Here is a 56470-nt window from a genome sequence, read left to right as displayed (position 1 = left end):
ACGCCGAGACGTGGCGCACCAAGTTCACGACCCCCGAGGAGCACCCCTCCTCGTCGTCGATCTGGCCAGCCGAGGGAGCCGAGGTCGAGGCGGGCGGCGTGGAGCTGCAGGCCAAGGTCGAGGACCCGACCGGTGACGCGCTCGACGTGACGTTCCTCGAGGGTCGCCGGGCGGACCTCGCTGATGGCGGCGTCACGACGGCAGCTGGAACCGTGAACGACGCGGCCAGCGTCGACCGCGACCCGACGAGCGTCGCGACCGGGCAGCCCCTCGAGCAGCTCGCGAGCGTCGATGGCCTGACCGCGGAGGTGACCTCGAACGCCGAGTTCCCGTATCAGCTCTTCGACGTCGCGCTGCGGGACGGCGAGCAGGATGCGGAGGTGCGCGTCAGCTGGGACGGCACCGCGAACGCCGACGGCACCGTCATCCTCTCCGCCCTGCGAGCGGACGGGAGCGGCTGGGACGAGGTGACCCGGCACACCGCATCCGCCGACGACGAGAAGATCTCCCTCGAAGGCACCGTGGCTGCGGCCTCGTACGCCCGCGACGGGAGCGTGCAGGTGCTCGTGCAGCACTCGGAGGGCTTCGCCGGAGAGAACCTCAGCGACCGCACGACGCCCGTGACCCCCAACAACGAGGCGGACACGCCCCGCTCGGAGTACGACTTCACGCTCGCCTGGGAGTCGGACACGCAGTACTACAACGAGAACACGATGGAGGGCGAGCCGTACAAGCACCAGCAGGCGATGCACTCCTACCTGCTGGAGCAGCGCGAGGAGCTGAACCTGCAGTACCTGTTCCACACGGGCGACATCATCGACGACTACGACCAGCGCTACCAGTGGGAGAACGCCGACCCCGAGTACCAGCGCCTCGACGACGCCGGCCTGCCGTACGGCGTGCTGGCCGGGAACCACGACGTGGGCAACGACCTCGAGGACTACTCGTACTACGGCGAGTACTTCGGGGAGGAGCGCTTCGCGGGCAACCCCTGGTACGGCGGCTCCTACGAGGACAACCGCGGCCACTTCGACCTGGTGTCGGCTGGCGGCATCGACTTCCTCATGCTCTACACGGGATGGCTGCCGAACGACGACAGCATCGCGTGGATGAACGAGGTGCTCGCCGAGCACCCCGACCGGGTCGCGGTGATCGCGCAGCACGAGTTCATGCTGACGACCGGCGGTCTCGGTGAGATCCCCCAGCGCGTCATGGATGAGATCGTCGCGCCGAACCCGAACGTCAAGATGGTCATCTCGGGGCACTACCACGACGCGTTCACGCGGGTCGACGAGTTCGACGACAACGGCGACGGAACCCCGGACCGCAAGGTGCACTCGATGCTCTTCGACTACCAGGGCCTGCCGGAGGGCGGCCTCGGCTTCCTGCGCCTCATGCACTTCGACAACGAGGGCGAGCGCATGATCGTGCGCACCTACTCGCCGTCGCTGGATGTGCACAACTCGGACGACCCGAGCCTCGCGGATGCGCCGCAGGAGTTCGAGCTTGCCTACGCGGACCTGGGGATCGAACCCGGCGAGCGAACGCTCGGCACGGATTCCTTCTCCGCGGAGATCCTCACGGGCGACGAGATCGCGTCGTTCCAGGACGTGGCGAGCGGCACCACCCTCACGGCAAGCTGGGCGGATGCGCCCCTCGGCGAGCTCGGCTGGTACGTGCGCACCGCGGACCCGTTCGGTGCGGTGAGCCTGTCGCGGGTGTCCGAGCTGACGGTCATCGAAGCGACGGGGCCCGGAGAGACGCCGGGGCCGAGCGAGCCTGGCGTGCCCGGTGAGCCCGGCGAGACGTCTGCTCCGGGAGGCCCTTCCGAGACGGAGGGACCATCGGATCCTGAGCAGAGCGACTCCCCTGATGGCTCTGGTGAGGCTGACGGCACGGGTGAGGCGCACGGCCCGGATGCATCCGAAGCCGCTGGCGACGAGCTCGCTGCGACGGGCGCCGACGGATCGACGCTGGCCTGGGTCCTCGGGGCGCTCGCGCTCCTCGCAGGAGGCGCCGCACTCACGCTCATCCGGCGAGGTCGCGCAGGCAACGTTTAGCAGGCAACGTCTCGCTGACAGCGTCTCGCTGACAGCGACGAGCTGGCGCGGAGACAACGACAGACTGCGGGCGGTGGAACCTCTGTTCCACCGCCCGCAGTCTGTCGTTCGGGGCGTGCGACGTGCCGCTGCGCGCCCGTCAGCCGTTCACGGGTCGGCCTGCCCGGCCCTCGGTGAGGGAGCGTGCCAGCTGCGCGAGCTGCAGCGCCGAGCCGAGCGGGAGCGCGTAGAGCAGGAGGCCAGCTTCGGCGCCCGTGAGCGCGAGCACGACCGCGATCCCGATGCTGGCCACGAGGGCGACGCCGAGGTAGGTCGCGGATGCGCGGCGGCTGGCGGCGGCCGGACGGGATCGCGCCACCCACGCTGTCGCGGCGAGCAGGATCAGCGCGAGCACGACCGGACCCGCGAGGAGCGCATCCGCCCACCCTGCCGTGCTGTGCACGGCGGATGTGGCGGCGGTGCCGCCGAAGAAGACCGCCGACGCCGTGACGGCCAGTCGGCTGCCGTCTCGCTGTTCAGTGCTGCTGCTCATGAGTGGGACTCCTGTTCGTGGTTGTCGCCTGCGGACGTGGACGTGTTCTCAGCTGACCTGCCTCAGCTGTCGCCGCCGAGGGCCAGGATGATGGCGGAGTTCGCGCCGAGGCCGAGCGCCTTGAGGCCGGAGATGACGAGCGGCTTGTTGGCGTTGATGAGGGTCACGACGACGGGCTTGGCTGCGGCGCCGAAGGGGATGCAGCCGATCACGGTCTGCGCGATGAAGTCGACGGGGTCGCCGGACTTGTACGTCGAGTAGGCGCCGTATCCGGCGGAGCCGATGCAGGCCGCGACGACCGCGAACGGGATGAGCGGCAGCGCGGCGCGGCCTTCGACGGCCTCTGCTTCGGCGCTCGCCTCTGCCATGAGCTGCTGAACGCGAGCGTCCTGCTCCTCGGCACTCAGGGAGGCGGTGTATTCGACTTCTGCGGCGAATGCTTCCTGCGAGTAGCCCCCGCTGTCGGCGGTGGCGGACGCTGCGGTGACGACAGGTGCTTGGGCGGCGTTCGCGGCGGTGCTGCCTGCGACGCCGAGGGCTCCAGCGACGACGATGGATGTGGCCAGGGTGACGGTGTTCTTCAGCTTCATGTTTCCTCCGTGAGTGTGCTCATCGAGTGCATGTTGCGTGAGTGCCGGTTGTGGCCCGACGTCTTCGACCCTATGAGGCTGGGTCTGGGGTCAGTCAAATGGATTCACGGGACGCCCAGGATCATGGATGCTTCGTTCAGGAAGCGGCCCTGACACAGGAAAGGCCCGCCGGTGGCGGGCCTTTCCTGTGCTGTCGCGCGAGCTAGTGGCTCGTCGCTACTCGTTGCCGACTGCCGCGTCAGCGCCGTCACGCATCTTCTGGATGTGCTCGTCGTGCTGGTTGCCGATCGCGGTCTCCGCGTGGTCGCCGGCCGCGTCGAAGGCGTGGTCGGTGAGCTGCTCGCCCTGCTCGCTGTTCGCTGCCTGGGCTGCCTTGTCGCCGATGTTCTCGAACACCATGGTGGTCTCCTTCGCTTCGTCGGATCAACGCGATTGCGTTGCATCGAGTTGAGCATCCGCACGTGGATGCGGGGTGTGCGGGAGCTTGATGTCCGGTCAGACTCGCACGGTGTCCGCTGGTACCGTCCGGTCGTTCTCGGCCCGCTGCGCGGCGAGCTCGAGGCCGCGTTCGGTGGTCGGGAAGCGCGCGGCGGCGGCACGAACCTCGTCGGCGGGGAAGTTCGCGCCGAAGAGCTCGCTGCCCGGTTGCAGCAGGAAGCTCTCGTGCAGGGTGCCGACGCGCACGGGGTCGAAGCCGGCCGCATCCACGAGCGCTGCCGCTGCCGCGAGGTCGGCATCGTCATCACCCGCGATGCCGATCCCCCGCCTGCCGGGGGCATCGGTCGGCTTCGGCCCTTCGTCGAGGTCGTGGTAGCCCATGTGGTTGAAGGCCTTCACGACGTGCGAGTCGGAGAGGAGCCGCTGCACGAGCTCGCTCGTCGCGACGGTCGGGTCGTTGAGGTCGTCGCGCACGCCGTCGATCTCCCACCAGTAGTTCATGGCGTCGATGACGAGCTTGCCCCGCAGCTCGTCGAGCGGGAGCGTCTCGCGCTCGCCGAGCGGGAGCGCCTTGCCAAGTGGCAGGGCCAGGATGACGACGTCGGCCGCGGCCGCCACCTCAGCGCTCGTGCCCGTGGTCGCGCCCGGCACGAGGACGTCGATGATGAGGTCGATCTTGCTCGGCGCCCCGGAACCCGAGATGAGCACCCGGTAGCCGTTGCCGATGAGGAGGCGGGCGAGCACGGTGCCGACCTTGCCGGCGCCGAGGATACCGATGGTGGGCAGGGCCTCGCTGCGGTCGCTCGGGTCGAGCTGCAGGTCAGACATTGATGGACTCCTTCGCGAGCAGTCGGCGCACTCGGGGTGCGACTTCGGTGCCGAGCAGGCTGATGGTCTGGGCGCGTGCCTCCGTCGGCAGGCCGATGACGTCGTACTTGAGGTCGAAGCGGCTGATGCGGAGAACCTCCACCATGCGCGCGATCTTCGCGGCGACCGTGTCGGGCGAGCCGACGAAGAGGGCGCCGGATTCGAGCTCCATGAGGTAGCGCTCCTTGGTTGGCGGGTAGAAGCCGCGCTCCTTCCCCATCATCTCGACCATGGGCTTCCACGACTCCCACCAGGTCTCGGCGGCTTCCTCGTCCGTCTCGGCGACGAGGCCGAGGGCGTGCTGGCCGACCCGGTTCGCGGGCATCCCGAACTTCTCGAGCGCCCGGAAGTAGAGGTCGACGTTGCCGGCGAAGCGCTCGGGCTGCCCGCCGATGATGGCGAGCATGAGCGGCAGGCCGTAGCGGGCGGCGCGCACGACCGAGTCCGGGCTGCCGCCGACGCCCACCCAGGTGGGGATGCCGCCGGGGCGCATGGTGGGGTGCAGCGTCTGGTTCACGAGCGGCGCGCGCACGCTGCCCGACCAGGTGACCGAGTCGCTGCGCTGCAGCTGCATGAAGAGGTCGAGCTTCTCCTCGAAGAGCTGCTCGTAGTCGGCGATGTCGTAGCCGAAGAGCGGGAACGACTGGGTCTGGGATGCGCGGCCCACGACCATCTGCGCGCGCCCGTTCGAGAGCGCGTCGAGGGTGGAGAACTCGTTGTAGAGGCGAACGGGGTCATTGGTGCTGAGCACGGTGACGGCAGAGCCGAGGCGGATGCGCTCGGTCGCGGTCGCGATGCCGGCCAGGATCACGGGGGTCGCGGAGTCGACGAAGCCCTCGCGGTAGTGCTCGCCGATGCTGAAGACGTCGAGGCCGACCTGCTCGGCGAGGCGGGCCTCGTCGACGAGGAGGCGAACCGTCTCGGCATCCGACAGGGGCGTGCCGTTGACGTTCGGCACGTCGCCGAACGAGTTGAGGCCGATCTCGAACGGGAACCGGCCTGCATCCACTGCGCTCATCTGCGTTCCCTGCTGCGTGCTCATGGCTCCTCCAAGTAGTTGACGCGTCAATCATGCGCCAGGGTAGTTGATATGTCAACTACATGGCATGATGGAGGCATTCCGAACCCTGGAGGCCTCATGAACGCATCGCCGAGAACGCAGATCAGCGCCGAGGAGCTGCGCGTCTGGCGCGGGTTCATCGAGACGACGGGCGTGCTCAACTCCCGCCTCGCGAGCCGCATGCAGAGCGAGTCCGCACTGTCGACGGGCGACTACGGTGTGCTGCTCGCCTTGCGCGAGGCGCCGGGGCGCTCACTGCGCTCCTCCGAGCTCGCGGCGTCAATCGGCTGGGAGCGCAGCCGCCTCTCGCATCAGCTCGGCCGCATGGAGAAGCGCGGGCTGCTGCGCCGCGACCCGTGCCCCGAGGACACGCGCGGGTCGGTGGTCAGCCTCACCGAAGAAGGGGCGACCGCCTTCCGCCGCGGCTCGGTCCCGCACCTCAAGGCCGTGCAGGAGCTGTTCCTCGACGCCCTCTCCCCCGAACAGCTCGCTCAGGTCGAGGCGCTGACGGACACGCTTCGCGGGCATCTGGGACTCGACGAGTCGGAGGGCGGGTCCGATCTTGGCTGACAACGCCCGCTCCGCGACGGTCGTGGTGATCGGCGCCGGGCAGGCCGGGCTCTCAGCGGGGTTCCACCTGCAGCGGCGCGGCTTCGTGAGTGCCCTGGACGAGCCTGGAGCGGAACGCACCTTCGTGATACTCGACGCGAACCCCGAGCCTGGCGGCGCGTGGCAGCACCGGTGGGAGTCGCTGACGATGGCGACCGTGAACGGCATCTTCGACCTGCCGACGTTCGCGCGCACGCCCGGCAGCGACGATGAGCCGAGCCGGGATGCGGTGCCGCGGTACTTCGCTGCGTTCGAGCGGGCGCATCCGCTGCCCATCGTGCGACCGGTTCGGGTGCTCGACGTCTCGCGCGTCGACGACGACCCCCGCGGTGAGCTACTCGTGCGCACCGATACGGCCGGCGTGTGGCGGGCGAGCGCGATCATCAACGCGACCGGCACCTGGAACAACCCGCTGCTGCCGAGCATCCCGGGCCAGGAGACCTTCGCGGGGCACCAGCTGCATACGCGCGACTACGTGTCGGCGGAGGAGTTCGCGGGTCAGCGGGTGGCTGTCGTGGGCGGCGGCATCTCAGCCGTGCAGCAGCTGGAGGAGATCTCGCGCACGGCCCAGACGTTCTGGTACACGCGGCGCGAGCCGGTGTTCCTGGAGGGCGGCTTCGACCCGGAGGTTGAGGGGCGGACCACGATCGCGAAGGTCATCGCCGACGTCGAGGCGGGCGAGCCGGCGAGCAGCGTCGTCTCGTATACGGGTCTCGGCTGGTCGTCGTACGCGATCGCCGCGCGCGACCGCGGGGCGCTCGTGCGGCGGCCCATGTTCACCGCGATCGAACCGGGCGGGGTGCGCGAGGCCGACGGCACCTTCACGCCCGTGGATGTGATCCTCTGGGCGACCGGCTTCCGCGCCGACCTCGCGCACCTCGACACGCTGGGGCTGCGCAACGAGCGCGGCGGCATCACGATGCGGGGCACGCAGGTCGCCGACGAGCCGCGCATCCACCTCATCGGGTTCGGGCCGTCTCAGTCGACGGTCGGCGCGAACCGGGCGGGACGGGATGCGGCGCGAGCGATCGAGAAGCTCGAGCTGGGGCGGAGCGAGCACACCGTGGGACCACGGGAGCCGGCAGTCAGGCGATGATCTGCGGCCGCCCAGCCTCGGTGCGTACGGTCGCGCCATGACCACCCCACAGAACGTATCCCCCGCGTCCGACGATTCGAGCGACTCCTCGACCGGCGACGAGAACCTGCGCGACATCATCGAGGAGGTCGAGGGCGAGCACGGCCGTGACGGCGCGGCCGCGATGGCCGACAAGCTCCGCGACCGCACCGAGGAGACGCAGCAGGAAGCAGAGGACCCTGCTGAGGAGCAGAACTAGGCGGACGGGCACGCCCGGCGATCGCGACCGCTAGCGTCGTGTCATGACCCGCCCCGCCGCCACCCCAACCGTCCAGGTCGATGACGACCGATTCCGCGTCACCGAGTGGCACTTCCCTCCCGGTGCTGAGACCGGCTGGCATACGCACACGATGCCGTACGTCGTCGTGCCGCAGACGACGGGGACCCTGACCGTGGAGACCAAGACCGCCGATCCGTTCGCGATGGAGTGCACGGCGGGCGTCAGCTACAGCCGCGAGGCCGGCGCGCACCACAACATCGTCAACGACCGCGACGAGCAGTTCACGTTCGTGGAGGTCGAGGCGAAGGGCTCCGTCGCGTGAGGGACGCAAACAGCGTCGACTCCGGTTCCGGAGATTCCGACGCGGTTCCCGAACGAGACCCCGAGGAGCCCGGGACTGAGCAGAACCTTGAGACCGACCCTTCGTTCGTGGCGCTGACGCCAGATGAGCGGCGGCTCGCGCTGACCGCCGGACGATTGTTCGGCGTGATGGCGGCAAAGGCCGGTCAGGAGTCCCCTCACCCGTTGCGCGCGGTGCCATTCGAGGGCGGGGTCGCGGTGTTCCGCGCGGTTCGCGTCGGCGGCATGATCCTCGTCGGGGACGACGAGTCCGTCATGTTCCGCGCCTCGTCGTACACGTTCGATCGTGCCTTGGAGGAGTTCAGCGCCGGCGAGCGCACTCAGGTGGAGTCGTTCGGACGCGGATGAACCGTCGTCGCCACTGCTCTGGCAGCAGCCACGACGGTTCAGTTCACTCGAAGTCTTACTGTGCGCGGATGTCGGAGAAGACCATGAGCCAGTTCGGGTCGACGGCATAGAAGGCGTCCGTCAGGTTCGCCTTCTTGAGGCACGAGTCGGTACCGGTCAGGAGCGTCCCAGAGAAGGTGACGAGCTGCCCTTCCTCCATTGAGGTCAGGGCGGTGAACATCGGAGTCCCAGGCTCGATCAGAGTGTTGTCGCCAATGTCCGAGAACGCATTGTTCCAGGTCTGGAAGACCATGTTCTCCGCAATTTCGATGCGAACGTGCGCCTTGCCCTCATCGTTGGCCCCGATCTCAATGATCTTGCCCACCCACTGCTGGGTAGCACCGCCAGGGACGGTTTCGCAGAGCGCTGCATCTCTCGAACGGATGGCTTCCGATTCCTGAAGTTCTGTAGACGCTGCGTCGTAAGCGTCCAGGTGCTGATCAGCGACCGTGACAAATGACAATTGCTGGTCGGGGTAACCACCGTAGGCGTCAGCTGGAACCGGCTCCGCCGGCGCTTGCGTGGGAGTAACCGCGGGGGCCTCCTCAACGGGTTCAGCGGGCACTTCGACGACAGCTTCTACTTCTGCGGCAGCGGTCGCTTCCGTCGTCGCAACGGCCGCTACCGGCTCGTCTGCATCTCCCGAACCGCCCAGTCCGATCGTGGTGCCGATCGACGCGACCACAGCCAACGACGCGAGGACGATTCCAACGACCGCCATGGGCCGGCTCTGCCCCTTGCTGAGAGCGAGAACACCGAACACGATCGCCACGAACCCGACGAGCAATCCAAGAACCGGAACGAGCCCGATCAGGAAAGCGACGATGCCGACTACAAGGGCCGTCACCGCGAGCCCCTTGAGCTTCCTCCCAACTGATTGAGCCGGGAGAAAGCTGTGGTGATTCTGTTGCTGGCCGTACCCGTTCTGCGGAGGCTGAGGTTGCGACTGCGCACCGAAGTTGGGTGCTGCTGGAGGAAGGGACATTCGGAAACCTTCTGACGGAAACTGGGAGTTGCCTGAAGGCTAGGGAAAATACTCACGATGCGTATCCCCGGGCAGTCCCCGGATTGCCAACCCGATGAAGACCGCGAACATCTCGATGCATTAAGTGAGAGCCTCAGCTCTGCGAGCTTCTTCCGACCGCCTTCGCCGCTCGGACGCCAACGCGGGCGCCGTAGAGGACGAACCCGAGCAGGGCCGCGCATCCCGCCAAGACAACCCCGATCATGACCGGGTTGGGCATCGGGATCATCACCACCAGGCCGGTCACGAGCGCCAGGATGCCGGCGGTCATCGTGGCGCGCTTCGACCGCACGTGCGCCGCAAGCCAGGCGACGTCGCTCGACATCGTGCTCGGCGTGCGGATGCCGGCGATGTCGTTCCGCTTCAGCTGGCCCGAGGCGGCGGCCTGGGCCATCCACATGGTGAGGAGCCCGGATCCGGCCATGACGATTGCCAGAACGATTCGAACGGCAAAGGGGGTATCCATCTGCACCATCGTACGGAGCAGGCCGTCGTCGCGTTCCCTCTCGGGTTTCCGACGCCATCGTTCGATGCGGCGACGCCTCGTGCCCTAGCGTTGTCGACGTTCCGAGTTCGGCAAGATTTCCTGGAGGTCAGCCTCGATGCCTGATCAGCTTCCCCCGTGTCCCGAGTGCGCGAGCGAGCTCGCCTACGAGATGGGTGCGCTGCTGGTGTGCCCGATGTGCGGCCACGAGTGGGCGCCCGGTGACGCCGACGGTGCCGAGGCACACGTCGAGGTTCGGGACTCGGTCGGGAACGTGCTGGCCGACGGCGACTCCGTCACGATCGCGAAGGACCTCAAGGTCAAGGGCGCAGGCGGCGGAACGGTCAAGGTGGGCACGAAGGTCAACGGCATCCGCCTGATCACGGACGGCGTCGGCGACCACGACATCGACGCGAAGGTGCCAGGCTTCGGGCAGATGCAGCTGAAGTCGAGCGTGGTCAAGAAGATCGTCTGACGACCGGCGGACCGCCCCTCGAAATCGATCCGCCGGGCGCCTTTCCGTGACAGAACGGCGTCGAGGAGACGCCACGCACCGCGCCCCGCTTACTCGTTCGACCTACGACTGACCAAGGCCAGCGCGAGTCTGCGCGAGCCCCCGGCTCCGTTCAGCTGACGTTCCGCGCACAAGTTGCCATGCCCGGGGCTCACGTGGCGACGAGCTCAAGAATCGCTCGGTCGTTCGTCCGCCAACGTTGAGCTTTGTTGTCAGAGAACTCAACTGATTCCACGGTGTACTTCTCTGTCTGCATCACGGGACGCAACCAGGTGCCATCAGCCTTGGCATCTTCGCAACGCTCAGCAAAATTCCACCTCTTCGAATTGGCATCAAACTCGACGAAGAATTCCCCTGGCGGCAGTACGCTGATATTGATTGGCTTCATCTCCTGATTATCGAACTTCACTGAGATCTGCACACTGTTGAACGACGTACCGGAGTGGTTATTCACGACCACCCCACGAGAAATGGGGTACGGCTGGTCTCCGATTCTGGCCACGACCCATGTGGTGAGGCGCGAAGGCTGCGCGCGGCGATCAAGGTCCACCTCTGCTCGCCGCCTTTGCCGCTCGTGCCAGAACTGCCAGACCGCGAGGCCAACGGCCACAGTCGTGATCCAAGTCGGAAGGTCGCCCCAGAATCCCATGTTCTCCCCCAGTTACTTCGCTGCCCTGTTGCAGCCTTCCGATCTTGGCCGCGCGGACTCTTTCCGAAGAAATCGAACTGGTCAGATTGGCGACTCCACCGTCAATGTCATTGAAATTACCCACGGAAAGCTCGCCACGGACCGAGCGCCTCACTTTCCGCGCTCTCTGAAGCAGGAGCCACGGTATTTGCTAGCGAGGATAGCCACCGCGCCTAAAGCTCGATACCTATTACCTCGGTGACGCGATACTTTGCGCCGCATCACCAGAGTCCGAAGCGTTCGGGCAGATGCAGCTGAAGTCGAGCGTGGTCAAGAAGGTCGTATGACACCGAGGACCTACGGACCGACCGACGGCAAGACTCCGCCGCCGGCCGGCATACTCCGAAGAGACGGCCCGGCTCGCTAGACCTGCTCGGGCCGGCGGATGCTCTCCGCTCCCCCGTCGATGAAGATGATCTGCCCGGTGACGCAGCCGTTGTCCACGCTGGTGAGCCACGCGAGCAGGTTCGAGACCTGGATGGGGTCGGCGGCCGGGCCGCCGTATGGTGCCGGGGCACCCGCATCCATTGCCGCGCGGCCTTCCTCGGTATCGAGTGCGGCCGCGGTCATCGGGGTGAGGATGACGCCGGGCGCGACGGCGTTGAGCGCGATGCCAGCTTTCGCCCACTCGGCGGTGGGGGCGTTCTTCCGAACCCAGCGGGCGATCGACAGCTTCGAGGTTGTGTAGAGCACCGAAGAGCCCGCCGCGTTGGCGGTGGCACCGAGCGAGTCGGCGTAGGCGAGCGCGGCAGCTTCGTCGCCCGACTCGATGAGGTCGAGGAGCTGCTGGTCGACCTCCTCGAGGGCGGCGAGGGATGCGACGACGGCTGCGCGGGGCGCGTCGGACTTCGCGAGCAGCGGGCGGAGGCCCTCAAGTGTGGCGACGGCGCCGAAATGGTTCACAGCGACGGTGACCGGAGCCGGGATGACGAGGCCCGCGATGGCGAGCACGCCATCGACCACGCCGCCGCTGAGCTCCTCGGCGCGGGTGACAAGCTCGGCCCGGCCCTCGGCGGTGGTGAGGTCGGCGTTGATGTCGGCGTTCTTGAGGTCGACGCCGATCACGGTGTGCCCGTCGGCACGGAGCTTCTCGGCGGTGACCTTCCCGATGCCGGAGGCGGAGCCGGTGACTACGTAGGTGCGGGTCATGAGGAGGTGTCCTTATCGTCGTTGATGAGCCAGGCGGGGAGAAGCGCGAGCAGCTGTTGCTGCACGCGTTCGGTGGGTTCTGGGGTGTCGCTGAGCAGCCAGGCCGTGATGACGGCGAGGCTGCCGCCCGCGACGTACTCGGCGGCGACCTCCGGGTCGAGGCCTACGGGAACGGTGAGCCGCATCGTGCCGAGGGCCTGCTCGGCGAAGGCCGCGCGGACGGCCCGGGCCGCTTCCGTGGTCGTGCGGCTGCCGAACACCCCTGCGTAGAGCGTGCGGCGCTTCGCGAATTCGGCGACGAGCTGCGAGGTCGTCGCCCGGGCGGTCTCGATGGGGGTCGCGGACGCGCGCAAACTCAGGTCGAGTTCCTCGATCTGCGTGAAGACCTCGGTGAGGATGCGGACGGCGAGCGCGTCGAGGTCGCGGAACTGCGCGTAGAAGGTTGAGCGGCTGACGCCGGCTTCGGCGACGATCGCCGGCACCGTGACCTCTTCGCCACGAGCTGAGAGCTCCTCGACGGCGGCGACGATCGCGGCCTGCGTCCGGGCGGGGCGAGGGTCAGGCGAGCGGGGCGTGGCGGTCGTTGGCACACGACGAGCCTAGCAAGTTTCGGACTGTTGTCCAGAAAGTGGACGACGTGTGGTGCAGGTTCGAGTTGGCCTCAGTCGTTCCACTTGCCCGTGTCGAGGAACGAATGCATCCGGTCGAGGTGGGGTTCGAGGTCCCAACCCCGCGCCGCAACCCAGGCGTCGTCGTAGTAGGTGTTCGCGTAGCGGGCTCCCCCGTCGCAGATGAGGGTGACGACACTGCCCTTCTCACCGGCGGCGAGCATCCGCGCGATGATCTGGAAGGCGCCCACGAGGTTCGTCCCGGTGGATCCGCCCGCCCAGTGCTGGGTGCGCTCACGGAGGACGCGGATCGCGGCGACGGAGGCGGCGTCCGGCACCTGGATCATGTCGTCGATGACCGTCTCGATGAACGAAGGCTCGACGCGCGGGCGGCCGATGCCCTCGATCTTCGAGCCCCGACCGGTCGCGTGGCTGCGGTCTCCGGTCTTCCAGGCCTCGTAGAACGCCGAGCCTTCCGGGTCCACGACGGCCAGACGGGTGTCGTGCCCGCAGTACCTGGCGTAGCGGCCGAAGGTCGCGGAGGTGCCGCCGGTGCCGGCGCTGACCACGATCCAGCTGGGGACAGGGAAGCGTTCCAGCGTCATCTGCGAGTAGACGCTCTTCGCGATGTTGTTGTTGCCTCGCCAGTCGGTGGCACGTTCGGCGTTGGTGAACTGGTCGAGGTAGTGCCCGTCGAGCTCGTCGGCGAGCCGTTCCGCCTCGGAGTACACGTGGAGGGGCTCGTCGACCATGTGGCAGCGGCCGCCGTAGAACTCGATGAGCTCGATCTTCTCGGGGCTCGTGGTGCGGGGCACGACGGTGACGAACGGCAGCCCGAGCATCCGCGCGAAGTACGACTCCGACACGGCGGTCGACCCGCTCGACGCCTCGACGAGCGTCGTGCTCGGGCCGACCTGCCCGTTCACGATGGCGTAGAGGATGAGGGAGCGAGCCAGGCGGTGCTTCAGCGAGCCCGTCGGGTGCACCGACTCGTCCTTCAGATACAGGTCGATGCCCCACTCCGGCGGAAGCGGGAAGACGTGGAGGTGCGTGTCGGCGCTGCGGTTGGCGTCGGCCTCGAGCACGCGGATCGCCTCGCGAATCCACTGGCGTCGGTCTGGGGTCTCGGTTGCGTGTGCCACCGATCCAGTATGCGACGCGAGCGGCCGGATGCTTCCCCGCGGCCTGCGGGGTCGGCGCGTCGGTCAGTCTCGGCGTTCGACGACCATCCCGGCCGGGACCTCGGGTACGTCGCCGGGCCACGGCCCGAGTCGCACCGCGTTCTCGGGCACACCCTTCTCGGTGGCGTAGTCGGCGACGGGAACGGACACGCTGGTGAAGCCGTTGTCGGCAACTCCAGGAGTCGAGGAGGCGCTCGGCACCCACCCGGTCTCGATGCCGACGGCGGTCATGTCGATACCGTCGTCCGCGGGTCCCGTGAAGCGGATCTCGATGGCGATGTTCGGCATGTGGTCGTCGCGCACCGACCACGCCGATTCGGTGAGAAAGACGAGGAGCGCGCCAGGGTCGGCGAGCTGGTACCCCTCCTCCAGGGTCACATTCACACCGAACCCGGTGTTGCCCTTGACGTTGGGGGCCGACCCGCCGACGTCGGAGAAGGTGAGCCCTTCGATGGCGTCGAGGGTGTCCTCAAGCTCGGCGAGCGTCTGCCCGCCGGTCTCGGCGTCGCGAGGGATCTCCGGGTAGGCGGGCCCGCATCCGCTGAGCACGGTGCAGGCGACCAGCGCGGTCGCGAGTGCCGCCGGGCGTCGTGGATGCGCAGAGAACATGGCGACAGGCTACGGGTCGGCCTCGTAGCCGGTCGGCCACGAGGCCGATCGGCAGGCGCAGCTAGGACGAGGAGTCGGCTCGCATGTCCGGCAGCAAGCGGACGCACCCCGTACGCGTGCGCTGAGACGCGGATGCGTCAGGCGCCCCGTTTTGTGACGGCTGAGTCGGAGAGCGTGATGAGGTCGACGGCGTGCAGCCGCGGCCAGCCGTGCACGGGGTCGACGAGGGCTGGCGGCAAGGCGTCCGCGCCAAAGACGGCCCCGGCGAGCGATCCGGCGATGGCGGCTACGGTGTCGGTGTCGTTGCCTCCGCGGACGGCGCGTTCGAGTGCATCCACTGCGGAGGTCGCGCCGGCGATCGCGGCGAGTGCGCCCTGGAAGGCGCGGACGACCCAGCCGTTCTGTTCGGAGAAGTCGCGCGGGTGCGCGCCGGGCGCGAGCGCTTGCCCGGTGAACCCGCGCCACCGGTCGCGGCGTTCGCCGGGGATGGCGTTGAGCTGGCCGAGGACGTCGAGTTCGCCGGTGAGGATGGCGTGGCGGATGCTGAGGCACCAGAGCACGCAGGCGTCGGCGTTGTCGCCTTCCCAGTGGGTGAGCTGCGCGATGCGGGTGGCGGCGTCGACGAGGTCACGCTCTTGGCCGTCGGCGAGGTAGCCGAGGGCGACGGGGCCGGTGCGCATGAGGGCGCCGTTGCCGCCGCTTCGACCAGCGCGCGTGTGGACGTCGCGCGCCGCGTCGCGGGCTCGGTCTTCTGTGACGTCGCCTTCGAGGGCGGACAGCACGGTGCGCGTCTGCGCTCCGACGTCTTTCGCATCCCGGGCCCACTCGCGCCAGGCGACGACGATCTGCGCGAGCACGTGAGCGTCGTTCAGCGACTCCCCCGCGGCGAGGGCCTGAAGGATCGGCATGGCCATGGAGGTGTCGTCGGTCCACTCGCCGACCCCGTGGCCAAACACGCCGACGCCGTAGGAGACGGGCGTCGCATCCGAGAGCGGCGGCCCGAACTCGTACTGCGAGCCGAGGGCGTCGCCGACGGCGGATGCGAGGACGGCGCCGCGTGCGCGGTCGAGCTGGGGCGGGGTGAAGGGCATGCCCGAAGTCTGCCCCCTCCGGCACGTCCGACGCTGAACCGAGGCGTCTTGGCTCTCGTTTGCTCGAGCCTCTTGACTCTTGTAATCGGTTGCAGTTAACTGTCAATCGTTAACGGTCCATGAAGGAGTGACGTTGTGACGATGAAGCCCACCCGAGCGCCAGCCCTCGGCGAACAGCTCGCTGCAGTGCTGCGCGACCAGATCGTGCGCCGCCAGCGACAGCCAGGTACGCACCTCGTTGAGGATGCGCTCGCGCAGGAACACGACGTGAGTCGCGGACCGGTGAGAGATGCCCTTCGACTCCTCGAAGCCCAGGGGTTGGTCGAGTCGCGTCGCCGCGGTTTCTTCGTCGTCGGCCTCACCCAGGACGACATCAACGACCTCTATGAGCTGCGCGAATCGATCGAGATCACGGCCTGCCTCCGCGCGATCGAGCACGTCACCCCCACGCAGATCGCGGAGGCCCGGGAGATCGTGGCCGAGATGGTGAACCACGCCGAGAAATCGGCGGCGGATGATTTCGCGGAAGCCGACATGCGCTTCCATGCGCTGCTCTACGTCATGGGCGGCAACCGCCGTCTCCAGGACGTCTGGGTCGCTCACGAGTCCGTCTTCGCGAGCCTCATGCAGCTCACCGTGGAGGAGGACGTGGACCTGCGTCCATCAGCACTCGACCACGGCCGACTCGTCGACCTGATCGAGCTGGGGGATTCGAAGGAACTCGAGTCCGAGCTGCGCGAACACCTCGATGGCGCACGCACACGCATGGCGCACGCAGTGCGACTGCTCGCAGACGGACCTCAGAACGAGATCGCGTCGTGAGCGCCCCCGACACCACGGTGGCGACGCTCCCGGCGAGCACCCCCGATACCGTGGCTGAGCCCCTGCCCGCGAGCGCCCCCAAGCGGAAGTTCGTGGCGGTCGGTCGCTCGAAGACGCTGCTCGTCTTCGCCATCCCGGCGCTGGTCTTCTACGGGTTCGCCGTCGTGGCACCTTCGCTCCGCGGCGCCGTCCTCGCGTTCACCAACTGGGACGGCCTCTCCCAGTCCTACGACTTCGTGGGCATCGACAACTTCGTGCGCATCTTCACGACGCAGAGTTCACTCGATGCGCTGAAGATGACGCTGATCTTCGCCCTCGCGGTCACGGTACTGCAGAACCTGATCGGCCTCCTGCTCGCGCTCGGCGTCAACAGCGGACTCAAGTCGCAGAACTTCCTCCGCGTCCTCTTCTTCGCACCCGTCGTCATCACACCAGTTGTCGTCGCCTACCTCTGGAAGTTCCTCCTGGCACCCGACGGGGCCGTCAACGCCCTGCTCGGCGGGGTGGGCCTCGGAGAAAGTGCCCCGAGCTGGCTCGGCGATCCCTTCTGGGCGTCCGTCTCGGTCATCGGGATGATCGTGTGGCAGCACGCCGGCTACTCGATGGTGATCTACCTGGCTGGCCTGCAGTCCATCCCCCAGGAGGTCAACGAGGCAGCCGCGATCGACGGCGCCGGCGCCTGGCAGCGCTTCTGGTACGTCACTCGTCCCCTGCTCGGTCCGGCGCTCGCCATCAACATCATGCTGACGATCATCGGCGGGCTCAAGATGTTCACCGAGGTGTTCGTGCTGACCGCCGGCGGCCCGGGTGGGTCGACCGAGACTCTGTCGACGTTGCTCTACAAGTCGGCCTTCCAGTTCAACGAGTTCGGCTACGGCATCTCCATGGCGCTTGTGCTCGCCGTCGTCGTCGCGATCTTCTCCGTCGGCCAGCAGCGTCTGTCCAGGAAGGCGAACAGCTGATGTTCCGATACTCCAAGGCGACCTTCGCCCGTGAAGTCGTCATGCTCGCCCTCGCGGTGGTCTTCGTCTTCCCCGTCTACATCCTCGTCAACATGGCGCTCCGCCCATCCGGCGACACATCATCTCCGCTGCTCCCACCAACCCAGCCCACGTTCGGGAACTTCATCGAGGCCTGGAACCAGGCGGGACTCGCGTCGGCGCTGCTCAACAGTGCGATCGTGACGGTCACGAGCGTCGTGCTCATCGTCGCGATCTCCGCCATGGCCGCGTACCCGCTCGCACGAGTGCTGTCCAAGCTCTCCACTGCCCTCTTCTGGGTGGTCCTCGTCGGCATGATGATCCCGTTCCAGGTGGCGCTGATTCCGCTCTACCAGACGATGAGGGACCTCGGCCTGCTCGGCTCTCTCTTCTCGCTCATCCTCTTCTACACGGGCAGCCAGGTGCCGTTCTCCGTCTTCCTCTACACGGGCTTCCTCCGAACCCTTGATCGAGACTATGAGGAGGCCGCCGCCATCGACGGGGCCGGCCCAGTTCGCACCTTCGTGAGCATCGTCTTCCCCTTGCTCCGCCCGATCACCGGCACCGTGATCATCCTCAACGCCATCACCATCTGGAACGACTTCTTGGTGCCGCTCCTGTACCTCAGCGGCACGCCCCAGCAGACAGTCCCCGTCGCGCTCTTCGCGTTCGTCGGGCAGTTCGTCTCCAACTGGCCCGTCGTCTTCGCGGGCCTCATCATCAGCGTCCTGCCCGTGCTGACGGTCTACTTCCTCATGCAGAAGCAGATCATCAAGGGCTTCGCAGGAGGGCTGAAGGGATGAGCGTGGCAGCGTACGACCTCAGCGTCGACGGCCAGCGCGAGCCGCAGGGCATCGTCACCTCCCCCACATTCTCGTGGCGACTCCGCTCGGCCGACCGCGGCTCGCGGCAGCTGGCCTACCGCATCCGTGTCGACGCACTGCTGCCCGGTGGGCGGGTGCGAGTCTGGGAATCGGGGCGCGTCGAGACGATCGAGACGACCGCGGCTCGGTATCGCGGTTACCCGCTGTCAAGCTCCGCCGCCTACGAATGGACGCTCGACATCGAGGATGCGACGGGCGAGACCTCCACGACGACGAGTCGCTTCGCCACCGGCATCGTGCATCCGGATGAGTGGAGCGCCGCCTGGATCGGCAAGAACCCTGTGTTCCGGAAGACCGCCGTGCCGCCGCAGGACACGGACATCAGCTTCACCGTCAACAAGCTGCAGCAGGTTCGGCGCTTCGTCCGCCACTTCCAGCTCGACGCGGTTCCAGAGTCCGCAAGAGTTCACGCGTCAGCCCGCGGCATCTACCGTCTCTACGTGAACGGCACGAGAGTCGGCACCGACGAGCTCGCGCCCGGCTGGACCGAGTACCGCGACCGCATCACGTACCAATCCTGGGACGTCTCTGGACTGCTCCGAGTCGGCCAGAACAGCATCGCCGCCCTCCTCGGCGACGGCTGGTACGTCGGCTTCATCGGCACAGATCGCCGACACCAGGCTCAGCACTACGGCAAGGAGCCTGCGCTGCTCGTGCAGCTCATGCTCGATGCCGAGGACGGCGGCCGCAGTGTCATCGCCACCGACGACTCCTGGCGCGAGGCTCCGAGCGAGATCATCTACGCGGACCAGCTCATGGGCCAGTACGAGGACTCAAGGCATGAAGAACCTGACTGGCATCTTCCCGGAAGCGATCTCGAGGGGTGGTCGAATGCTGTCGTCGTCGACCACGACCACTCGAAGCTCACGCCGGAGGTCGACCCCGGGGTCCGGCGGACCCTGACGCTGCCGGCAGTGTCGGTCACGGAACGTGAGCCGAGGCGGCACATCGTCGACTTCGGACAGAATCTGGTCGGCCGCGTGTCACTGACCGTGCGAGGACAGGCTGCCGGCACGCGCATCCAGCTGAACCACGCCGAAGTCCTGGACGCCGGGGAGCTGTACACGGCCAATCTCCGAACCGCGGAGCCAGTCGACGTGTTCTGGACCAACGGGGCCGCTGAGCAGACGTTCGAGCCACGCTTCACACTCCACGGCTTCCGGTTCGCCGAAGTCCAAGGCCTGGACGGCGACCTCGATCCTGCCGACATCTCGGCTGTCGTCCTCCACAACGGCTTCGACATCATCGGCGAGTTCGCCTCGTCGAGCCCGGCCCTGGACAGGCTCTTCCGGAACATCGAATGGGGGCTGCGCGGCAACTTCGTCTCCATTCCCACCGACTGCCCGCAACGCGACGAACGCCTCGGCTGGCTCGCAGACGCGCAGGTCTTCGCGCCGACAGCTCTCGCCATCGCCGATGTCGCGCCTCTGCTTCGCCGATGGATGCGGGATGTGCGGAGCGCGCAGAGCGACGACGGGGCGTTCCCCGACATCGCGCCGCACCTCATCCACCTCCGGGAAGGAGCCCCCGCTTGGGGTGACGGCGGCGTCACCATTCCCTGGAACATCTACCGGGCGACCGGCGACGACGTCATCCTGCGGGAATCGGCAGAGTCGATGATCGCCTGGGTCCGGCACATCGAGCGGCACAACACGGACCTCATCTGGCGAAACCAGGTAGGCAACAACTACGGCGACTGGCTGCAGGTCGGGGCGGAGACTCGCAAGGATCTCCTGGCCACGGCGTACTTCGCGTACAGCACAGATCTGACGGCGCGCTCCCTGCGAGTGCTCGGCCGGACGGAAGAGGCCGATGAGCTCGAGTCGCTGCACGCCCGCATCGTCGAGGCCTACCGGAACGAGTTCGTCGAAGCCGACGGAACCGTCGCCGGCGACACTCAGGGTGCCTATCTCCTGACGCTCGCCTTCGACCTCCACGCCGACGAGGCCGAGCGTGCGCGCATCGCAAACAGGCTCGTGGAAGCTGTCGTCCGCGCGGGCACGACGCTGACGGCGGGGTTCGTCACGGTTGGCCTGCTCTGTCCGATCCTCGCCGAGATCGGCCGTGAGGATCTCGCCTTCCAGCTGCTGCACAACGAGCAGTACCCGTCCTGGCTCTACTCCGTCAAGAACGGGGCGACCACGATCTGGGAACGCTGGGACGGCTGGAGCTCAGAAGGTGGCTTCCAATCGGCACGGATGAACAGCTTCAACCACTACTCGCTCGGCTCGGTCGGCGAGTGGTTCCTCTCCGGGATCCTCGGCATACGCCAGTCCGAGACCTCGGCCGGGTTCCGGCAGCTGGCGCTCGCGCCACGATTCGACCCCCATCTTGATCACGCGACCGGTGCCCTCGAGACACCACGAGGTCGAGTCGAGAGCTCCTGGAAACGGGATTCGAACGGGATCACCTGGCAGGTCACGGTTCCGCCGGGGCCCGCCGCTACCGCACAGCTTCCCTGCACATCCGATTCGACGATCACGGAAGGAGGTATCGAGATCAGCCGGTCCACGGGCATCACCGTGACCGAGCTCGGCTCGGCGTGCACGACGCTGCAGCTCGAACCGGGCACCTACTCATTGCAGTTCCCCGTCGACTGACGTCGGCCCCCTCCCCTCCCCCTCTCAGGCTGATTTCGTTTCGGCCTTCTCTGGAGACCCATAACCATGAAAATGCGCAACATCGCCGCTGTCGCCGGTGTCAGCATCGCTGCCCTCGTCCTCGCGGGCTGCTCGAACTCCGCACCCGCCGAGGGTTCGATGGAGCCAACTGACGCTCTCAACATCGCCACCACCTCGAATAACCAAGCTCCCATGGAGGCGGTTGTCGCCGCCTACGAGGAGAAGACCGGAATCGAAGTCAACGTCACGGTCGCCGACACCTCGCAGTACCAGACGACGTTGCGAACGCAGCTCTCTAGCGGAACCGCTCCTGACGTCTTCACCGTCTGGGCCGGTGGCGGAAACCCCGGCGCCATCGATGTCCTGCAGGGCGCCGGCTACCTCGCGGATCTCTCCGATCGCGACTGGGTGGGCACCGTCGACCCGGGCACGGCTGAGACGCTGCAGATCGATGGAGGCACCTACGGCCTTCCGTCGAAGCTCGACGCCGTCGGGGCGATCTACAACACCGCGACCTTGAGCGAGCTCGGCCTCGAAGCTCCGACGACCTATACGGAGCTGCTCGACTACTGCGCGGATGTGAAGGCGCAAGGCAAGGTCGCGTTCGCGCTGGGCATCCAGACCGATTGGGTGACGCAGCTCATCCCGTACGCACTCGTCGCGAACACGGTCTACGGCGAGACTCCCGAATTCGATGCGAGCCTCGCAGACGGCTCCGCCACCTTCGCGGATTCCGGCTGGAAGTCCGCCTTCGACAAGTACCTCGAGATGGATGAGGCCGGCTGCTTCAACGAGGATCCCCTCGGCACCGACGTCACCGCCTCGTACAACCTCGTGGCCACCGGCGAAGCGGTCGGTGTCGTGCAGGTGCTCGCCTCGTACCCGCAGCTCGCATCCGCGTCACCGGAGGGCACCGAGTTCGGCTTCTTCGCCCTCCCCGGCGATGACTCGGGCACGACGGCCATCCCGCGCGGCATCGGTGTCGCCTTCGCCGTCAACGAGGGAGCAGCCAACAAGGCGAACGCGCTGGAGTTCGTCGACTGGCTTGCGACGCCGGAGGCAACAAGCGTCTGGTTCGACACAGCACCCGGCCTCCCCGCCGTGACGAACACCGATGTCGAGCTCGACCCCGTGCTCCAGGGCGCCGCCGATGTCATCGATTCGGGCGAGACCGCACCGATGCCAGACCAGGGCTGGCCGAACGCCAAGGCGCAGTCGGCGCTGTTCATCGGCACCCAGCAGCTGTTCTCCGGCCAGGCCGACCCCGACGCGGTGCTCCAGTCGATGGATCAGGCGTACTCCAGTTGACCCCAAGACTCCGGACGCGATCAGCGATCGCGTCCGGAGCCCGGCCATACCCCCTCAGCAGAAAGCGACCCATGTCCTCGCACGACATCATCACCGCAGTCCCCCTCGCCTTCGACGAAAGCGACGGGCTCGATCTCGCCGCGTGCCGACGCATCCTCGACTACGTCGCAGCATCCGGCGTACAGGGTGCGCTTGTACTCGGCACGACGGGAGAGTTCCCGGCGCTCTCGATCGAGGAGCGCAACGCCGTCGCGCGACTCTCGGTCGAAGTGCTGACCGATATCCGCGTCATCGTGCACGTCGGAGCAGCGAGCCGTTATGAGGTCACGCAGCTCATCGCCGGCGCGCGTGCGGCGGGCGCCAAGGAAATCGCAGTCCTGACGCCGTATTACCTGCCCGCCCACCCAGACGAGGTGTACAGCTTCTTCCGCGATGTGGTCACCGAGGCCGACGGGCTCGACGTCTACGTGTACATGTTCGAGGCGCGGACCGGGATCCCCGTCGACCAGGAGCTGCTGCTTCGCCTCAGCACCCTGCCCGGGGTAGTCGGCGTCAAGGTGAGCGGTGAGGCGCTCGGGCTCATCACCTCGTTCCGAAGCGAGCTTCCCGAGGAGTTCCGGATCTACACGGGCTCCGACGGCGACTTCGCGCGCGCGGGTGCCGCCGGTGCCGACGGTGTCATCTCCGGGGTGGCCTCCGCCTTCTCCCGCCCGTTCGTGCGGATGCGGGACGCGCTGATCGACGGAGACGAGGCACGCATTGCGAGCATCCAACCCGACATCGACGAAGCCGTCGCGGCGATTGACGGCTCTCCAGCCCGGATGCGTGCAGTGCATCGCCTTGCGGGCCACAACGTAGGTGGTCGACGCATGCCCATCCAGGAACCGGATGAGGTCACCGTCGCACGCCTCCGCCGCGCAGTCGCGCGGTTCCACTAGAAGCACGATCCCCACACCGAAAGGAAGGTTGCAATGACGCTCCCCCAAACCCGGCACCGCGCCCCTGTCTTGATCGGCGGCTCTCTGCTCAGCGCGTTCGCGCTCACCGCAGGTATCGCCGTGGGCCCAGCCCTCGCGGACACCACCGAGCCACCGACCACGATCGGCGTCACCGAAGGCCTGATCGACACCACGGATCTGAATGCGCTCGGCCTCCCCCAGGCAGAGAACGCCGAGACCGTGACCATCTTCGAGCCTGGCGACGACGACGCGAAGTTCAACCACGGGACGGTGCTCATGCCGTTCAAGGACCGCCTCTACGCGCAGTGGCAGTCGTCGGCGCTCGACGAGGACGCCCCCGAGACGATCGTCACGTACAGCGTGAGCGACAACGGCAGCGAGTGGTCCGCACCGATCCCCCTCACCGAACCCCGCGACGACGGGTACACGTCGAACGGCGGCTGGTGGACAGACGGAGAGACGCTCATCGCGTACCTGAACGTCTGGCCGGCAGCGCTCGAACCTCGCGGCGGGTACACCGAGTACGTCTCCAGCACCGACGGTGTCACCTGGTCGGAGCCGAAGCGTGTGACGGACGAGGCCGGCGAGCCGGTGCTCGGCATCATCGAGCAGGACGTCAAAGCCCTGCCGAGCGGCCGCCTGCTGACCGCATTCCATGTCCAGCCAGGCCTCCACGTGAAGCCGTACTACACGGACGACCCCACCGGCGTGAGCGGCTGGACTCAGGGTGAGTTCGAGAACCAGCCCTACCTCGAGAACGAGATGTCGCGCGAGCTGGAGCCGAGCTGGCACGTCGCGGCAGACGGATCCATCTTCATGACCTTCCGCGACCAGGGCGGCAGCACGATGTTCAAGCTCGCCTCGAAGAGCGAGGACAACGGCGAGACGTGGTCTCAGGCCGTCGTCACGAACGTGCCTGATTCGCGAACGAAGCAGAGCGCGGGCAACCTGCCCGACGGCACCGCGTACCTGACGGGGAGCCTGACCGGCACGAAGACCCGCTACCCGCTCGTCATCGTGCTGAGCGCCGACGGTGTGACCTTCGACCAGGGCTTCGTGATCCGCGACTCGGCCGACCTGCAGCCGAAGCGCTATGAGGGCAAGTCCAAGAACCCGGGCTACAGCTACCAGAAGAGCCTCGTCTGGGGCGACTCGCTCTACGTCTCCTATGGCACCAACAAGGAGGACGTCGAGTTCTCGCGCATCCCGCTTGCCGACCTCGAGCTCGGTGCGACCCCGGGTGTCACTCCCACGCCGACGGCATCGGCGACCACGGCACCGACGACGACCCCCACGGATACTCCGGTTGTCCCCGTCCCGACCGACGCTGAGGCGACGGCCACGCCGACGGCCACCACGTCAGCTACCGCTGCGCCCGTGACGACGGCCACGCCCTCGTCGACCGGCAGCGCGACAGCCGGCGGGACCGACTCGCTCGCGACGACCGGCGGCGAGGTTCCCTGGCTGGGAGCCGCCTCCGCGCTCGCTCTTGTCCTCATCGGCGCTGCGGCGCTCTTGCTCCGCCGCCGCAAGGCCGCGAGCAGCGAGTAACCGGAACGACGAGGAGCGGAACACATGGAGTCGGGCGGCCTGCGCACGCGCACCTCTTGGGTGCGCAGGCCGGCCCGGCGAACTCGAACGCCGCGTCCGCTGTCTTCGTGCCACCCTCGCGAAATCGATTACTGTGCTGACATGTCGACGATCTATGACGTCGCGAAACTCGCCGGTGTCTCGACGGCCACGGTCTCGCGTGTGTTCAACGGAGCGAGCGTCTCCACACCGAAAGCCGAAGCGGTCAGGTCCGCCGCGAAGGAACTGAACTTCACGCCGAATCGAGTGGCGCGCAACCTACGCCGACGGGAGTCCGAGACGATCGCGCTCATCATCCCTGACGTGCAGAACCCCTACTTCACCGAGATGGTCCGTGGGGTCGAGGACGTCGCGTCGGAGGCTGGCTACTCCGTCGTGCTCTGCAATTCCGACGGCCGCCTCGATAAGGAGGCGCGCTATCTGCAAGTCAGCGGATGGGAGTCGATGGCGGGGGTCATCATTGCCCCTGCCTCGGCGTCGACCAGGCTCGATGAGATCCTCTCCACGAGCCGCCCTGTCGTGATCGTCGACCGACGGACGGCGCACGATCTCGATCTCGTCGTGATGGACAACCGGGCAGCGGGGGCCGCCGCGACGAAGGAGCTGCTCGCGGCGGGGTTCTCGCGCATCGCGCACATCGCCGGCCCGCAGGACATCGATACGGCGTTCGAGCGGGCCGAGGGCTGGCGCGCCGTACTCGAGGCGTCACCGTCATCGGTCGACGAGGACCTCCTCCGGTTCTCGACGTTCCACGTCGACGGCGGCCGCGCCTCGATGAGTGCGCTGCTCGATCTGCCGAAACCACCGGATGCAATCGTCGCGGGCAACAATCTCATCGGCGTCGGAGCGCTTCAGGTGCTCGGCGAGAGAGGCCTCATGCCGCCGACCTTCGGCGTCGCCGTCATCGGCTCGCTGCCGTTCAGCACGATCTCACCCAGCGCCGTGACGATCGTGCGGCTCGCCGCCCAGGAGATGGGCAGCGTGGCCGCGCGCCTGCTCATCGAGCGGATCGCCGGAGATGAGCGCCCGATTCAGACGGTCGTGCTGCCTCACACCGTCCAACGGGCCGCCGCAGCTCGCGACTGACCTGCGACCAACGGCCTGCCCGCCTCTCTTTCCCCACCAATTTGTAATCGATTGCACTGCCACATCTTTCGAAACCTGGAGGTACCGCCCATGGGTTACACACTCGGAGTCGACATCGGCACGTCGAGCAGCAAGGGCGTGCTCGTCGCCAGCGACGGCACCATCGTCGCGCAGGCGGTGCGCGAGCATGAGGTCGACCGACCCCGCACCGGGTGGGTTGAGATGGACGCCGACATCTGGTGGTCGGAGTTCTCCGACATAGCGCGGGAGCTGGTCGCCTCCCTCCCCGGCGTTGTCGTCGACGCTGTCGGCGTCAGCGGCATGGGACCGTGCGTGCTCCTCGCCGACGACGACGACCGTCCGGTGCGCCCGGCGATTCTCTACGGCATCGACACCCGCGCCTCGGAACAGGTTGCCCGGATGACGCGAGAGCTCGGGGAAGGGGCCATCACCGCGGTCGGCGGCTCGGTGCTCAGCTCACAGGCGGGCGGCCCGAAGATCGCGTGGATAGCGGAGTCGGAACCGGAGCGTTGGTCGCGGGCGCGGCGTCTGTTCATGCCTGCCTCATGGCTCGTGCGAAAGCTGACCGGTGAGTACTGCCTCGACCACCATTCGGCGAGCCAGGTGTCACCGCTCTATGACATCGAGGCCGAGCGCTGGCACGCGGAGTGGTGGGACCGCTACGCTGGCTCACTCGAGCGGCCACGGCTCGCGTGGGCAGGTGACGTCGCCGGAGTCATCACCGCCGAGGCGGCCGCCGAGACGCACCTCGCTCCGGGAATCCCGGTCATCACCGGCACGATCGACGCTTGGGCTGAGGCGGCCAGCGTCGGCGCGCTCGAGGTCGGCGACTTGATGGTCATGTACGGCACGACGATGTTCCTCATCGCCACGACGGACGAGACGCACCGCTCACCGTCGATGTGGACCACCGTCGGCACCGTCCCTGGCACTCGCAATCTCGCCGGTGGGCTCGCAACCTCAGGCGCGCTGACGGCGTGGCTGCGGAACCTCACGGGCGCCGAGTACCCGCAGCTCCTCGAGGAGGCGGCCGCCTCGGGCCCTGGTGCGAACGGGCTGCTGACGCTCCCCTACTTCGCGGGCGAGCGTACCCCCATCCAGGACCCGCAAGCTCGCGGCGTCATCGCCGGGCTGACACTCGAGCACACCCGCGGCGACCTGTACCGCGCGGCACTGGAGGCGACAGCTTTCGGCGTTCGCCACAACATCGAGACGATGCGGGAGGCGGGCGCTGCCCTGCAGCGGATCGTTGCCGTGGGCGGTGGAACGCAGGGACGGCTGTGGCTGCAGACCGTCTCCGATGTCTGCGGGCTTCCACAGGAGGTGCCATCGGCGACGATCGGCGCCAGCTACGGGTCCGCGTTCCTCGCGGCGCGCGCGTTCGCCCGTGCGGCGGGCGAAGACGGCCTGCCCAGCATCACTGACTGGAATCCGCCCACCGAGGTGATCACCCCGAACCCGGCTCTGAAGGACTTCTACGACGGACTCTTCGAGCTCTACCTGCGCTTCTACGGGGACTCGAAGTCCGTCGTCCACGAACTCGCAGCACTGCACCGCGGCGCTCACAGCTGAGCGCCGCATCCACCCCCCTCTGATCGGAGACCCGTGACCTACACGCTTCCCACTCTGTCCCCCCGCCCAGCTACGGCCCCGAAGACCGCGTACCTCATCTCATCTGGCGACCTGCGCGAGTCCGCGAACATCGCGGGCTGGCCGGCGCAACTGGAACTCGAGCACGGCGTGACTCGCGCGCTGGAGAACCTTGGCTGGCACGTGCAGCGGGCCAATGAAGTCGACCCGAAGACCGGCCACGGGTTCATCTCGAGCCAGCGAATGGGGCTCGACGTGTTCAAACACATCCCAGTGGACGCCCCACTGATCGTCGCTGAAGCGGTCTGGCAGTACTCGCATCATGTGCTCGCGGGGTTGCGCACCCATCGGGGGCCGATTCTGACGGTCGCGAATTTCAGCGGTGAGTGGCCGGGACTCGTCGGGCTGCTAGGGCTGAACGCGTCGCTCACGAAGATGGGCACCGAATACTCGACGCTGTGGTCCGTCGATTTCGCTGACGAGTGGTTCCTGGATGGACTGCGATCGTGGACCCAGTCCGGGGTGATCGCGCACGACGACTCGCACGTGCATCCCCAGCGGGACATGCCGGTGAGCGCGGAGCGAGCTGTTGGCGAGGCGCTGGCGGCGAAGCTCGCCTCGGAGAAGGCGATCATCGGCGTCTTCGACGAGGGTTGCATGGGCATGTACAACGCGATCATCGACGACGAGCTACTCAACAGGACGGGCATCTACAAGGAGCGACTGTCGCAGTCGGCGCTGTACGCGGAGATGCTGAAGGTCGGAGATGCGGATGCGGACGAAGCGTTCGCGTGGCTCGTAGACCAGGGCCTCCACTTCCGGTTCGGTGCTGACGACGCGACGCAGCTGACGCGGGAGCAGGTGCAGTGGCAGCTGAAGATGTACATCGCCGCGCTGCGTATCGCGGATGACTTCGGGTTGGACGCGTTGGGCATCCAGTACCAGCAGGGATTGAAGGATCTGGTGCCGGCCTCCGACCTTGCGGAGGGGCTGCTGAACTCGACCGATCGGCCACCCGTGCGCTCGCGCAACGGTGCCCGCGTGCTGCACGAGGGGCGCGCGTTCCCGCACTTCAACGAAGCAGACGAAGGCGTCGCCGTCGACGCGCTCGTGACTGACCGGGTGTGGCGCGCAATGGATCTTCTGCCGGACAACACCTTGCACGATGTGCGTTGGGGCGAGGACTTCGACGGGCAGTTCGTGTGGGTCTACGAGATCTCCGGCTCGGTTCCTGGCTCGCACTTGGGCGGCTGGTCGAACGCGGAGGCGTGGCGTCAGGATCCGGTGTTCTTCCCTGCCGGTGGCGCGACGATCAATGGATGCTCGAAGCCGGGCGAGGTCGTCCTGAGTCGCGTCTACATCGCGGAGGGCATCCTGCAGGCCGATATCTTCCGCGGATCAGTCGTCGAGCTGCCAGCCGAGGAGACGAAGCGCCGCAAGGAGGCGACGAACCCAGAGTGGCCGATCGCTCACGTGGTGCTGCACGGCATCTCCCGGAACCAGTTCATGGCCCGCCACAAGGCGAACCACGTGCAGTTGGCGTACGCCCCCGACGCGGCGATCGCCGACAAGGCGCTCACCGCGAAGGCTGCAATGTTCGCGGACATGGGCATCAAGGTGCACGTCCTAGGGGCGGTGAATCTCTAGCGGTGGCGCGGGGCGCGGGCGGCGGGCGGGTTGCCCCGCCGCCCGCAGTCGCGTCAGCTCAGGCCGGTGACGACGACACGCGCGATCTCTGGATTCTTGAGCGACGCGTATCCGTCCTGCACGTCGGCGAGTGTGATCTCGCTGGAGACGAGGGCGTCGAGCTCGAACCGACCCTGCAGGTAGAGGTAGAACCCTCCGCCGGGCGCGACCAGCTGGAGTGCCTGCTGCGTGACCGGGCCGAGGCCGACGAAGTCGAAGACCGAATCGGCGCCTACGCCCGTGATGGGCAGGACCGCGGCGACGCCCTTCGCCTAGCCTCCTAGCGTGCAGACATCCGAGAGACTCCAGTGCGCCACGGTGACGCAAGCCATCGACTACGGCCAGTTCTACATCTGCTGCGCACCGTTCCTGGACCCGATGCCGTTGCTCGAGGCCGCGCTCTCGCAACCTCCTTGCGCCGGAGACGGCAATGCAATCGTCGTTGTGAGCCCACAGCAGTGGAACTTCCAGGCGAAGTTCCGCGTGGAAATCTGGTCGGGGGTCCCGCCGCAGGACTCAAGAGACTGGGACCAGGTGTCGCTTGAGGCGTTGAACGTTCGGACTGAACCAGGTGTTTGGTTGGAATCCGCCACGGTGGACGCGACGCCGTTGCCCCTCGCCTTCGAGGAGGTCGGCTACAACGTCGAAGTCTGCGGGCGCGAATCCAACGCCGACTGGGATGTCGAGTCGGCGAGTGAGCCCAACTTCGAGTGGCGGCTCCGTTTCTGGCCACACGTTGAAGGTCACTAGCGAGAACGAGAGCCGGGCGGGGCAGGCCCGGCAACCGGCTGCTTCCGCCAGAATATGTTCATGACGCCGTGCCGAATCGTGGGTTCCCTGCTCCTCGCGAGTGCCGCCGTGGGTGTGCTTGCCGGTTGCCAGCAGCTGGCCTTCCTCACGAATACGGGTGATCCCGCGACGTGGCACCTCTCCGACCCGACCGCGGTCTCGAGTTCCAGCGAGCAGCTGCACATCGAGGTCACTCGACTTGATTGCTCCGGGGGCGAGACCGGTGAGGTTCTTGAACCGCAGGTCACGTACGAGGCGGAGCAGATCATCATTCGCGTCGACGTTGTCCCGATCTCAGGCCTTCAAACATGCCCGGGCAACAACGCAGTTCCGGTCACTGTCCAGCTCACGGAGCCGATCGGTTCGCGCTCGCTCATCGACGGCGGGTGCGCGCTTGAGGGAGTCGGCACGACTGCGGAGTGTCTCGACTCTGCGGTTCGCTACGAGGGCGAGTAGTCAGGAGAGCAAGCAGCTACGCGGGCGAGCCTCAGCGCTTGCCCGGCAGCAGCGTGCCGACCGCGAAGAACCCGGCCAGCACGACACCCCAGATGATCGCCGCAACCACTCCGCCGACGAGGAAGGGGAAGTTCCAGATCGCGATCACCAGCACGAGGACAAGTCCGATGCCGCCGGCCAGCGACGCGACCGTGACCCACGACGAGGCCGTCCCTTCGGCAGCATCCCGCTTCAGGCGAGCGCGGAAGGCGACGACGGCGAAGCTCGCGAGGGTCATCATGACGATGACGCCCACCGCGCCAGCTCCGGAGTACCAGGTGTAGATCTGCAGCACCGGGTCGAGCTGCGCGAGCGCGGAGACGACGACCACGACTGCGGTGATGATGGTGACCCACAGGGACGCGCGCGACGGCGCAGAGTGCTTCGGGTGCACGGCGGCGAGGGTGCGCGGCAGCACGTCCCGCTCCCCCAGCGTGAACAGGTAGCGGGTGACGATGTTGTGGAACGCGAGCATGCACGCGAACATGCTCGTCACGACGAGCACCTGCACGATGTCGGCCATGATCGGTGCGACCACGTCGCCTGCGAGTCCGACGACGACACCTGCTGGGTCCTCGTTCGAGAGGGCGACCGCGTCGTCGGCACCGAGGCCGGCGATGACGAGCCACGACGACACGAAGTAGAGGGCGCCGACCGCAATGACGGCGATGTAGGTGGCGCGGGGCACGGTGCGCTCCGGGTCACGAGCCTCGTTGCGGAAGACGGCCGTCGCCTCGAAGCCGAAGAAGCCGAGGAACGCGAACAGCAGGCCGAGGCCGGGCGTGCCGGAGACGGCCTCGCTGACGCTGAACGGCAGCGTCGTGAGCTCGCGCCCGGACGCGAGGACGCCCACGTCGATGACGATGACCGCGACGACCTCGAGCACGAGGACGACGCCGAGCACCTTCGCGGAGAGGTCGATGTTGCGGTAGCCGAGGAACCCAACGATCGCGATCATGAGGGCGGAGATGAGCCACCAGGGCACCTGCATCCCAGTCCACAGCTCGAAGAGGTTGCCGGCCTGCACGCCCAGGTAGCAGGTCATCGACACGGTGAGCAGCACGTAGGAGAGCAGAGCGATGGATGCGGTGCCCAGCCCGAGGCGCCGCCCGAGACCGCGGTCCACGTAGGAGTAGAAGGCGCCAGCGTCGGGCACGTGCGGGGTCATCCACGCGTAGCCGACGGAGAAGAGCAGCAGGATCGCGGTGGCGACGAGCACCATGAGCGGCGCCCCGACGGAGCCGGAGACGCCGAAGATGATCGGGAAGTTCGCGGCGACCACGGTGATGGGCGCGGCCGCCGCGATCACCATGAACACGATTCCGGGCACGCCGAGCTTGCGGGTGAGTGTCTGCGTCAAGGGGGTGTCCTCTTCTCGGGCGAGCCGGAGAAGGGGGTGGGCTCGCGCGGGTACCCCTGAACTTTAGTGGGGTGGCGGGCCCCCGGATGCCCGGAGCCGAGCAGCCGGGCTGGAGTTCGTTCTCTTCCGACACCGTGACGCACGGATGCAGTAAAGAAAGGACGCGTTAGTCGCCTCTGAGGTTCCCGAGGACACTGCGATCCGGGGCGTCCGGCCCGCGAGGTGGAGTCCGTCCGGCGGTGTCGGCGCCGCCGACCCGGTTGCTGCGTTCGGTGAGCGCGACGAGTGCCAGGTGTCGGTCTGCGCTCCAGCAGACGACGCGCCCCTTGTGGTCCGTGTTGCGGGAGAGCACCCCGGCCTCGCCGAGCCGCGTCAGCGCCTTATGGGCGGCGACGTTGGAGACGCCGTGGGCGGTGGCAACAGAATCGGCAGTGAGGACAGGTTCGATTGCCAGCCGACCGAGGATGCGCAGCGCGACAGCGTCGCGTCTGGGCCGCGCGGGCGATAGCCGCCGCTGCGTGCGCCATTCGATGAGCTGCTCGAGGGTCTCGGCGTCGAGTCGTTGCACGTCGTCCGCGAGACGAACTGCGTTGGCGGCGGCAAGCTCCGCGGCTTCAGAGAAGGCGATGACCCATTCGTCGACGCGTCCTGATCGATACTCGGTGAGCCCGTCGATGTACGCGTTCTTTGCGCCTGCGAAGACCGTGCTGATGGGGATGAGGATGTTGCGGAGGGCATCTGCACGCTTGAGGACGGTGTGGATGAGGGCACGACCGGTGCGCCCGTTGCCGTCAACGAACGGGTGAATCGTCTCGAACTGCGCGTGCGCGATGGCGGCGCGCACGACGGGATTCCCTTCGGTGGCGGTCACGAATTCGGCCAGGTTGCCGATGAGGCGACCCACTTCACTTTCGGGCGGCGGGACGAAGTCGGCGCGCAGAGGTGAGTAGCCCGGGCCGCCTACCCAGTTCTGCTCGGTGCGGATGCCGAGCGTGAGGCCCGGTTCGATCGTGTGCTGGAGCGCCTCGATGTCGGCGACCTGGATGGGTCGCGTGTGGTCGGCGAGGGCGGCGATCGCGTCCTCCGTGGCGCGCACGTTGGCGACCACGTCGAGCGCGACGGGCTTGCCTTGGCGCAAGAGCTCGGCGATCGCCAGACGCTTGGGCGTGACGCGGTTTCCTTCGATCCAGGACGAGGAGATGCTCTCGGATCGAATGAGCAGGTGGTTGAGGAATTGACCCTTTGTTCCTACGCGCTCGTCTGCGCGAGTGAGCGCCTGGAGCGCGCCCTCCGCGGCGCGTTCAGCTGCTGCGGAGAGTGGAGCGAGATCGGGGTTGAGCTCGTCGGGGACGAATGCGCGGTACTTGCCGCCCGCGCGGTCCTTCCGGCTCACGCCGAAGGTGTCCTGAGGCTCCCAGATGCGGTCGATGTAGACCATCGGGGCCCCTCTCCTCGCTTTGGCGCACGTGTAGTTTTTTAACTTTAGAGTATTTAAAGTTAAAGCTCACGACACTGTGTTCAAGGTTACGTTCGGGAAGGTCCGGGCGGCCGCAGGTCAATGGTCGGCAGGGCACCCGCGTCCGCCCCGCGTTTCGCGACTCAACGGCGCTTGACCGCAGAGGTGGTGCAGGCACCCAACCGTGATCGACACCACGGTTGGCGCCAAAGTCGCGACCGTGTGCCACAAGCGTCTTGAGCTCGCGCCCGGAGACGAGCACACAGAGGTAGCAGGTCATCGACACGGTGAGCAGCACGGAGAAGAGCAGCGCAATGGATGCGTTACCAGCCCCAGGCAGCGCCCAAGCCGGCGGTCGACGTGCGAGCAAGAAGGCGCCAAAGTCTCGTTCTCGCGGGGTCATCCACGCGTAGCCGACCGAGAAGAGCAGCAGGATCGCGGTGGCGACAAGCACCATGAGCGGTGCCCCGACGGCGCCAGGGACGCCGAAGATGAATGGAAAGTCCGCGGCGACCACGGAGGTGGGCGCAGCGGCCGCTATCGCGATGAACACGATTACGGGGCACGCCGAGCTTGCGGGCGCGTGTCTGCGGCAGAGGGATGCCGTCTTCTCGGGCGAGCCGAAGAAGGGGGTGGCGAGACTCGCGCGGTACCTGAGAACTGTAGTGGGCTCGAGAGTTCAAAGCGCTCGATTGTGGCAAGGCCTGCATGGCCCACTCGGACTGCCGATTTGATGCGGAGAATCACAGTTGTACGGTGAGCGCGGTTGTGCCCCACGACCCGGTAGTTTCTGCCCTAGGGTGTCTAGAAACGAAGCGCCGTTGCTGGCACAACTTCGTGACCAGAGCGGCAGAGCCGTGGGCTCATTGCTCCGTCCCAGAAACCTAACCACGTCGAGAGCAGGGCCGAGTGAGTCACCCCTTAGCAGAGGATAGGACCTTCCTCTCGGTCATACGCGCCTGGCCTCCGCAACGTCGACTGAGTCTCGACAAGTGGATCGATAACTTCGAGCCGGGCAGGGATCAAGAAATTGCCATGGCTCTACTCGAGTCGCACGTTCACCTGGACGGCCTGCACGTGCGCCGCTCAGTTATATCAAACCTCGCTCGGTTGCGCGCATTTCTCTTGCAGAGAGACAGCCTACTCGACTGGGACGAGTACATCACTACAGCACTTGTCACAATTCCTGAGGGTCGCCACGGAGACATAACTGGATCTGGAACAATCTTTGCAAGACTTGCGAAGACCATCGGATTGCCCGAGGAGAACACCGTAAGCAATTCCGGACTTCATCGTCATTGTGGAGATCGGGCCAGAAATTTGATTTACTTCGACGACTTAGCAGGCTCGGGCGAACAATTCATCAACTCCTGGGAACGACACCAAGACAATCAACACGGGCGCTTGTCTGCGGCGAACATGAAAGACAAAGGCATGCTGAAAGACGTCTTTTACCTGCCCGTGGTCGCAACGTCAAATGGCCTCAGGAATATCGAGAACAAGTGCAAGGTGAAAGTGTTGCCCACATACGAACTCGATGACACCTACTCAGCCTTGAGCCCGAATACAAGGCTAGTGCCGAGCAGGCACCGACCGTATCTTTCCAACTTTCTAGCGAAATACGCTGCCCTGACCGAACTTGACACTCACGGCCCCTTTGGTCATGGCGAAGTCGCCCTCAACCTCTCGTTCGAGCACGGCTGCCCCGACAACACTGTCCCAATCATGCGGTGGGGCACACCGACCGCGACTTGGACCCCATTGATCAGCCCCGAGGGGATGTAGCATGGACGAGCTCGTCACAACCGACCGAATCAACACCATTTTCGGGCAGGTTCGCGCTGAATATGAAGGCGATGACTCTCTCTATAACCGTTTCACGCAGCCAAACTACTTCAAGCGACTATTGGGAATTACGCCGTCGTTTCTCGTTGGCGGGCGTGGAACAGGCAAGACAACTACGCTCCGTTCCATGTCACATGCGGGCCAACGTCGTATCCACGACAGCCGAGAGCCCGAAGACTGGGATGTAGTAGGCGTATACTGGAAGTTTGAACCGAGCCTAGTTTCTGTCTTTTCCGGCAAAGGAGTTTCGGATAGCACTTGGACGAGCGTCTTTGAGCACTATCTGAATCTGAAACTTAGCTCAGAAGTGGTTAGATTCGCGGAGCATCTGATGACTCACGGGCGCGAAGTACCAGTTTCTCAGCATCACTTTGATCTATTCCAGCGCTCGATGAACTTGCCACACCGGAGCGGCCTCTCAGATGTATCCAAAAGCTTGGACTTCGCGCTGGTTGAGATCGAATCCTTGATTAACGGCGGCATCCGTCACCTCACGGACCACCGCTGGTCCGTGGCCGGACTACCATTAAACTATCTATTCCAGGCCCTCGGCAACCTTGGCAATTCACGTGAGCGTCCCTTCATGTTTTGCTTGGACGAATATGAAAACCTGTCGGCCATGCAGCAGCGAATTCTTAATACGTTAATAAAACAGGTTGGCGTTGCGACGTACACCTTCAAAATCGGTGTCCGGAACACGGTATCTATAGACCGGGAAACGCAACTCGAGGGGCAGCCGATCCAGGACCCTTCAGACTTCACTACAGTGGAGATTGCGGCCGACCTCGAAGGCGTAGCTTTTGAGATTTTTGCGGAGAAAGTCATCGTGGGTCTTCTAGGCTTAACAGGGGCTCATCTGCCCCCGGCCGAGCTCCTGCCGTCACTCGAGAAGAACGAAGAAGCACTGCTCCTCGGGGCCGATATTCTACTCGAAGAACTAAGTTCACGCCTCGAACTCGAAGGCGCCAATGCTGAGCAAATCGAAAAGGCCGCAAGATTAACGCCTCTTGAACAAGCCCTCGTCGTCCGCTGGTCGGATCACCACCGAGAGACTCCGCTCGACGTGCTGAAGTTTGCCATGGAAGACAGCACAAAGTGGCGGAACCGCGTGAATAACTACGGCACTGCAACACTCTATGCAATTAAAGAAAAACGTGTAGGAATAAGAAAGTACTACACAGGCTGGAGTACCTACTGTTTAATGGCCAGCGGGAATATCCGATACCTAGTCCGCCTTGTTCATGAGTGCCTGAGGCTCCACATTGAATCCGGCCGCAGCTTATCCGAATCCGTTGCGCCAGAAATGCAAACTCGTGCCGCTCAACGGATAGGGGAATCCACGATTAAAGACCTCCAGGGCTGGTCCAAACGTGGAGCCGAACTGGTGCGATTGACGCAGAGCCTGGGGGCGGTTTTTCGTGAGATAGCGCGAGAAAAACCCCTCGCAACACCTGAGGTGTCACAGTTCCGAGTAAAGTACACGGGCGTCGAGGATGAATCCACAGAGAGTGTTGGAAAGCTGCTTTCTGAAGCCGAGGGGCAAGGAGTCCTGATTTCATTCGACGGCGATAAGAACGCCAGAAATTCGGGCGCCACAAGACAACTCGATTACCAGTTACACCCAGTTCTTTCTGCATACTTCACCTACAGCCCACGGAGTAAGCGGCGACTGATGTTGCCGGCGGCATACTTGTTACATTTCGCGAGCCGAGAACCAAGCGATAAACTGGTGCAAAAAGTTTCAGGCAGCAGTAGCAGCGAACCTGCGAGAGAACGAAGCCACACACCGGAAGACGCGGACCGCAGCAACCAACTGTCCCTCGACTTTGGGCAGTCCGAATGATTGATCTTGGTTCATCGATACACACTCGTCGTATCGAAATTAGTGAAATAGAATCCCTGAACCTTGGTACGTTCATCCACGGAATCAGCAGCGACGAAGAGCGTGCAAATGTAATCACGGACGCCCTGACTGAGACCGCAGGCACCCTCAGAATCGGCCTAAGCGTTGATACAGATTCTTTCTGCACTCCATTTTCTGAGAAATTAGACGCACACGAAGTTTTCTCCCTCTACGACCACGCAGGGATATCGGGCTTCACGGCCAGCTTGACCGAATGTGTCGCGATCGATTTAACAAGCCTTGAGCATCGCGTCTGGGCGCCGCTCGTTAAGACGCTGATTGCACAAAATAAGCACTTCGTTGCTGTTTACGCAGAGCCGGACGACTACACAAGGGCTGAACATTCTCTCGGATCTATATACGACTTGAGTACACATCACGGCATTGAACCCCTGCCCGGGTTTGCTAAGTTAAGCCGTAGGCCGGAAGAGAGCGGGAATTTCGCGCCGCTCTTGGGCTTTGAGGGTGCGCGACTCAGCCATATTTTCGATCAAGAAGAGGTCGAGTCTACGGGCACGTATCCCATTCTTGGTGCCCCGGGGTTCCGCATCGAGTACCCAGCACTGGCTCTTGTCGCCAACCGCGCAACCCTTGAGATGGATCGCATGGAAGATCGCATGGAGTTCGCGACTGCCTCGTGCCCATTCTCCGCGTTCGATGCTCTCCATGCAATTCATAAGCGCATCGATGATGCATACCTGCGAATAGCCCCCATTGGCACGAAACCACACGCCCTTGGCGCTGTAATTTACGCCATTTGCCACCCTGGTAATACGGAGCTGATCTACGATCACCCGCGTCGAAGCCCGGGGCGGTCCACTGGACACCGCGCTCTGTACGTATATCAAGTGAGCGAGTTCATTCTGAATCGACGCAACACGTGAAGGTTGACCCACGCATTCTCGATGCGTATTACACTCCTGAAGCAGTTGCTCGCGAATTAGTTAGCCACTTACCTGCAGGCGTCACTGGAGCTGTAATGGACCCAACAGTGGGCGATGGAGCCCTGTTACGTGCAGTGCATTCCAGGTACGAAGAATCCGTCACCTTGCTCGGCATTGACGTCAACGGAAAAACTGTGCGAAACCTGCGGCGCGAACGACCCGATTGGTGCCTGAGTCAGGCGGACTGCCTGAAATCAGAATCTAGGCTGGCTAGTAAAGCCTGGCGGCTCGCTCGCGCCGATCTCGACGTTGTGGTCATGAACCCGCCGTTCTCGCACAGGGGAGGCGGTGGAGCTTGGGTAGAATTCGGGGACTTCGCGGGGCACGTGGCTCCGGCCGTACACTTCTTAACCGAACTTATATCGAACCTCAACCCCAGACACGGCTTCTATGCAATTCTACCGGATGGCGCACTGCGCGCGGAGCGACACGAGAAGCTATGGGCAGAGATCGAAAAGTCTTTTGAGGTGCGTGTTTTGGCGAAACTCAGGACGAGCCTGTTCGCAGGGGCACGGGTCTCAACTTCTATCATCCACCTCAAGTCTGGCCGGACGATTCGAAACGAGCCTGCGGTCCTCCAGAGCAAGAACAACGGGTCGTGTCGCTGTGTCGATATCGTTCGAGGTCGAGTTCCGGTACATAAGGCGCGAACATCGGTGATTAAAGACCCGGTACCTTTCATCCACACCAGCGCGATTGGAGCCGCCCAACACCCTCAGTCCAGTGATCTAGTCCTGAGTGACACGACACCTTTTGTGCTGATTTCACGCGTGGGCTCCTGGCGCTCACCACGGACCCTTGAGATCGGGCCGGTTGTCCTGAGTGATTGCGTGATCGCCATCCGACCGACACACCGTCCAAACTTAACGGACCTCTTCGAGGATATCGTCGAGCACGAGAGCTTATTCCTCGACGCTCTACGCGGTACGGGCGCCCAATACCTAACACTTCGCGCTTTAACCGAGTGCCTCCAGAAGCTCGGATGGCAGCCAAGAATCTCACGCTCGGGAGTAGCTCCCACCCCATGTTTGTGCGCGGCAGAGACGAGAGTGATTTACGGCTCGCAATAGGGACAATCGATAGTGCAGACTTCGTCAACGGCGATCGATCCATCGCCCGTGACAGCAGCCAGGACTGTCGATGCGCGTAGATCCGTCAGCGCAGACGAAACGTCGGACAGAATGACCTGCCTGCTCGATCGTCTCAATCCCTGTACACAACGAGCGCACCCGGATCCTCAGCTTCAGGGCTAGCATCGCGCGAACCCCGCCCCAACTGTTCACCTCCGCGCCAATTTCCAGTCCACCGGTCTCGTAATTGCCGGTCACCTTCGCGAGTTTGCATACCGGTGTTCTCGAAATCCCGGGAGCATCCCTCGGAAGGACCCCGAACATGCGCCGTTCACCGCTCCTCGCCTTCGGCATCATGGGCGTCAGCGCCCTCGCCCTCACCGGCTGCCAGACCGCCGAAGCCACCGCCGACGACACCACGATCACGATCGCCACCATCCCCCTCGGCGAAGACCCCACCCAGGCCAACCCCATCGACGCCCTCGTCGAGCTCCTCGAAGCCGAGACCGGCTACACCGTCGAGGTCACCGACGTTCCCGACTACCTCAGCGTCGTCGAAGCCATCCGCGCCGACCACGTCGACATGGGCATCATGAGCGGCTTCCCCTCCGCCCTCGCCGTCAACACCGGCGAGGTGGATGCGCTCCTCGCCTGGGAAGGCAGCGAAGACCCCGTCTCCACCTGCGTCGTCTTGAATGACTCCCCCGTGCAGGAGCTCACCGACCTCGAAGGCAAGACCGTCGCCTTCGCCGACCAGGCCTCCAGCTCCGGGTACTTCATGCCCGTCCACATGCTCCACGAGGCCGGCCTCGAGCAGGGCACCGACTACGAGGCGATCTTCGCCGGCGGACACGAGGGCTCCTTCGCGGCCCTCGAACAGGGCCAGGTCGACGCCGCCTGCACCTCCATCATGCTCACCGAGCTTGGCGCACCCATGTTCCCCTTCGCCGACGGCGAGTGGCGCGGCGTCGGCGAGAGCGCACCCATTCCGGTCATGGGCAGCGTCCTCGGCAGCCCCGAGCTCAGCGACGAGAAGCGCACCGTCATCCAGGACGCGATCCAGGCCGTGTTCGTCGAGGAGAACGCCGAGGCCCTCGGCGCCCTCGGATCCGGCTTCATCGGCCTCCCCGTCTCCGTCGACCCCGAGCCCTCCGTCTTCGACGGCTTCGTCGAGATCGCCGGCGTCGCGGGCGTCCAGCTCGAGGACCTCGAATGACGAACCTCGCCCCAGCACCCAGCGCTAACACCGCGCCCGCACCAGCAACCACAACGACCAGCGACATGGATGCCCTCACCCGCCTCCCCCTCGTCACCGTGCGCGGCCTGCGGGTCGCCTACGACGAGACGACCGTGCTCCACGGCGTCGACCTCGACCTGCACCCCGGCGAGATGGTCGCCCTCCTCGGCGCGTCCGGCTCCGGTAAGTCGACGCTCATGCGCAGCCTCACCGGCTTCGTGCCCATCACGGGCGGGACGGCCCGCGTCGCCGGCCACGATGTCACCAACCTCCGCCGGGGCGAGCTCCGGCAGCTGCGCGCAGGCGTCGGGCAGGTGTTCCAGCAGTTCAACCTCATCCCCCGCCTCAGCGTGCTCACGAACGTGCTCACCGGCACCCTCCACAGCGCGGGCCCCATCAACCTCGTCGGCGGCTTCAGCAGCGAGCACCGCAAACGCGCGATGGAGCTGCTCGACCGCGTCGGCATCGCCCACAAGGCGAAAGACCCCGCCCGTTCGCTGAGCGGCGGCCAGCAGCAGCGCGTCGCCATCGCCCGCGCCCTCATGCAGCAGCCGCGAGTGATCCTCGCCGACGAACCCGTCGCATCCCTCGACCCGAAGCTCGCCGACTCCGTGCTCGAGCTGCTGCGCGACATCGCCACCCAAGACGGCATCCCCGTGCTCGTCAGCCTCCACGTGCTGCCCCTCGCGCTGCGCCACACCGACCGCATCATCGGCCTCCGCCACGGCGAGATGCTCGTCTCCGCGCCAACCGGTGCGCTCGACGCTGAGAAGCTCTCCGTGCTCTACGACGACGAGGAGGCCCACGATGACGACCACCGCGCCTAAGCCGCCCCGCGCATCCACAACCCCCACCCTCACGACCGCCGAGCGCGACCGCCTCGAACGCGCCTTCTCGATCCCGCGAGCGCGCTTCATGCTCGGCATCCCGGTCGCCGTCATCGTGCTGCTGTGGTCGTTCGCGGGCGCCGAGTTCAACGTCGCGAAGCTCGGCGACGGGGCCATCAACATGGGCGAGTTCCTCTCGCGCCTGTTCCCGCCCGACTTCTCGAAGTTCGGCACCATCTTCTCGCTCCTCATCGAGACGCTGCAGATGGCCATCGTCGGCACCGTCCTCGGGGCCGTGCTGTCGCTGTTCATGGCGTTCGCCGCATCGTCGAACATCGCCCCGAAGTGGATGTACTACCCGGCCCGCTGGGTGATGAACATCATCCGCTCGGTGCCCGACCTCGTCTTCGCGCTCATGTTCGTCTCCGCGGTCGGACTCGGGCCGTTCGCCGGGATCCTCGCCATGACGCTCGGCTCGATCGGCTCCATCGGCAAGGTCTACGCCGAGGCTATGGAGTCCGTCGACCGCGGCCCCATGTCGGCCATGCAAGCCGTCGGCGCATCACGCCGGCAGCTCATCCAGTACGGGGTGCTCCCGCAGGCTGCCCCGCTGCTCGTCTCCTACACGCTGCTGCTCTTCGAGGGCAACGTGCGCGGCGCCACGATCCTCGGCCTCGTCGGGGCCGGCGGCATCGGCCTGGAGCTCACCACGGCGATGAAGATGTACGACTACGGACACCTCAGCGCCATCATCATCTGCATCATCGTGCTCGTCACGCTGATCGACCAGGGCAGCGCCCTCATCCGAAAGCGACTCACATGACCACCACACTCGACATCACCCTCTCCGCGCCCGTCAACCTGCGCGACCTCGGCGGCACCCCCATCGCCGGGGGCACCCTCCGCGACGGGCTCGCGATCCGCGCCGACGACCTGTCCGTCATCACCGAAGCGGATGCGCGCGAGCTGACCGCAGGCGGGCTCGCCTCCGTCATCGACCTGCGCACCGCCGACGAGGTCGCGCTCACGGGCCGAGGTCCGCTCGCCGCGCATGCCGTCGCCTACCACCACCTGCCTCTTATGGGCAGCGTCGGCGGAGGAATCCCCGCCGCCGACGAGCACGGGAGCGCGCACGCCGGCATGGGCGAGATGTACGCGCTCATGGTCGAGACGGCCGCGCCGCAGCTCGCGACGGCGCTCGGCATCATCGCCGTCTCCCCCGGCGCCACCGCCTTCCACTGCGCGGCCGGGCGTGATCGCACGGGCGTGCTCGCCGCGATGCTCCTCCTCGCGCTCGGCGCAGCGGACGACGACATCGTGCGCGACTACGCGAAGACCGACGCCAACATGGGCGCCATCCTCACCCGCATCGGGCCGACGATGAGCGTGCTGCTCGCGAAGTTCGGCATGGATCTCGAGGAGGTGTCCAAGCTCAACGGGTCCCTCCTCGACGGGGCCGAACCCATGGATGTGTCGATGCGCATCCTCCTTGGGCGCCTCCGCGAGCGCCACGGCGACCCGCTCGCACCGCTCCGCGCGGCAGGGCTCACCGACGCGACCGTCACGCAGCTCCGGGCGAAGGCCCTCGCGTGACGTCCCTCGCAACGGCCGAGGTGCCCGCATCCGCGGAACTGGATGCGGGCGCCGAGGCGCACCCGGCAGCCGGCGAGGACGCCGAGACGCGGCGCGGCCCCGGTCGACCCCGCACCGAGGAACTCGACGGGCAGATCCTCGCGGCGACGCTCGCGATCATCGACGCCGACGAGGCCGTGACGGTGTCGAGGGTCGTCGAGCGCAGCGGCGTGAGCCGAGCGGCCCTCTACCGACGGTGGCCGTCGATGACGACCCTCATCGCGGACGCCCTCGACGTCGGGCGCACGGTGCCCGCGCCCCTCGCCAAGCCCGGCGACCTGCGGGCACGCGTCTTCGAGTTCCTGATGGGGGCATCCGCCGAACTCGACGAGACGAGCTACCCGGACCAGCGGTTCCGGCAGCGCATCCGCCTCGTCATGAGCGACCGGGCCCTGCAGGAGGCCTACTGGGAGTCGCACGTCTCCGTGCGGCGCCGACCGATCGAAGACGCGCTGCGCGCCGGGGTTGCCGAGGGGTCACTGCGGGCTGACCTCGACGTCGAGGCGTGCTTCGACCTCATCGTCGGCATCTTCTACTACCAGCTCGTCGTTCGCGGCGACCGCTTCGACGACCCGGCAGCGCGCGCCCGGTGCCGGGCGGGACTCGAGGTGGCGTGGCGCGGGATGGAGGTGCAGGAAGCCCCACTTGACCCCGCCCCAACGTCATAGTTTCTGCTTGATCGCATGAACCTCCTCCCGGTCACCTACCTCACCTCGCACGTCCTGTCCCTCCTCGGCAATTCGATCGCCGGCATCGCCCTCCCGCTCATCGTGCTGTCGACGACGGGCAGCGCTCTCGGCGCCGGCACGGTCGCGGCGGGCACCGCCATCCCGGCCGTGCTCGCCGGCCTCTTCATGGGGGTCGTCATCGACCGCATCAACCGGCGCACCTCATCCGTCGTCACCGACCTCATCTCGGCCGCCTCGATCGCGGCGCTGCCGATCATCGACCTCGTCTCCGGTCTCGACCTCGGCTGGTTCGTGCTCTTCGGCATCATCGGGTCCCTCGGCGACGTGCCAGGCATGACCGCCCGCGAAGCCCTGCTCCCCGCCATCGTGCGCCACGGCGACATCAGCGCCGAACGCCTCATGGGCGTGCGCGAGAGTCTCAGCGCCGTCGCCATCTTCATCGGCCCCGCCGCCGCCGGAACCCTCATGGTGCTCTTCGACGGCTCCACCGTGCTCTGGATCACGGCCGCCACCTCTCTCCTCGCCGCCCTCATCACGCTCCTCATCCCGAAGGCGGTCGGCGAGATCGTCGCCGACGACGGTTCGCGTGCATCCACCCCGATCGGCAGCGGATGGTCGCAGCTGCGCGACGGCTGGCGGGCCCTGTTCCGCAGCCCCTTCCTCGTCGCCACCACGGCGCTCAGCCTCGTGTCGGTGTTCGTGCTCGCCGGACTCCAGGGACTCGTGCTGCCCGTCTACTTCACGCAGGTCGAACAGCCGGGGCTCCTCGGGTTCGTGCTCAGCGCGCTCGCACTTGGCATGCTCGTCGGCGGCGGCACCTACGCGATCGCCGGCACCCGCGGCCCGCGTCGCGCCTGGTTCGTGGTCGGCATGATCGGCACGACCATCGGCATCGGACTCATCAGCCTCCTCACCTCCGTGTGGGTCGTGTTCGCGGGCGCCTTCATCATGGGTCTCGCAAGCGGCCTCTTCGGCAGCCTCATGGGCGTGCTCATGATCGAGCGCATCCCAGAGCAGCTGCGCGGCCGCATCATGGGCACCCAGAACGCGCTCACCACGGCGGCCCCGTCGGTCGGCATCATGCTCGCCGCCGTGCTCACCGAATACGCGAGCGTCAACATCGCCGCGCTTGTGCTGCTCGGGGCGTGGGGATGCGCGTTTGCCTACGGCCTCGCGGCCCGCCCGCTTCGTACACTGGAACCCCAGGCAGTCAGCGTGAACGCGGGTGGTGTGCGATGAACAGCAGCGAGCTCGCCCGCCGCGCCGGCGTCACCGTGCGCGCGCTGCGGCACTACCACCAGGTCGGGGTGCTGGATGAGCCACCCCGCACCTCGAACGGGTACCGGCAATACGACGTGCACCATCTGATCCGGGTGCTGCGCATCCGCCGCCTGGCTGCCCTCGGAGTTGCCCTGGACGAGATGCCGCGCTTCCTCGATGAGGCGAGCCCGGAAGCTCCCGAGCTGCTCGACAGGCTCGACGCCGAGCTCGCCGCGCAGATCGAGCGGCTCACCGCCCAGCGCGCGCTCATCGCCAAGCTGCGAAATCTGCCCACGGCGCCCGACCTCCCACCGGAGCTCGCCGCCTACATGAGCACCCTCGCGGGCCACCTCTCTCCCGAGCTCGAGCAGATGGACCGAGACCAGACCGTTCTCCTCGCGCACCTCGTTGGGGAGGAGGGCATGCCTCACTTGGTGGGGTTCTACGAACAGCTCAGCGACCCGGTACTCGTGCCGCAGATCATCGAGATCACCGCAGAGTTCCACGAACTGGGCGAGGAGACGAACGAGCGGGCGTTCGACAGCTTCATCGAGCGGTTCGTCGCGACGTTTGCGCAGGTCGTCGGATCGCTGCGAGCGGATGCGCCCGAGCTCGACCTCACCGACGCGGTTGGCCTCTTCGACGAGTACTCCGAGTCAATGCTCAACCCGACGCAGGTGCGGGCACTGACCATAGTCAGCGAGCGGCTGGATGCGGGGCAGACGGCCTAATTCCACCCCGCGACCCGCTCCAGCATCTGTCTGAGACCTATCGTGTGCTGAGAAATCTCGCCGCTTTTCGGGACATCTGCCTGAAACGCGCGGCGCCCAATTGCGACCGCTCGCGTTACCAACGGTTACAGAACGATTAACTCGCTGAGAAAACCCCTTCGTTCGCTAGGCCCCGCCTCGAGACAGGACGAGTCTTCACCACTAAGAAGATTCATCCACCCTCTGAGAAAGGATGCGCCGATGGGTTCAGCCGGAATCACCGCCACCGACGTCGAGATGACGTTCGTGAGCCGCACGGGAACCCGTGCCAACGTGCTCCAGAACTTGTCCCTCGATGTGGCGCCTGGGAGCTTCGTCACGCTCCTCGGCCCCTCCGGTTGCGGCAAGAGCACACTCCTCAAGATCCTCGGCGGAATCCTCGAGCCGACCTCAGGCGAAGTGCTCATCGGCGGCGTCCCCGCCCGCGAGGCCGTTCGCCAGCGTCAGATCGGCCTCGTCCTGCAGCGGCCCGCGCTCCTGCCATGGAAGACGGCCCGCCAGAACGTGATGCTCCTCCACGAAATCGCCAGGAACAGCAAGAAGAGCGCCGCGTCGGCGGCAGACCTCGCGCTCGAAACCGTAGGCCTCACCCACGCAGCCAACCGCCTCCCCCACGAACTGTCCGGCGGCATGGCCCAGCGCGTCTCCATCGCCCGCGCCCTGGCCATGGAACCGAGCATCCTCCTCATGGACGAACCCTTCGGCGCCCTCGACGCCATCACCCGCGACACCATGAACGAGCACCTCGCGAACATCTGGGAAGCCACCGGCAAGACCATCATCTTCGTCACCCACTCGATCTCCGAAGCCCTCTACCTCTCCGACACGATCCACGTCATGGGAGCCAACCCTGGCCGCGTGATCGACAGCCTCGACATCGAGCTCGCCAGGCCCCGCGACGAGCGCGTCGTCGGCGGTCTCGAACACGCCGCGCACGCCGCGCGCCTCCGCGACGAACTCCACCCCCGCACAGAGAAGGCAGCGTGACCATGGCCACCTCCGCCCTGCTCCTCCCCCTCGACCAGCCCTCCCCGCAAGCGCTGCGAGCCGCCGCCGCACGCCGCATCTGGTCGAAGCTCTGGCCGCCCCTACTGCTGAGCGTCGCCGTCATCGCCCTCTGGGAGATCGCGGTCATCGTCTTCGGCGTCTCGAGCTTCATCATCGCGAAGCCCTCCGACATCGCGACCACCCTCTTCACGTCCTCCGAGATGCTGCTCGAGGCAACCTGGATCACGACCCAAGAAGTGCTCTGGGGCTTCCTCATCAGCATCATCGTGGGCATCGCCATCGCCCTCGTCGTCGTCCGCTACGCCTGGATCGAGCGCGCCGTCTACCCGCTGATCGTGCTCTTCCAGGTCGTGCCGAAAGTCGCACTCGCCCCCATCTTCATCCTCTGGTTCGGCTACAGCATGACCCCGAAGCTCGTGCTCATCGTCGTCATGGCCTTCTTCCCCATCACCATCAACATGGTGCTCGGCCTCAAGCGCACCGACGACGACCTCATCCTCCTCATGCGCTCCGTCGGCTCAACGCGCAACCAGATCATGACCCGGGTGCAGGTCCCGAACTCGCTCCCCTACCTCTTCACCGGGATGCGCATCGCCATCACGCTTGCCGTCATCGGTGCCGTCGTGGCCGAGTTCGCGGGCTCGCAGAACGGGCTCGGGTACCTCATCCAATTCGCCTCGACGCAGCTCGACACGGCACTCATGTTCGCCGCTCTCATCGTCGTGTCACTGCTTGGCCTCGCGTTCTACTACCTCGTCGGCCTCGCCGAGTACCTCGCATCGAAGCGCTTCCCACACATCACCATCGACGAGCGCTGACCCACACGCGGGCAACCGTTGGTTCCCCTCCGCACGCCTCCACCCTCTGCTCCGCCTCACCCAACCTGGAGATTGTCATGCCCAAATCCGTCCCCCTGAAGCTCGGCGTCGCCCTCACCCTCGGGGCTAGCATCGCCGCTCTCACCGCCTGCGCATCCACGGATGCCCCCGCCGCAACCGGCGGCGCGGAAGGCGAACTCGATCCCGTCACGATCCAGCTCGACTTTCAGCCACGCGGCATCCACTCGGTCTTCTTCGTCGCCGACGAACTCGGCTTCTTCGCCGAAGAGGGCATCGAAGTGGAAGACATCCTCACGGGAAAGAGCTCAGGCGAAACCCTCCGCCTCGTCGGTTCCGGATCGGGTGACTTCGGGATGGCGGACCTGCCGACCCTCGCAGTCGCCAGGTCGCAGGATGTGCCCGTGAAGGCCCTCGCCGCCGTCAACCAGGTCTCGCCCCTCGCCATGTGCACGGTCGCAGACCGCCACACGCTCGAAACCCCGGCCGATCTCGAAGGCCTCACCGTCGGCGTCCAGTCCTCCGGTTCGACGTACGTGTTCTACAAGGCGCTGCTCGCCGGCAACGGCATCGCCCCAGACGCCCTCACCGAGCTCACGGTGCAACCGCCGTACGAGAACTACCTCATCACCGAGCAGGTCGACACGGTGCCGTGTTACCTGGATGCTGAAGTCACGATCCTCGAAGAGGCCGCAGGCGGCGAAGGGTCGCTGAGCATCCTCCCCGGCTCCGAATGGGGCTACGACACGTACGGCACGGGTGTCTTCGCGAGCGACGAGATGATCGAGAACGACCCGGAGCTCGTGCAGCGCTTCATGAACGCCTACGCCCGCGGACTCCAGTACGTGATCGATAACCCGGCTGAGGCCGCGCAGATCCTCGCCGATTCCTCGCCGCAGCTCGCCGGCAACGTCGACCTCTACGAGAAGCAGATTCAGGCCAACATCGACGCCTCGTTCACCAGCGCCGACACCGACGCCAACGGCCTCGGCACCATGACCGACGAGAAGTGGCAGAGCCTCATCGACATGCTCGCGGAGCAGCAGGTCATCACCACCTCACCATCAACCAGCGACGTGCAGGACAGCACCTTCGTCAACGCCGCGTCGGGTAAGTAGACCCGTGCTGCCGACGACCGAACGCAACGACCAGGAGAACTTATGACCACCCAACGACGCGCCGAGATCTCCGGCGCAGGGTTCGCGGGCCTCGTCGCCGCCACCGCACTCGCCCAGCGCGGCTGGAGCGTGCGTGTGCACGAGAAGAATGCTGAGCTGCGCACCGAAGGTGCAGGCATCGTGCTCTGGGAGAACAGCCTGAAGGTCATCGAAGCGCTGGGGGCGCTCCCCGACCTGTTCGCCAACTCGATGACCCCGCCGTTCTACGAGACTCGCTCCAATAACGTGAGCGTCTCCGCGGAGCCCATCGAGGGGTTCCGGTGGCGCACGATGACCCGAGCGCACCTCTACGGCACCCTGCTGACCGCCGCACGCGAGGCCGGAGTCGAGGTCGTCGCCAACTCGAAGGTCACGGCCGCGACCGGAGACGGCACGATCACTTTCGACGGCGGCGAGCAGGCGCAGGCCGACCTCATCATCGGCGCAGACGGTGTGGGGTCCGCCGTGCGCGACTCCATGGGCTTCTCCTTCTCCCGCGAGCGCTCCCGCGACGGCATCACGAGGTTCCTCGTGCCACGCCGCAAGGCGGAGCTCCTCGAGCTCGAGCCAGACACCGAATGGGACAACGTCATCGACTTCTGGAATTCGGAGCCGCGCACCCTGCGCGTCCTCTACGTTCCTGCGAACGACGACGAGCTGTACATCGCGCTGATGTCGCCGGCCGCCGACGCCGACGGCTCACGCGTCCCGATCGACCTGGATCTATGGACGAGCATCTTCCCGCAGCTCGCACCGGTGCTTCGGGACGCCGCCAACACCCCGGGGCGCTACTACGGCTACCAGACGACACGCCTCGACCGGTGGACGAGTGACCGTGTGGCCGTCGTCGGTGACGCGGCGCACGCCATGTGTCCAGCACTCGCCCAGGGCGCCGGGTGCGCGATGGTCAACGCGTACACGCTCGCGGAGGCTGCCGATGTCGCATCCTCCGCCGAACTGGCGGGCGCGTTGGAGACCTGGGAACGCCTCGAGCGCCCCTTCACCGACCGATGCCAAGACCGTTCTCAGCGCTTCGCGGACACCCGCTCCATGGCGCTCGGCAACCAGTTTGTCGGCGAGAACAACGAGACCTCGCTGTACGACATCACCGATTCCCACCGACACGACCTGGCAGGACAGCACGCATGAGCACGATTACCAGCTACCAAGTTCGGGAGTGGTTCTCCGCAGTTCAGGAGATCGAACACGACCACGGCCCCCAAGGCGAGACCCTCGTTAAGGCCGCGGTCGCCGTGGTCATCGAGAACCCGTTCGCCGGGAAGGAGTACGCGGCCGACCTGAGCGCCCTGACGATTCCGAGCGGCGAGCTCGGCACGGCGCTCGGGCTCAGAGCGGCAGCCCTCCTGGGCGGACGCCCCGTCGAGAGCTATGGCAAGGCAGGACTCGCGGGCCTCGGCGGGGAGCAGGAGCACGTCGTGGCCTGCGTCACCACCGTCTTCGGCGACGCGCTCCGGGCGGCCATCGGGGGCGGTGCCGCCTGGATCAGCTCCGTCACGAAGAGCGCGGCACCAGGCACAACGCTCGACATCCCCCTCGCGTACAAGGACGAGGTGTACGTGCGCAGCCACTACGACGCGATCACCATCACGATCCCGGATGCACCGCGCCCGAACGAGCTCGTCATCGCGGTGGCCGTCGCATCCGGTGGCCGCGTCAACGCCCGAGTTGGCGGCACCACCAAGAGCGAAGCCATCGCGGCCCGCGCCACCAGCTGAACCCCGAAAAGGAGCACCCCCAATGGGATACACACCAGGCATTTACCACCAGGACGAGTCGATCGCCGCGGTCCTCTCTGACGTCGCCCGCGCGCACCGCATCCTCGAGCTCGAGGGGCACGGCGACATGTCGATGGGCCACCTCTCGTACCGCGACCCGTTCGGCCGGGGCATGTGGCTCAAGCGCGGCAACCTCGCGCTTTCCGAGGTGGCAGCAGACGACTTCATCCTCGTCGACCTCGACGGCAACGTGCTCGAAGGCACCGGGCTCCGCCACCTCGAGTGGCCGCTGCACGCCGAGATCTTCAAGGCCCGCCCCGACGTGAACGTCGTCGGTCACTCGCACGCCCACTACGCGACGGTGCTCGGCGCGGCCGACTCCCCGCTCCAGCCCTACAACAACCACGGGGTCTGGTTCGCCGAGCATGGAGTTCCGCGATTCTCGGACACCAGCCACATCATCACCACGGTGCCCCTGGGCGTCGAGGTCGCGAAGCAGCTCGGTGACTCGGAGGCGATCCTCCTCGCCAACCACGGAGTCGCGTTCGTCGGCCACGACGTCATCGAGGCGACCCTCGCGGGCATCTTCCTCGAGAAAGCCGCCAAGTTCCAGCTCGACCTCGCCGCCAGCACCCTCTCGGCCGTCATCCCCGACCCCGAGGAGAGTCTCGAGAAGTTCCGCCGCATCTACCCCCGCAAGGCCCAGCTCAACTTCTGGATGTACTTCAACCGCAAGCTCGAAGACGCCGAAGCCTCGACGTCAGGAAAGGTCACCCACTCATGAGCATTCCCAGCATCGCCACCGTCGTCGGCTCCGGCATCATGGGCCCCGGCATCGCCGCCGTGCTCGCACGCGCAGGTGCCAGCGTTCGCGTCTACGACATCAGCACCGAAGCCCTCGAGCGGGCGGCCGCCGGCCTGAACCTGGCGAACACCGTCCTCGACCAGCTCGGCTCCGACAGCGTCGAAGGCGGGTCTGTCGAGTTCCTCAGCGACCTCGGCGCGGCACTCGCCGACAGCCAGTTCATCGTGGAGGCCGTCCCCGAGAAGCTCGAGCTCAAGAAACGTGTGCTCGCCGAGATCGAAGCGACCGTCGCGCCAACCGCGATCATCGCCACAAACACCTCCGGGATTCCGATCACCACAATGGCTGAGGGCATGCTCGAGCCCGGCCGCTTCATCGGCATGCACTGGTCGAACCCGCCGCACCTCATCCCCATGATCGAGGTCATCAAGGGCGAGCAGACACGCGACGAAATCCAGGATGAGCTCGTCGCCATCGTCTACGCCTTCGGCTACGAGGCCGTCATCGAACGCGAGACACCCGGCTTCGTCGAGAACCGCATCCTGTACGCGATCATGCGCGAATGCCTCGCGCTCGTCGACGAAGGCATCGTCACCCAGGAAGCCCTCGACGTCTGCGTGAAGTGGGGCATCGGCTACAAGCTGTCCGTCGTCGGACCGATGCGCCTCCTCGACATGGCCGGCCTCGACACGTATGAGAACGTGTCTGGCTACCTCAACAGCGAACTCGACAACTCGCAGTCCACCTCCGAACTCATCAGCCGGCTCACCGCAGAGGGCAGGCTCGGGATGAAATCAGGCGGCGGGCTCTTCGAGTACGGCGAAGGCGAGGTCGCAGCGAAGCGTGCTGCGATCGTTCAGGGACTCGTCGCGGCCCGCAAGGCCCTCTCGTCGGTCGAGTCGGTGTAGCCATGCCAGCAACAGCCGAAGCCCCGAACTCGAGATACGCGGCCGGTCTCGCCTACAGCGACACGCACCCCGACGGCACCGCGGGCTCCCCGCCGGCGGTCATCCTCCTGCACGGCACGAGCGCAAACCATGCAGTCTGGGCGCCCGTCGTGCAGCACCTCGGCGCCGAGGTTCGCGCGATCGCCGTCGACCAGCGCGGGCACGGGCACAGCCACAAGCCGAGCTCTGGGTACGACGCGGCAGGCTACGGCTCTGATGTCCTCTCGCTGATGGATGCGCTCGGCCTCGAGCGGGCGGTCCTGGTCGGCCACTCGCTCGGAGCCAGGAACGCCTGGACCTTTGCGGCCGAGCACCCCGACCGCGTCGTCGGCGTGATCGCCGTCGACTACGTGCCCTTCGTCGAGGCCGTGGTGCTGGACGCACTTGAGACCCGCGTCGCCGCCGGCGATCAGTCCTTCACGAGTCAGCAGGAGATCCGCGACTACCTCGCGGCGCGCTACCCGCTGCTGCCAGCGGATGCGGTCGCCCGGCGGGCCGCCCAGGGCTACGAGGAGCGGGGCGGACGCTGGTCACCGCTCGCCCCGGCCGACGCGCTGGCGCAGACGGTGACGGGGCTTCGCTCCCCGCACGCGGACGAGTTCGACGCCGTGCAGCTGCCCTTCACACTCGTCCGAGGCGCCGATAGCGAGCTCGTGACCGAGGACGCCTGGGCGACCGCCCGACGTCGCCGCCCAGACGCACGCTGGCTCGAGGCGGCCGACGCTGACCACTACGTGCCGGAAGAGCAGCCCGCGTTCATCGCGAGCGAGATCATGCGGCTGCTGCAGGCGCGGCCCATCGACCCCACCCCCTGAGCCCGACCCCGAGCATCGCCCGACCGACACAACCGAGGAGACCACCGTGCCACTCAACATCGCAGACCTGACCATCAGCAGCCCCGACTTCGCCGCCCTCGCGAGCATCCCCGAGGAGCTTTCCGCCGACGGCGGGAACCGACTCCCCCGGCTCATCGTGCAAGGCGTTCCCGCCGGCGCCCATGAACTCGCCCTCATCCTCCATGACCCAGATGCGCCGCTCGCGCAGGGCTTCACGCATTGGACCGTCTACGGAATCCCCGCAGCAGACGGCGAACTCGACACAGCTGCGGAGGGCGTCACCACAGGGCCGAACGGTATCGGCACCGCCGAGTACACCGGGCCGCAGCCACCCGCCGGTCACGGGCAGCACCACTACTACTTCACCGTGTACGCACTCGACCGCCCCGTGACCGGGACACCCACTCGAGAGCAGTTCCTCGCCGAGTACGCCGACTCAATCATCGAACAGAACCGACTCGTCGGCTCCTTCTTCCGCTAAACGCAACGCCCGGCCTTCCCAGAGCACGAGGAGCATCTCATGGCAGCTGAACCCAATGCACGCCCCATCACCCCGGGGGTCGACAGCGCTCGGCGAGTCCTGCAGGTGCTCCTCATGTTCTCGGAAGATCGGCCCAAGCTGACCGTCGAAGAGGTCGTGAAGGCAACCGGCATCTCGATGCCGAGCGCCTACCGCTACCTGTCGCTGCTCAAGGAGCTCGACCTCGTGGAGGAGAAGTCCTACAGTCGCTACGCGCTGACGCCGAAGCTCCTCGCCCTGGGGCGGGCTGCCGAGTCGGCCTTCGCGGAATCGTTCGCGATCCGCCCGGTGCTCTCCGAGTTGTCTGCGCTGAGCGGGGAGTCGGCGCTCGTCATGCGACGGCTGCGCGACTCTGCGGTCTGCGCGGACCTCATCGAGTCGAACCACACCGTTCGTCTCTCTTTCACGGTCGGGCACACACTGCCACTCCACCGCGGTGCCGCGGCCAAGGTCCTGCTCGCTGAGATGGGCGAAGCCTGGTGTGACGCGTACATCACACGCAACGAACCAGACTTCGCCGAGCAGGAACGGCGACGCCTGCTGCACGAGCTTGCCCTCATCCGCGAACGCGGCTGGGCCCAATCTGCCTCTGAGGTCGATGAGGGCATCTGGGCCGTTGCCGCCCCCATCCGTTCCGGTGGGCGAGCCGTCGCTGCCGTCACCGTCGCCGGCCCCCGCTACCGCATCGACCCCGACCAAGCGCAATCCATCCACACCCACGTGCTGGCCGCCGCCGCGAAGCTCTCTCAGCACGCCAGTTGACAGATTCCGCCCCTACACCTTCCCGTATGCCTCCATCGCGTCGTTCAGCCCGCGCGCGAGGATGTCTTTGCCAAACGCGTCGGAGTTCTCGTCGAACTCCTCCTCGAGTTCGAGGTCGGCGTTGAGGGTCAGCGTGAGGTCGTCGAACCTGGCCACGTAGCGGCCGGAGGCGCCCGCCTGGAAGTACACCTCGACCTCGACGCCGCTCACCTCGATGAGCTCCGACAGCTCGTCTGCTTCGGTGGGCCCATCCACCCACAGCAGCAGCGTCGGCGCCGACTTCATGCCGTCGCGCCACTCGCAGTCCGGGTCCGGCGACAGCGTCTGGGCAGCTGACGGTGACGCGAATCCGGCCGCCTTCAGCGTCTCGTCCGAGATCGCACTGCAGGGGTCGATGTCGGCGTAGCCAGACTCGACGAGCTCCGCATCCGGGGTGACCTCGACGCCATTGCGCGTGTACGTCACCTCGCTCATGCACCCCGCGAACCCGGCGAGCGACACGGCGGATGCCCCCAGCACGGCAAGCACGCGAGTCGCCCTCATGGGGACGAGCCTAGAGAACGCCAGCCCGAGCCACAATGCGCGGCGGGAGTCGCCGGCGAGGCCGGTTGCTCGTGACCGAACGCAGGTCGCGGTCGCGCCCCCAGACCCCCGAGCGCCTACCTGCACCAGCGGTCACCCGCCGGCGCTCGCCCTCCCTAGCGCCATTCGGCCATCGCGATCGCAAGCGCCTTGCGCGCCCGCGCGATCGCGCCGCGCACGGTGCTGACAGGAAGCTCAAGTTCGTCCGCGATGTCCTGGTAGCTCAGCGATTCGAGTTCGCGCAGCACCCAGCATCGGCGCTGCTGCTCCGGGAGGTGCGAGAGGGCGACGTGGAGGGCCGCGGAGAGAAGCGCAACCTGCGCGTTGGTGGTCGGCGATCCGTCGTCCGGCGCCGGGAACTCGGCCTCCTCGACGCGGTCGTGCTCCCGACGTCGCCTGAGCACGTCGATGCTTCTGGATGCGACGATGCGCAGCATCCACGAGCGGACGGCGGCGAGATCCTTGAGGGTCGAGAGCTTCGTCCAGGCGTGCGCGAGCGACTCCTGGACGACGTCGTCCGCCTCCGCGTCCGAGCCGAGGCGCCGCCTGGCGCACACGTACATGAGCGTGCGGTAGCGCTGCACCAGCAGGTCGAAGGCGTGCGCATCACCGAGGGAGGCGAGCCCGGCCAGGAACTCGTCGCTGTCATCGGCGGCGGCAACGCTCTTGAACTTCGAGAGCGCCCGCGCCCGCTGCGAACCTGTCGCCACGGGTGCGGCGGATGCGGTGGGCGCGTCCCGCAGTTCAGGGAGCTTCGGCGCTGCGTCAATCGCGAGCATCATCGTGGACCTCACTTCCAACAGTCCAGAGCTTGCAGGCCTGAGCTGTCGCCAACCGAGAGTCCCCCGCTGGGGTGAGCGGCATGCGGAACCCGGACGCGGCACCGCGTCTGCCATCCATTCGGAACGGACGCGAAAAGGGATTGCGGACCGCGTCTGCCCAGTACTTGCAAGTCATGCTCAACCGTGTTCTTCCTCGCTCAGATCGTCCGGCGTCTTGCGCCGCGAGAATAGTTAGTTAGACTAGCTATATGCCCGAGACGAGGATCGACCAAGAAGCTGAAAGCCGGCAGGCAATCGCCGCCGACGGCTTCTGGGACGCGTACCAGCGCAGGACCCTGCCGATCGAAGCGCTCGCGATCTGCGGCACGGGGCTCGTCATCAGCGTCGGCATCATCACCGCGATCACGACGCTGTTCTGAGCCGAATCGCATCCGCTGACCGTCGCGTTTCGTCCAGCTCGACCTCAACAGCGCCGCTGGTCTGCAACTTGACAGCGACCCGAGGCTCGAGGTGCCTGTCGCACGCCGCCGCTTCGCCGCATCCTGCAGCGAGGCGACTGCAGACGCCGGCCCTAGACCGCCGTCGCGAACACCACGACGTTCTTGTCGTAGTGCCCCACGTCTCGGTCGAAGTAGCCGCCGCACGTGATGAGCCTGAGCTCGTCGCCGGGCACGGCACCGAAGACGCGCGCCGTGGGGAAGTCGGCCTTCTCGACGGTGACGACCTCGGTGACCTCGTAGCTCGTGACGCCGCCCTCGGCGTCGGTGACGCTCACCACGTCACCCTGAGTGAGCTCGTCGAGTCGGAAGAACGCGGCGGGTCCGGCGAGGCCGTCGACGTGCGCCGCGATGACGGTCGGCCCGCGACCGCCGGGCTTGCCGCCGCCCGTGAACCAGCCGATCTCGTCGAAGTCGACCGGCACTTCCATCTTCCCGTCGGCGGCGATGCCGAGGTCGATGAGCGTGCCCTCGACGTCGATGGCGGGGATCGAGACGGCGGTGGGCTCGATGCCCTCGGGCATGACCTCGACACCACCGGCCCCGTACGGGGGCTGGATGTCAGGCGCGGG

General features: G+C 66.4%; 59 protein-coding genes (2 of these 59 only partly in view). 41 read left to right on the top strand and 18 right to left on the bottom strand.

The features are described 5' to 3' along the window. On the top strand, positions 1 to 2060 hold the end of the coding sequence (locus C5B97_RS05875; protein WP_104311191.1) for a metallophosphoesterase. Its footprint begins 2533 nt before the window's first position; only the last 2060 of its 4593 coding nucleotides appear in the window; the start codon falls outside the window, past its left edge; the stop codon is at positions 2058 to 2060. Between the two features lie 139 nt (positions 2061 to 2199). Here C5B97_RS05875 and C5B97_RS05870 read toward each other — a convergent pair whose 3' ends face one another. From C5B97_RS05870 to C5B97_RS05850, 5 genes are all read right to left on the bottom strand, one after another. Beyond that, positions 2200 to 2592, bottom strand: coding sequence for a hypothetical protein (locus tag C5B97_RS05870; RefSeq protein ID WP_104311190.1), 393 nt, complete (start codon positions 2590 to 2592; stop codon positions 2200 to 2202). Positions 2593 to 2654: 62 nt separating this feature from the next. Beyond that, complete coding sequence (locus tag C5B97_RS05865) at positions 2655 to 3182, bottom strand: hypothetical protein (protein WP_104311189.1); 528 nt, start codon at positions 3180 to 3182, stop codon at positions 2655 to 2657. A gap of 216 nt (positions 3183 to 3398) precedes the next feature. Next, on the bottom strand, positions 3399 to 3581 hold the full coding sequence (locus tag C5B97_RS05860; protein WP_104251373.1) for an antitoxin: 183 nt from the start codon (positions 3579 to 3581) through the stop codon (positions 3399 to 3401). A gap of 96 nt (positions 3582 to 3677) precedes the next feature. Next, positions 3678 to 4448, bottom strand: a complete 771-nt coding sequence (locus tag C5B97_RS05855; protein ID WP_104311188.1) for an NADPH-dependent F420 reductase — start codon at positions 4446 to 4448, stop codon at positions 3678 to 3680. Then, positions 4441 to 5529 carry an LLM class flavin-dependent oxidoreductase gene (locus C5B97_RS05850; protein ID WP_219819769.1) on the bottom strand — a complete coding sequence of 363 codons (1089 nt, stop codon included), beginning with the start codon at positions 5527 to 5529 and terminating at the stop codon, positions 4441 to 4443. The genes C5B97_RS05855 and C5B97_RS05850 overlap by 8 nt, the downstream gene beginning before the upstream one ends. A 96-nt stretch (positions 5530 to 5625) precedes the next feature. On the opposite strand from C5B97_RS05850, the gene C5B97_RS05845 reads away from it, so the two are divergent. The 5 genes from C5B97_RS05845 to C5B97_RS05825 are packed head-to-tail and all read left to right on the top strand — an operon-like array spanning position 5626 to position 8219. Then, entirely contained in the window at positions 5626 to 6117 is a 492-nt protein-coding gene (locus C5B97_RS05845; protein WP_104311187.1) for a MarR family winged helix-turn-helix transcriptional regulator, read from the top strand. Continuing rightward, positions 6110 to 7252 (top strand): NAD(P)-binding domain-containing protein, encoded by a 1143-nt coding sequence (locus tag C5B97_RS05840; protein ID WP_104311186.1) that lies wholly within the window; start codon positions 6110 to 6112, stop codon positions 7250 to 7252. Before C5B97_RS05845 ends, C5B97_RS05840 begins: the two co-directional genes overlap by 8 nt. 37 nt (positions 7253 to 7289) lie before the next feature. Further along, the gene (locus tag C5B97_RS05835; RefSeq protein WP_104311185.1) at positions 7290 to 7490 is read left to right on the top strand and encodes a hypothetical protein; all 201 of its coding nucleotides are present in this window, start codon (positions 7290 to 7292) and stop codon (positions 7488 to 7490) included. Positions 7491 to 7533: 43 nt separating this feature from the next. Continuing rightward, entirely contained in the window at positions 7534 to 7833 is a 300-nt protein-coding gene (locus C5B97_RS05830; RefSeq protein WP_104311184.1) for a cupin, read from the top strand. After that, positions 7830 to 8219 (top strand): hypothetical protein, encoded by a 390-nt coding sequence (locus C5B97_RS05825; protein WP_104311183.1) that lies wholly within the window; start codon positions 7830 to 7832, stop codon positions 8217 to 8219. Before C5B97_RS05830 ends, C5B97_RS05825 begins: the two co-directional genes overlap by 4 nt. A gap of 55 nt (positions 8220 to 8274) precedes the next feature. Here C5B97_RS05825 and C5B97_RS05820 read toward each other — a convergent pair whose 3' ends face one another. Together C5B97_RS05820 and C5B97_RS05815 are read right to left on the bottom strand one after the other, a co-directional pair. Next, positions 8275 to 9243, bottom strand: coding sequence for a DUF4190 domain-containing protein (locus C5B97_RS05820; protein ID WP_146080744.1), 969 nt, complete (start codon positions 9241 to 9243; stop codon positions 8275 to 8277). 133 nt (positions 9244 to 9376) lie between these two features. Further along, complete coding sequence (locus tag C5B97_RS05815) at positions 9377 to 9748, bottom strand: SdpI family protein (protein ID WP_104311181.1); 372 nt, start codon at positions 9746 to 9748, stop codon at positions 9377 to 9379. Between the two features lie 136 nt (positions 9749 to 9884). On the opposite strand from C5B97_RS05815, the gene C5B97_RS05810 reads away from it, so the two are divergent. Next, positions 9885 to 10241, top strand: coding sequence for a zinc ribbon domain-containing protein YjdM (locus C5B97_RS05810; protein ID WP_104311180.1), 357 nt, complete (start codon positions 9885 to 9887; stop codon positions 10239 to 10241). Positions 10242 to 10431: 190 nt separating this feature from the next. Here C5B97_RS05810 and C5B97_RS05805 read toward each other — a convergent pair whose 3' ends face one another. The 6 genes from C5B97_RS05805 to C5B97_RS05780 form a co-directional block, all read right to left on the bottom strand. Beyond that, positions 10432 to 10890: a hypothetical protein gene (locus C5B97_RS05805; RefSeq protein WP_146080742.1), complete on the bottom strand. Its 459-nt coding sequence runs from the start codon at positions 10888 to 10890 to the stop codon at positions 10432 to 10434. 441 nt (positions 10891 to 11331) lie between these two features. Next, on the bottom strand, positions 11332 to 12117 hold the full coding sequence (locus C5B97_RS05800) for an SDR family oxidoreductase (protein ID WP_104311178.1): 786 nt from the start codon (positions 12115 to 12117) through the stop codon (positions 11332 to 11334). Next, complete coding sequence (locus tag C5B97_RS05795) at positions 12114 to 12707, bottom strand: TetR/AcrR family transcriptional regulator (RefSeq protein WP_104311177.1); 594 nt, start codon at positions 12705 to 12707, stop codon at positions 12114 to 12116. The genes C5B97_RS05800 and C5B97_RS05795 overlap by 4 nt, the downstream gene beginning before the upstream one ends. Positions 12708 to 12778: 71 nt before the next feature. Next, positions 12779 to 13867, bottom strand: a complete 1089-nt coding sequence (locus C5B97_RS05790; protein ID WP_219819768.1) for a PLP-dependent cysteine synthase family protein — start codon at positions 13865 to 13867, stop codon at positions 12779 to 12781. Between the two features lie 63 nt (positions 13868 to 13930). Continuing rightward, on the bottom strand, positions 13931 to 14515 hold the full coding sequence (locus tag C5B97_RS05785; protein ID WP_104311176.1) for a hypothetical protein: 585 nt from the start codon (positions 14513 to 14515) through the stop codon (positions 13931 to 13933). Between the two features lie 137 nt (positions 14516 to 14652). Next, positions 14653 to 15606 carry an ADP-ribosylglycohydrolase family protein gene (locus C5B97_RS05780; RefSeq protein WP_104311175.1) on the bottom strand — a complete coding sequence of 318 codons (954 nt, stop codon included), beginning with the start codon at positions 15604 to 15606 and terminating at the stop codon, positions 14653 to 14655. Between the two features lie 141 nt (positions 15607 to 15747). Here C5B97_RS05780 and C5B97_RS05775 point away from each other — a divergent pair, with 141 nt between their 5' ends. The 12 genes from C5B97_RS05775 (at position 15748) to C5B97_RS05715 (ending at position 30398) form a co-directional block, all read left to right on the top strand. Continuing rightward, the gene (locus C5B97_RS05775) at positions 15748 to 16428 is read left to right on the top strand and encodes a GntR family transcriptional regulator (protein WP_258068038.1); all 681 of its coding nucleotides are present in this window, start codon (positions 15748 to 15750) and stop codon (positions 16426 to 16428) included. After that, a complete protein-coding gene (locus C5B97_RS05770) occupies positions 16425 to 17390 on the top strand; it encodes a carbohydrate ABC transporter permease (RefSeq protein WP_219819767.1) in 966 nt (321 codons plus the stop codon). Before C5B97_RS05775 ends, C5B97_RS05770 begins: the two co-directional genes overlap by 4 nt. Next, positions 17390 to 18211, top strand: a complete 822-nt coding sequence (locus C5B97_RS05765) for a carbohydrate ABC transporter permease (RefSeq protein ID WP_104251358.1) — start codon at positions 17390 to 17392, stop codon at positions 18209 to 18211. The genes C5B97_RS05770 and C5B97_RS05765 overlap by 1 nt, the downstream gene beginning before the upstream one ends. After that, entirely contained in the window at positions 18208 to 20892 is a 2685-nt protein-coding gene (locus C5B97_RS05760) for an alpha-L-rhamnosidase (protein ID WP_104311173.1), read from the top strand. The genes C5B97_RS05765 and C5B97_RS05760 overlap by 4 nt, the downstream gene beginning before the upstream one ends. A gap of 66 nt (positions 20893 to 20958) precedes the next feature. Then, a complete protein-coding gene (locus C5B97_RS05755) occupies positions 20959 to 22221 on the top strand; it encodes an ABC transporter substrate-binding protein (protein WP_104311172.1) in 1263 nt (420 codons plus the stop codon). A 71-nt stretch (positions 22222 to 22292) separates the two neighbouring features. Further along, positions 22293 to 23159 (top strand): dihydrodipicolinate synthase family protein, encoded by an 867-nt coding sequence (locus C5B97_RS05750; RefSeq protein WP_104311171.1) that lies wholly within the window; start codon positions 22293 to 22295, stop codon positions 23157 to 23159. A 33-nt stretch (positions 23160 to 23192) separates the two neighbouring features. Further along, entirely contained in the window at positions 23193 to 24731 is a 1539-nt protein-coding gene (locus C5B97_RS05745) for a sialidase family protein (RefSeq protein ID WP_104311170.1), read from the top strand. A gap of 141 nt (positions 24732 to 24872) precedes the next feature. After that, complete coding sequence (locus C5B97_RS05740) at positions 24873 to 25856, top strand: LacI family DNA-binding transcriptional regulator (protein ID WP_104311169.1); 984 nt, start codon at positions 24873 to 24875, stop codon at positions 25854 to 25856. Between the two features lie 90 nt (positions 25857 to 25946). Next, on the top strand, positions 25947 to 27449 hold the full coding sequence (locus C5B97_RS05735) for an FGGY-family carbohydrate kinase (protein ID WP_104311168.1): 1503 nt from the start codon (positions 25947 to 25949) through the stop codon (positions 27447 to 27449). Between the two features lie 33 nt (positions 27450 to 27482). Next, positions 27483 to 29114 carry a fucose isomerase gene (locus C5B97_RS05730; RefSeq protein ID WP_104311167.1) on the top strand — a complete coding sequence of 544 codons (1632 nt, stop codon included), beginning with the start codon at positions 27483 to 27485 and terminating at the stop codon, positions 29112 to 29114. Positions 29115 to 29438: 324 nt separating this feature from the next. Then, entirely contained in the window at positions 29439 to 29903 is a 465-nt protein-coding gene (locus C5B97_RS05720) for a hypothetical protein (RefSeq protein WP_104311165.1), read from the top strand. Between the two features lie 60 nt (positions 29904 to 29963). After that, positions 29964 to 30398 (top strand): hypothetical protein, encoded by a 435-nt coding sequence (locus C5B97_RS05715; protein ID WP_104311164.1) that lies wholly within the window; start codon positions 29964 to 29966, stop codon positions 30396 to 30398. Positions 30399 to 30429: 31 nt separating this feature from the next. Here C5B97_RS05715 and C5B97_RS05710 read toward each other — a convergent pair whose 3' ends face one another. Both C5B97_RS05710 and C5B97_RS05705 read right to left on the bottom strand, forming a co-directional pair. Beyond that, positions 30430 to 31797, bottom strand: a complete 1368-nt coding sequence (locus tag C5B97_RS05710) for an APC family permease (protein ID WP_104311163.1) — start codon at positions 31795 to 31797, stop codon at positions 30430 to 30432. A 166-nt stretch (positions 31798 to 31963) separates the two neighbouring features. Further along, positions 31964 to 33235 (bottom strand): Fic family protein, encoded by a 1272-nt coding sequence (locus C5B97_RS05705; protein ID WP_104311162.1) that lies wholly within the window; start codon positions 33233 to 33235, stop codon positions 31964 to 31966. A gap of 1053 nt (positions 33236 to 34288) precedes the next feature. Between C5B97_RS05705 and C5B97_RS17730 the strand changes: the two genes are divergently transcribed. From C5B97_RS17730 to C5B97_RS05610, 21 genes are all read left to right on the top strand, one after another. Further along, the gene (locus tag C5B97_RS17730) at positions 34289 to 35038 is read left to right on the top strand and encodes a hypothetical protein (RefSeq protein ID WP_146080741.1); all 750 of its coding nucleotides are present in this window, start codon (positions 34289 to 34291) and stop codon (positions 35036 to 35038) included. A 1-nt stretch (position 35039) separates the two neighbouring features. Next, positions 35040 to 36941, top strand: a complete 1902-nt coding sequence (locus C5B97_RS17725; protein WP_146080740.1) for a hypothetical protein — start codon at positions 35040 to 35042, stop codon at positions 36939 to 36941. Further along, on the top strand, positions 36938 to 37885 hold the full coding sequence (locus C5B97_RS17720) for a hypothetical protein (RefSeq protein ID WP_146080739.1): 948 nt from the start codon (positions 36938 to 36940) through the stop codon (positions 37883 to 37885). The genes C5B97_RS17725 and C5B97_RS17720 overlap by 4 nt, the downstream gene beginning before the upstream one ends. Continuing rightward, positions 37882 to 39015, top strand: coding sequence for an N-6 DNA methylase (locus C5B97_RS18360; protein ID WP_181026918.1), 1134 nt, complete (start codon positions 37882 to 37884; stop codon positions 39013 to 39015). The genes C5B97_RS17720 and C5B97_RS18360 overlap by 4 nt, the downstream gene beginning before the upstream one ends. 322 nt (positions 39016 to 39337) lie before the next feature. Next, on the top strand, positions 39338 to 40231 hold the full coding sequence (gene phnD, locus C5B97_RS05690) for a phosphate/phosphite/phosphonate ABC transporter substrate-binding protein (RefSeq protein WP_104311159.1): 894 nt from the start codon (positions 39338 to 39340) through the stop codon (positions 40229 to 40231). Between the two features lie 65 nt (positions 40232 to 40296). Then, positions 40297 to 41079, top strand: a complete 783-nt coding sequence (gene phnC, locus C5B97_RS05685) for a phosphonate ABC transporter ATP-binding protein (protein WP_104311158.1) — start codon at positions 40297 to 40299, stop codon at positions 41077 to 41079. Beyond that, entirely contained in the window at positions 41060 to 41902 is an 843-nt protein-coding gene (gene phnE / locus C5B97_RS05680; RefSeq protein WP_104311157.1) for a phosphonate ABC transporter, permease protein PhnE, read from the top strand. The genes phnC and phnE overlap by 20 nt, the downstream gene beginning before the upstream one ends. Beyond that, entirely contained in the window at positions 41899 to 42672 is a 774-nt protein-coding gene (locus C5B97_RS05675) for a tyrosine-protein phosphatase (RefSeq protein ID WP_104311156.1), read from the top strand. Before phnE ends, C5B97_RS05675 begins: the two co-directional genes overlap by 4 nt. Continuing rightward, entirely contained in the window at positions 42669 to 43379 is a 711-nt protein-coding gene (locus C5B97_RS05670; protein WP_258068007.1) for a TetR/AcrR family transcriptional regulator, read from the top strand. Before C5B97_RS05675 ends, C5B97_RS05670 begins: the two co-directional genes overlap by 4 nt. 15 nt (positions 43380 to 43394) lie before the next feature. Continuing rightward, complete coding sequence (locus C5B97_RS05665; protein ID WP_104311155.1) at positions 43395 to 44639, top strand: MFS transporter; 1245 nt, start codon at positions 43395 to 43397, stop codon at positions 44637 to 44639. Further along, the gene (locus C5B97_RS05660; protein WP_181026916.1) at positions 44636 to 45391 is read left to right on the top strand and encodes a MerR family transcriptional regulator; all 756 of its coding nucleotides are present in this window, start codon (positions 44636 to 44638) and stop codon (positions 45389 to 45391) included. The genes C5B97_RS05665 and C5B97_RS05660 overlap by 4 nt, the downstream gene beginning before the upstream one ends. A 240-nt stretch (positions 45392 to 45631) precedes the next feature. Then, positions 45632 to 46417 (top strand): ABC transporter ATP-binding protein, encoded by a 786-nt coding sequence (locus tag C5B97_RS05655; protein ID WP_219819766.1) that lies wholly within the window; start codon positions 45632 to 45634, stop codon positions 46415 to 46417. A gap of 2 nt (positions 46418 to 46419) precedes the next feature. Next, a complete protein-coding gene (locus C5B97_RS05650; protein WP_104311153.1) occupies positions 46420 to 47256 on the top strand; it encodes an ABC transporter permease in 837 nt (278 codons plus the stop codon). Positions 47257 to 47333: 77 nt separating this feature from the next. Next, positions 47334 to 48392 carry an ABC transporter substrate-binding protein gene (locus C5B97_RS05645; RefSeq protein WP_104311152.1) on the top strand — a complete coding sequence of 353 codons (1059 nt, stop codon included), beginning with the start codon at positions 47334 to 47336 and terminating at the stop codon, positions 48390 to 48392. 42 nt (positions 48393 to 48434) lie between these two features. After that, positions 48435 to 49580 (top strand): NAD(P)/FAD-dependent oxidoreductase, encoded by a 1146-nt coding sequence (locus tag C5B97_RS05640; RefSeq protein ID WP_219819765.1) that lies wholly within the window; start codon positions 48435 to 48437, stop codon positions 49578 to 49580. Further along, on the top strand, positions 49577 to 50167 hold the full coding sequence (locus C5B97_RS05635) for an amino acid synthesis family protein (protein WP_104311151.1): 591 nt from the start codon (positions 49577 to 49579) through the stop codon (positions 50165 to 50167). Before C5B97_RS05640 ends, C5B97_RS05635 begins: the two co-directional genes overlap by 4 nt. A 22-nt stretch (positions 50168 to 50189) precedes the next feature. Further along, on the top strand, positions 50190 to 50951 hold the full coding sequence (locus C5B97_RS05630) for a class II aldolase/adducin family protein (RefSeq protein WP_104311150.1): 762 nt from the start codon (positions 50190 to 50192) through the stop codon (positions 50949 to 50951). After that, the gene (locus C5B97_RS05625; protein ID WP_104311149.1) at positions 50948 to 51880 is read left to right on the top strand and encodes a 3-hydroxyacyl-CoA dehydrogenase NAD-binding domain-containing protein; all 933 of its coding nucleotides are present in this window, start codon (positions 50948 to 50950) and stop codon (positions 51878 to 51880) included. The genes C5B97_RS05630 and C5B97_RS05625 overlap by 4 nt, the downstream gene beginning before the upstream one ends. 2 nt (positions 51881 to 51882) lie before the next feature. Next, positions 51883 to 52734 carry an alpha/beta fold hydrolase gene (locus C5B97_RS05620; RefSeq protein WP_104311148.1) on the top strand — a complete coding sequence of 284 codons (852 nt, stop codon included), beginning with the start codon at positions 51883 to 51885 and terminating at the stop codon, positions 52732 to 52734. A 46-nt stretch (positions 52735 to 52780) separates the two neighbouring features. Then, complete coding sequence (locus C5B97_RS05615; protein ID WP_104311147.1) at positions 52781 to 53236, top strand: YbhB/YbcL family Raf kinase inhibitor-like protein; 456 nt, start codon at positions 52781 to 52783, stop codon at positions 53234 to 53236. A gap of 39 nt (positions 53237 to 53275) precedes the next feature. After that, a complete protein-coding gene (locus C5B97_RS05610) occupies positions 53276 to 54037 on the top strand; it encodes an IclR family transcriptional regulator (RefSeq protein WP_219819764.1) in 762 nt (253 codons plus the stop codon). 12 nt (positions 54038 to 54049) lie between these two features. Here C5B97_RS05610 and C5B97_RS05605 read toward each other — a convergent pair whose 3' ends face one another. Together C5B97_RS05605 and C5B97_RS05600 are read right to left on the bottom strand one after the other, a co-directional pair. Continuing rightward, positions 54050 to 54580: a hypothetical protein gene (locus C5B97_RS05605; RefSeq protein WP_146080738.1), complete on the bottom strand. Its 531-nt coding sequence runs from the start codon at positions 54578 to 54580 to the stop codon at positions 54050 to 54052. A gap of 155 nt (positions 54581 to 54735) precedes the next feature. Beyond that, entirely contained in the window at positions 54736 to 55401 is a 666-nt protein-coding gene (locus tag C5B97_RS05600; RefSeq protein ID WP_258068001.1) for an RNA polymerase sigma factor, read from the bottom strand. Between the two features lie 248 nt (positions 55402 to 55649). Here C5B97_RS05600 and C5B97_RS17885 point away from each other — a divergent pair, with 248 nt between their 5' ends. Further along, complete coding sequence (locus C5B97_RS17885; RefSeq protein ID WP_179557278.1) at positions 55650 to 55820, top strand: hypothetical protein; 171 nt, start codon at positions 55650 to 55652, stop codon at positions 55818 to 55820. A 152-nt stretch (positions 55821 to 55972) separates the two neighbouring features. On the opposite strand, the gene C5B97_RS05595 is transcribed toward C5B97_RS17885, so the two are convergent. Then, positions 55973 to 56470, bottom strand: partial view of a class F sortase gene (locus tag C5B97_RS05595; RefSeq protein ID WP_258067999.1) — the 3' portion only. 201 nt of this gene lie beyond the right edge of the window; only the last 498 of its 699 coding nucleotides appear in the window; the start codon falls outside the window, past its right edge — the gene reads right to left on this strand; the stop codon is at positions 55973 to 55975.

This window comes from Pseudoclavibacter sp. RFBB5 (genome assembly GCF_002931555.1).
In the GTDB taxonomy this organism is placed as follows: Bacteria; Actinomycetota; Actinomycetes; order Actinomycetales; family Microbacteriaceae; genus Pseudoclavibacter.
This window is presented reverse-complemented; position numbering and strand designations above follow the sequence as displayed.

Coding starts and splice junctions, on each gene's coding strand:
- C5B97_RS05870 (WP_104311190.1), bottom strand. CDS start 2,592: ATGAGCAGCAGCACTGAACAGCGAGACGGCAGCCGACTGGCCGTCACG.
- C5B97_RS05865 (WP_104311189.1), bottom strand. CDS start 3,182: ATGAAGCTGAAGAACACCGTCACCCTGGCCACATCCATCGTCGTCGCT.
- C5B97_RS05860 (WP_104251373.1), bottom strand. CDS start 3,581: ATGGTGTTCGAGAACATCGGCGACAAGGCAGCCCAGGCAGCGAACAGC.
- C5B97_RS05855 (WP_104311188.1), bottom strand. CDS start 4,448: ATGTCTGACCTGCAGCTCGACCCGAGCGACCGCAGCGAGGCCCTGCCC.
- C5B97_RS05850 (WP_219819769.1), bottom strand. CDS start 5,529: ATGAGCACGCAGCAGGGAACGCAGATGAGCGCAGTGGATGCAGGCCGG.
- C5B97_RS05845 (WP_104311187.1), top strand. CDS start 5,626: ATGAACGCATCGCCGAGAACGCAGATCAGCGCCGAGGAGCTGCGCGTC.
- C5B97_RS05835 (WP_104311185.1), top strand. CDS start 7,290: ATGACCACCCCACAGAACGTATCCCCCGCGTCCGACGATTCGAGCGAC.
- C5B97_RS05830 (WP_104311184.1), top strand. CDS start 7,534: ATGACCCGCCCCGCCGCCACCCCAACCGTCCAGGTCGATGACGACCGA.
- C5B97_RS05820 (WP_146080744.1), bottom strand. CDS start 9,243: ATGTCCCTTCCTCCAGCAGCACCCAACTTCGGTGCGCAGTCGCAACCT.
- C5B97_RS05815 (WP_104311181.1), bottom strand. CDS start 9,748: ATGGATACCCCCTTTGCCGTTCGAATCGTTCTGGCAATCGTCATGGCC.
- C5B97_RS05810 (WP_104311180.1), top strand. CDS start 9,885: ATGCCTGATCAGCTTCCCCCGTGTCCCGAGTGCGCGAGCGAGCTCGCC.
- C5B97_RS05800 (WP_104311178.1), bottom strand. CDS start 12,117: ATGACCCGCACCTACGTAGTCACCGGCTCCGCCTCCGGCATCGGGAAG.
- C5B97_RS05785 (WP_104311176.1), bottom strand. CDS start 14,515: ATGTTCTCTGCGCATCCACGACGCCCGGCGGCACTCGCGACCGCGCTG.
- C5B97_RS05780 (WP_104311175.1), bottom strand. CDS start 15,606: ATGCCCTTCACCCCGCCCCAGCTCGACCGCGCACGCGGCGCCGTCCTC.
- C5B97_RS05775 (WP_258068038.1), top strand. CDS start 15,748: ATGAAGCCCACCCGAGCGCCAGCCCTCGGCGAACAGCTCGCTGCAGTG.
- C5B97_RS05765 (WP_104251358.1), top strand. CDS start 17,390: ATGTTCCGATACTCCAAGGCGACCTTCGCCCGTGAAGTCGTCATGCTC.
- C5B97_RS05760 (WP_104311173.1), top strand. CDS start 18,208: ATGAGCGTGGCAGCGTACGACCTCAGCGTCGACGGCCAGCGCGAGCCG.
- C5B97_RS05755 (WP_104311172.1), top strand. CDS start 20,959: ATGAAAATGCGCAACATCGCCGCTGTCGCCGGTGTCAGCATCGCTGCC.
- C5B97_RS05750 (WP_104311171.1), top strand. CDS start 22,293: ATGTCCTCGCACGACATCATCACCGCAGTCCCCCTCGCCTTCGACGAA.
- C5B97_RS05745 (WP_104311170.1), top strand. CDS start 23,193: ATGACGCTCCCCCAAACCCGGCACCGCGCCCCTGTCTTGATCGGCGGC.
- C5B97_RS05740 (WP_104311169.1), top strand. CDS start 24,873: ATGTCGACGATCTATGACGTCGCGAAACTCGCCGGTGTCTCGACGGCC.
- C5B97_RS05735 (WP_104311168.1), top strand. CDS start 25,947: ATGGGTTACACACTCGGAGTCGACATCGGCACGTCGAGCAGCAAGGGC.
- C5B97_RS05715 (WP_104311164.1), top strand. CDS start 29,964: ATGACGCCGTGCCGAATCGTGGGTTCCCTGCTCCTCGCGAGTGCCGCC.
- C5B97_RS05705 (WP_104311162.1), bottom strand. CDS start 33,235: ATGGTCTACATCGACCGCATCTGGGAGCCTCAGGACACCTTCGGCGTG.
- C5B97_RS17730 (WP_146080741.1), top strand. CDS start 34,289: ATGGCTCTACTCGAGTCGCACGTTCACCTGGACGGCCTGCACGTGCGC.
- C5B97_RS17725 (WP_146080740.1), top strand. CDS start 35,040: ATGGACGAGCTCGTCACAACCGACCGAATCAACACCATTTTCGGGCAG.
- C5B97_RS17720 (WP_146080739.1), top strand. CDS start 36,938: ATGATTGATCTTGGTTCATCGATACACACTCGTCGTATCGAAATTAGT.
- phnD (WP_104311159.1), top strand. CDS start 39,338: ATGCGCCGTTCACCGCTCCTCGCCTTCGGCATCATGGGCGTCAGCGCC.
- phnC (WP_104311158.1), top strand. CDS start 40,297: ATGGATGCCCTCACCCGCCTCCCCCTCGTCACCGTGCGCGGCCTGCGG.
- phnE (WP_104311157.1), top strand. CDS start 41,060: ATGACGACCACCGCGCCTAAGCCGCCCCGCGCATCCACAACCCCCACC.
- C5B97_RS05675 (WP_104311156.1), top strand. CDS start 41,899: ATGACCACCACACTCGACATCACCCTCTCCGCGCCCGTCAACCTGCGC.
- C5B97_RS05665 (WP_104311155.1), top strand. CDS start 43,395: ATGAACCTCCTCCCGGTCACCTACCTCACCTCGCACGTCCTGTCCCTC.
- C5B97_RS05660 (WP_181026916.1), top strand. CDS start 44,636: ATGAACAGCAGCGAGCTCGCCCGCCGCGCCGGCGTCACCGTGCGCGCG.
- C5B97_RS05655 (WP_219819766.1), top strand. CDS start 45,632: ATGGGTTCAGCCGGAATCACCGCCACCGACGTCGAGATGACGTTCGTG.
- C5B97_RS05650 (WP_104311153.1), top strand. CDS start 46,420: ATGGCCACCTCCGCCCTGCTCCTCCCCCTCGACCAGCCCTCCCCGCAA.
- C5B97_RS05645 (WP_104311152.1), top strand. CDS start 47,334: ATGCCCAAATCCGTCCCCCTGAAGCTCGGCGTCGCCCTCACCCTCGGG.
- C5B97_RS05640 (WP_219819765.1), top strand. CDS start 48,435: ATGACCACCCAACGACGCGCCGAGATCTCCGGCGCAGGGTTCGCGGGC.
- C5B97_RS05635 (WP_104311151.1), top strand. CDS start 49,577: ATGAGCACGATTACCAGCTACCAAGTTCGGGAGTGGTTCTCCGCAGTT.
- C5B97_RS05630 (WP_104311150.1), top strand. CDS start 50,190: ATGGGATACACACCAGGCATTTACCACCAGGACGAGTCGATCGCCGCG.
- C5B97_RS05625 (WP_104311149.1), top strand. CDS start 50,948: ATGAGCATTCCCAGCATCGCCACCGTCGTCGGCTCCGGCATCATGGGC.
- C5B97_RS05620 (WP_104311148.1), top strand. CDS start 51,883: ATGCCAGCAACAGCCGAAGCCCCGAACTCGAGATACGCGGCCGGTCTC.
- C5B97_RS05610 (WP_219819764.1), top strand. CDS start 53,276: ATGGCAGCTGAACCCAATGCACGCCCCATCACCCCGGGGGTCGACAGC.
- C5B97_RS05605 (WP_146080738.1), bottom strand. CDS start 54,580: ATGAGGGCGACTCGCGTGCTTGCCGTGCTGGGGGCATCCGCCGTGTCG.
- C5B97_RS05600 (WP_258068001.1), bottom strand. CDS start 55,401: ATGATGCTCGCGATTGACGCAGCGCCGAAGCTCCCTGAACTGCGGGAC.
- C5B97_RS17885 (WP_179557278.1), top strand. CDS start 55,650: ATGCCCGAGACGAGGATCGACCAAGAAGCTGAAAGCCGGCAGGCAATC.